Here is a 56103-nt window from a genome sequence, read left to right as displayed (position 1 = left end):
ACGCCGACACCCTCGGGCCGCTCGAGCAGAACGGTCTCGTGATCTCGACGCCCCAGGGCACCTTCGACACCTCGACCGACTGCATCACTCCCTCGCTGCTCGGCGACTGCAAGGTGGTCGCGCCGGCCGGTTCGCCGGAGGTGTGCGTCTGCCGGGCCGACGAGCTGACGATCAACTCGCTCACGATCGCGGGCAAGTGATCTTCCCCCGCTTCCGTGGACAAACCGACGATGCCGCAAAGGCGGCCAGCTCCCAAGAAGGACCTCACGTGAAGAATCATCGATTCAATGTAGCGCTATGGCTCGGGCCGCTCGTTTTGCTCGCGGGGGCCTGTGGCGCCGATTCCTCGGGAATGGGCGCAGGAGGCGACGGGGGCGGGCAGGCCGCGCGTCCGTCGTCGGAGGGAACGGCCGAGGCGCAGGCGGCATTGACGGCGGGCGCGGGCAGCCTGGGTACCTGCGACGGAAACCCGGCGCGCTGCGCGGCGGTGAACGTTGCCGTGGGCTTCGATCACACGGTGGCGCTGAAGTCGGACGGCACGGTCTGGGCCTGGGGGTGGAACGGCAACGGCCAGCTCGGGGACGGCACGACCCTCGAGCGACACACAGCCGTGCAAGTGAGCGGCCTTGGCGGCGTCATCGCGGTGGCGGCGGGCGCCTCTTACACCGTTGCGCTGAAGTCGGACGGCACGGTCTGGGCCTGGGGGTTCAACCAATTCGGCCAGCTCGGGGACGGCACGACCACCGAGCGTCACACACCCGTGCAAGTGAGCGGCCTTGGCGGCGTCGCCGCGGTGGCGACAGGCCGGCAACATACCGTTGCGCTGAAGTCGGACGGCACGGTCTGGGCCTGGGGGTGGAACAGCTACGGCCAGCTCGGCGATGGCACGAACATCGATAAACTCACGCCCGGGCAAGTGGGCGGGCTGATTGACGTGACCGCAGTGGTCGGCGGAGGGTACCATACCGTTGCGCTGAAGTCGGACGGCACGGTTTGGGCCTGGGGGGAGAACAGCCACGGTGGTCTCGGCGACGGCACGACCACCTACCGAGACAAACCCGTGCAAGTGATCGGGCTGAGCGGTGTCACCGCCGTGGCGGCCGGTGTCTTCCACAGCGTCGCGCTGAAGTCGGACGGCACGCTCTGGGCCTGGGGGTGGAACGGTCCCGGCCAGCTCGGCGACGGCACGAGCATCGAGCGTCACACGCCCGTGCAAGTGATCGGGCTGAACAACGTGACCGCCGTGGTGGGGGGCGAAGACCATACCGTGGCGGTGAGGTCGAACGGCACGGTATGGACCTGGGGGAGAAACGATTCCGGTCAACTCGGGGACGGCACGACCAACAATCGATCTACGCCACTGCAACTGGTGGCGCCGACCGGTTTCGCCGCGGTGGCAGCGGGCCCCAGGCACACGGTGGCGCTGAAGTCGGACGGCACGGTCTGGGCCTGGGGGTGGAACAACGAAGGCGAGCTCGGGGACGGCACGATCCTCGATAAACTCACGCCCGTGCAAACGAGCGGACTCAATCTCTCCCCGGAGTGCGGCGCAATGGCTGCCTGTAACGCGGGCACGGGCCTGTGCGCTGCCGTGCCCGGGCCGAACGGGACGGCGTGCGACGACGGCAATGCCTGCACGCAAACGGACACGTGCGAGGGGGGGATGTGCGTCGGAGGCAACGAGCTCGTCTGCCCGCCGGTGGGCGAGTGCGAAGTGGGGCTCTGCAATGCGGCCAATGGGGTGTGCTCGGCGGTCCCCAAGCCGGACGACACGCCTTGCGCAAGCGGGGTTTGCCTTGCCGGCGTATGCGAGATCGAGGCAACGACGTCGAGCACGAGCGCGACCGGAACCGGCGGCGGTGGCGGCGGTAGCAGCTCGACCGGAACCGGCGGCGGCGGCGGCGGCGGCGGCGGCAGCTCGACCGGAACCGGCGGCGGCGGCGGCGGTAGCAGCTCGACCGGGACCGGCGGGATGATGGAGACGAGCTCGACCACGGGCGCCGGCGGAGACACCGGGGAAAACCCCTCCAGCGAGAGTGGCTGTGGCGCCTGCGTCGTCGGTAGCGGATCGGCGAACGGGGCCCCTTGGATCGGCCTTGGGCTCTTGCTCGTGCTGCGGCGGAAGCGGAAGAGCCTAGCGTTTCGCCAGCGCTCCGCTACCGTGGCGGCGATGCGTTCCCTTTCGCGTTTCCTGCCGCGCGCTCTCCTCGCTGTCAGCCTCGGGTGCCTACCGGGTTGCCTTGACCTCATTCGTGGTGGCGCTGAGCTCATTCGAGAGGCGAATGCCCCGGAGGAGGACCCGGCGAAACCCGAGCCCGCCGCTGCCGCGAAAGAGCCGAAAAAGCCCAAAGAGTCGAGCTTTCCTGTCGTCGCGGCGCCGTATCAGCGCCGGATCCTCTTCGCGAACAAGTCGCTGAAGGCGGACGCCAGCAACGCCTCGATCGCGATCGACACGTGGACGCTTGGAGACCCGCTGTATATCCATGCCTATGGGGGGCCCTACGGGGAGGAGGCCCCGAAATACGTCGTGTTGTACGCAGAGGTCAACGGCGAGCCCGCCGCCTGTGCCGACAATGAGATCATCCAGGGTGCGGATTTCGGGGCGCTCGGCCGTGTCGAGCTTCACGGCGACTCGATCACGCCGGTTCAAGGCGGGGTTGGTCCGCAAGCGTTCGATACGCACATGGGCATGCCGGCGAGCGTCTATGCGGGGGTCTGGGCGAACAACCTGAAGAGCGATCGACCCTGGGCGCGGACCTGGGAGGAGTTCCACAAGCGCATCATCCCCATGCTGCACGTGGGCGACAACACGCTGAAGCTCACGCTCGCGGACGAGAAACGCACCGAGATCTTTGCCGAGGGGACGGTGACCATCAAGGTTCCGAGCGAGGCTGCGTTCAAGGCCGAGCTTTCGGCGAACGTCGAGACATCGGAGAGCGGAGACCCCGCGACCTTGCGCGAGATCGACAAGCTCGTGCGGGCTCATTCCTGGTTTCGTGACCTTCGGATCGTGCGGGTCTCCTACGTCCTCGACAAGTGGAGAAAAGAGTACGAGGGCCGCGAGGTCGTCAGGGCCATCATGAACGTCGACGTGATTTTTCGCAAAACCGGGGACAAGTTCCCCGCGCGATGTCGCGTGAGAGGCGTCGTCGCCGCGCGCAATGCAGAGGGCAGCCCGGAGACGAAATTCGGCAAGATTTTCCTCGACAGTTACACCTTGGAGACGCGGTGGACCCCGTGTCCATGAGCCGACTGGCCCGAAGCCCTGACGAGATCACTCCGCGGCGTCTGTCAGATACCGGTGGATGCTCAGGTTGAGCTCACTCTTGACCAAGGCGAGCAGACTGTTGAAATCCGCGTTGTCGAGCCCCAGCCGCTCGCGGAGAAGGCGTTGTGTCTCGAGGAGGATGGACTCCCGCGCCTGCGCAATCCACCGTGCGACCGTCGAACGGTGGACCCGGTGGATGGCCCCGATCTGATCGATGTTCAAGCCATCGATGAAATGGAGACGTAGCAGGTTCCGATCGCGCGCTGACAACGCTGCGACCGCCGTTTCAAAGGCATACTTGAACTCATTCCTGTAGCGTGACTTGAGATAGTCCATCTCGGGGGACGCGTGGGTCGCGAGCTCCTCGAGGTGGTCGTCTGCGTTGACGCGTGCGGTCTCTCGCTTGCGCCCCCGCCGCGCGTTGAGCGCCATGCGCATGGCGGTGACCCGGAGCCAGGCGCCCAGCGACCCGATTCCGGCATACTCGCCGATTTTCGGCAGCTCGTCGGGCTCTGCAGCAAACAGCTTCTGACGTAGGAGCTGGATGAGATCGCTACTGTCGTTGTCCCCGGCGACGCGCGCCATCGCTGCATGGAGCCACGAAAAATAGCCGCGCTCGATCGCTGCGATGGCGGCCCCGTTGCCGTGCGCGGCCGCGCAAGCGAGGTAGAGATCACTGATGTTCAGGGTTCCGAGGACCTCGAGTGGTTCGTGTGTCGAGGAGAGGCGCCCCCCCAGGTGGCGGGCGAAGGTTTCACCTGCCACATGAATGTCGGGATGCGCTGTATGCGCCGCATCGAGGATCGCGCAGAGCTTCGCTTCGAGCCCTGGTGCTGCAGCTTCGGTCCGTGTGGACGCGCCACCAAGCACCTCGAGGAAAACGGCTGCGAGCGAGGGGGATGGTGCCATGAATTACCAAACCTTACCAGGAGGTCGACCCTTCATCAAGCGACGGGATCGTCCCGGGCGCGCCCGTGCTAGGGTGGCCCTGCTGTGATCCAGATTTTCGGTACGACGAAATGCAAAGCGACGCGTGCGGCGCAGCGGTTCTTCGCAGAGCGCGGCATCAAGGTGCAGAGCGTCGACCTGCGCGAAAAAGGCCTCTCCAAGGGAGAGCTCGCCAGCGTCGCGCGGGCCGTGGGCGGCATGCGCGCGCTCTACGATGCGGAGAGTCCACGCGTGAAGGAGCGCGGGCTCCAGTACAGCGCCCCGACGGAGGCACGCCTCGCCGAGCTGCTCTTGGAGGATCCACTGCTGCTCCGCACGCCCATCGTGCGCTCCGGGGCGCGCTCGGCGGTAGGCGCGGCCGAGCCCGCATGGAAGGCGCTCGCGGACGCCGAGAAGGCGCGGTGATCGGTCGCCGCAAGGTGCTCGCTAGCGTTCGGACGTGACCGCGCGGAAGTTGCGAATCATTGAAAGTCGCTCGATTGAGGGAAGGGGCCGGATCACGCTCGGGCGAGCGTGATCCGGCGGGGGAGGGTCATTTCGCGAGACAGGCGTCGAGCTCGGTCTTGCAGACGATCGCCGGATCTTGGTCCGGGCCGGCTTTCTTGAGGAAGCAACGCAAGGCGTCGGAGAACTCCCGCGAGACCGCGGCGTCCGAGCTCGTCACGCAGGGCGTTATCTCCTGGCTCGCGCTGATGGCCTGCTGCACGCAGGCGAACGACTCGGCGCACGTCGCCTTGCCATTGCCCACCCACTCGGCACCGATGAAGTTCGGCTGGCCGGGGACGTCGGGCTCGGCGCGGCAGTGCGCCGTCGCCGAATCGGCCGGGTAATACGAGCCGAGGAGCATGCACATCTCGTCCGTCGAGCGCGGGCCCTCGAAGACGTCCCTCGTCTCCGCGTTCGAGTAGTCACACCAGTAATCGAACCACTCGCCTGCCTTGACCTGGAGGCCTTCGCCGAAATCCTTGACGGTCACGTTCTCCCATTGGGTGCTCGTATAGAACGGATCCGCCTGCCCGACGATCGACGCGGCATAACCAACGCCGCGCGCGTGCATGTGCGATTGCACGTTCGCGATCGTGATGTCCGTGTGCACCGGGCACCGCATGCGCGCGCGGCCCTCGGCCTGCGCCCCGACGTAGATGAAGGGGTTGTAGATGAAGAGGATGTCGCCCTCCGTCTTCACCTCGGCCTCGGGGATCGTGTAGAGGTTCACCCGGACCTCGGGCTCGATGACGTTCATCGAGGCGTTGATGTAATGCGCGTTCATGAGGAGCACCGCGCCCGGGCGCACCTTCATGGCCACGCCCTGGGGGAAGCGCAGCATGGAGTCGCCGTCGGCGTTCTGCGAGCCGGCGACGAGCTTCTCCACCTCCCAGCCATCGGTCGCACCGTCGGAACAGTCGAATACGCCGCTCGTGTCGACGACCGTCCCGTCCTCTTTCTGGGTCGGGATGTCGTCGTAGCTCGTCTGGAAGAGCAGGAAGTGGTGGCTCCCCTTCGAGTAGCGCACCTCGTCACGGTTGACGAAAAGCCCCTCCGCGGGTGCCTTCACGAACATGCAATGCTCGGCCTCGGTGCCGGGGTCGAGCTTCGTGACCATCTTGAACTGCACGCCCTTGCCCGCTTCCGGGGGCGCGAGCAGCTCCTGCCCAGGCTGCCCGGGTTCCGCGGGCTCCGAGCCGCCACAGCCCACGAGGGCCGGCAGGGCGAGGGTGAGGGACGGGATGGCGGTCTTGAATAAGAAGTTGCGAAGATTCATGGCTGTCCGTGTGAGTGACCGGTGGTCTCGCGGATCGCGAAGAATTGTTGCCCGAGAGGACGCTTGCCATCTGTTCCCGGTCGCGGTGAAACGTTCATCGGTCTCGCTACTTCGTACGTGGTGGGGGAGGGGCGACAGGGCGGACCCGGCGACGAGCGCGCTCCTCGGGCAGCTTCCCGGGTGGTGAACCTCAGCTGCACGTGGATTCGCGAGGTGCGCAGGACCGAGCTGCTCGAGCCCTATCCGTGGGTCAGGGCCTACTACGACCGCGCCCTGGCGCGTCCGGCTTGGGAGCGCACGCTTGGCCTCTACGCCGAGCGGCTCGGGGTGGCGGTGGCGGACATCCGCTAGGACCGGCGTCGACCAGCGACCCAGATTCCGCGGCGCGGGACCGGCAGCGGGCCATTTCCTTTTGCCAGACGCCGGTACCCCGGCCCGCCACAGCGAGCAGCAGGTCACCCTCGAGTCGATCCGGACGCGAAGTTCGGCTCAGCTCAGCGCCCGACGAGCGCGCGGTCGATGGCCGCGCGGAAGTCCTGCACGGGCAGGGCGCCCGGGATGCGGCGACCGTTGACGAAGAACGTCGGCGTGCCCTTGATCTCGAGCCGCGCAGCCTCCGCCTTGTCGGCGGCGAGCTGGGCGTCGGTCTCCGCCGATCGCATGTCGCGGCGCAGCCTCGCGACGTCCAGGCCGGCGGTCTCGGCGGCGCGCTCGATTCCCTCCTGATCGAGCGTCCCCTGGGCGCCGAGCAGCGCGTCGTGCAGGGGCCAGAATTTGCCCTGCGCCTGCGCCGCGATCGCGGCGCGGGCCGCGTCCGCGGCGTGCGCGTGGAACTTGAGCGGGTGGTGCTTGAAGGCGATGCGCAGTTTGCCCGGGTACTCCTGCTCGAGGTCGCGCAGCGTCTTCTCCGCGCGAGCGCAGAAGGGGCACTCGAAATCGGCGAACATCACGAGCGTCACGGGCGCGCTCTCCGGCCCCCGCACGGGCGCTTTGCCCAGCGAGACCTCTTCGACGACGTCGGACGGCGCCTCGGCCTCCGCATGCTTGCAGTCGCAATCGGGTTTGTCCCCGTGGCACCCCTCCGCCTCGGGCGCAGCTTCCTGCGCCGCCGGCGCGGCGGCGGGCCGTATCGGGGTTTCGTCGGTCGGACCGATGCTCTCGGGCGCCTGGCTGCATGCCGCGGCGAGCGCGACGGCGACGAGGGCCATGGAACGATTGAGAGAAACGAACGGCGAGCGGATCGCGCGTGACATGGCAAGGGCTCCTGGGCCGGGGAAATGCGGGAGGCGGCGCGTGCCACCGGATCCCTCGTCCGGCCTCATTCCTCCTGTGGCCCGTCCTCGGAGCAAGTTACACAAGATCGGCTCATGCACCCATAAGGCTCCTCGGACTCGGGCTCGGGCTCGGCGCTCGGGACGATCGCGGACGCGCACGCATAGCAGGTTTCCCCGGCGCGGGCGTCTTCGTGGGCTGGCGCGGAGGGCTCGGCCGTGAGCGGAGGCGCCTCCTCCCGGGGCCACGCGAGCAGGACGAGGAGCGCCGCAGCGGCCGCGAGGACGAACCCCGGCCCCGCCCATTTGAAAACGGGGTGCTGCCTGCCTCGCGCCTTCGCTCGTGAACGAGGCGCCTTCGCAATCGGGCGGACCTTTTCGGACGCGCGTGCCCGAGCCAGCACCGCCTCGAACGGGGGAGGCGGTGGAAAGGCCGCCCCGCGGGCCGAAAAGACGCGCTTCTCGCGCTCGAGCCAGGCCATCTCCTCCTTGCAACTCCGACAAACTTCGACATGCGCGGCCACGCGCGCGGACTCCTCCGGGTCGAGCTCGCCCCGGAAGAACGCCTCGACCGCCTCGGCATGGCAATCGCTCATCGCGCACCTCCTTCCCCGAGCTCCGCGCGCAGGATCTGCCGGGCGCGGTGGATCTCGATCTTCACCTTGGGCACGCTCCACCCCATGGTGCGCGCGATATCCTCATAACAGAGATCGTGATCGAGCCGCAGCAAGAGCACCGTGCGGCGATCCTCGGACAGCTTGCCGAGCGCGCCCTGCACGAGGCCGAGCGCCTCGCGGCCGAGGACGTCCTCCTCGGGCGAGCCGGAGGAGGCGTCCGCGGGGCGCTCCTCCCAGGCCTCGGGAGGGTGGTCGGTGAGCACCTGCCGGCGCCGCCGGCGTGCGCGTTTGACCTCCATCGATACGTGCCGGGCGATCCCGAAGAGCCAGGGCACGGGGCGCCCTTCGGCCTCGAGGGTGTGCAGCCGCTGGAAGGCCCGCACGAACGTCTCCTGTGTCGCGTCGCGCGCGGCCACGGGATCGCCGAGGAGGTCGCACAGGAAGCGATGGATTTGGTGGGCGTGGGCGGCGTAGAGCGCCTCCAGTGTCGAACGTGTCACCTCGGGGCTCCCCGCGCGCGGGCCCTCGGCGGGGGGGGCGTCCGCCGCCGCGAGCGCGCGCGCCGGTGCGATGAGGGAGGCGTCCGGGATCGAGGTCACGCTGCCACTGTGGCCGGAGGAGCCCGCAGGTTACAACCGATCTGCGCGGGGGGGGCGGGAAGGCGCTCAGGGCCGCTGGTGGACGCGGAACGTAGTCGACGCGCATGCTCAGGCCTCGGCGCGTGCGGGGGGCAGGACGATCGCAACCGTGAGGTCAACTTTGCCGACGCACCATTTCGTTGATCCAGATGGGAGCAAACGGAGAGGTGCAGCCCTTGGAAACCGGATAATCGCGATAGATTCCCAGTTTTTCGCCAATGGCAATGGCTCGCTTGCGATGCTTGGGGAAGTGAATGCCGATCCCCGCAAGGCAGAAATTCATCGTCCATTGCACTTCCGAGGCAGCGTTCCCCATTTCAGACTCGATACGGTCCAGAAGTGCTGGCAGATCGAGTCCGTCCGGACGTTTCGCGATGCGCTCCGACGTCAGGCTCCAGCCGGCGCGGGCGGCCCAGGGGTCATCATCTTGCATCCATGATTGGCGAAGAGACTCCTTGTCAGGATGGTTCTTGACGACATTGGAATTCAGCCAGTCCGCAACTTGCGCAAAGTCGACAGATCGCACCATCCGATCCATCTCGTCGCGAGACAGGTTTTCGGGCTTGAGCAGAAGGATTGCCAGGAGCCGGGCATCGATGTTCCCGGTGTCCCAGAGAGCGATGGCCAACGGGTGGTCGGTCTTGACCTTCGCGGCAAGCTTCCGTATGTCACCAAGACGGACGCCGAACTGATTGTCCCCTGCGCCATGTTTCTTGTTTTGCGCACGGACCTTCTCATGACCGAGAGATTTTAGCTGCGCGAGGGCATCCTTGAGAGTCATTGTCATGCTCGTGGCGCTCCTTGAGTCGGAGGATGCGGGACAACTGTCTGATTAGGCCATGCCAGTCCTTGCGTTCGGTCGAAACATCAAAGACTGTGCTGGGACGCACGTCAAGAGGGATGTAGAGGAGGGGCCAGGGTAACACCTGCTCAGGCGCGTCTGGACGGGCGCCCAGGGACGTGCAGGGGCCGCCCGCTCCTCGGCCCCGCGGCCTACAGGTTCCTGCTCGATGTCCGCACTGCCGCTGGCTGATGGTTCCGCATCCGGTGCTTCGAGGCATCAGCGTCGAAGGAGCACGCCATCGGTGTCATGACGGTGGTCGGTAAGGACTTCGTGCGTTTCAGGTTTGTCCACGTTACGGCGCAGGTTGGCGTCGCAACGCGCTTGCCGTCGAGGACCGCGGCCACGTAGCCACGCGGGTACCCGAAGGCCTAGGGGTTCACTCCGGGGCGGCCCCGAAGGCTGTGCGGCGATCAAGGTGCGAAGCTGCCCCAGCCGCTGGACAACGAGCAAGGTTTCGTGAAGCCACCGTTTGCTCACTCCTTCCAGACCGGCCTTGCCGGGTGACACTTGCGTTCTTTGCGAGACTCTCCTCCAGGCCCGTACCGGAGCAGGCAGGCGCAGGCGATGGACACGCGTGCGATGCTGCTCAATGAACCACTCGAGACACCGATAGCGAGGATCCCATCATGAAGAATCTGACGCGACTCATGATCATTGGCGTGCTGGCTGCGGGCCCCTGCTTCATTTCGCCCATAGTATCTGCTCAACCCATCACATGCGGCGGGGTGCACGGCGCTTCGGTTGCAGGCCTCCGCGGCATTGCCTTCGGTGACCCTCCGGTCGGTTCCACGTCCGGTGCTGTGATTGAAAGCATCAATCCCCCCAGCCCGTTCCTGCCTGCTCGGATTCCGAGCGGCGGCACGTTCACACCCGAACTCGGCGACATGATCACGGCGGTCAACGGCATCCCGATTAGCTGCGTGGGCAGCTTGATGAATGCAATGAACTCGGTGCTGGCATCGACCTCCGTGCGTCCTGTCCTCGTGAGCTTCACCATCTGGCAGGCGCGCTTCGGCGCCAGCGTGACGATCTCCGCCGTGATCTCGTGACACAACGCGAGTGCCGGACAGAGGCGTCTCGCGGCAAACGGTCAGCAAGTGGCGAGGGGAGATGCTCCTGCTCGAGCTTATGCGCGTGGACTCGGCGTACCAGGGATGGGAGAAGAGGTGTCGCTCGACGAGCTGCGCGCGCGGGCCGAGGCACGTGGCGCCGCGGTCGACGGGCCGCGGAATCAGCCGTGGTTCACGCGCGAGCTCGTGGTGACGGATCCGGAAGGGTACAAGCTCGCATTCGTGACGCCGAACGAGCGCGTGGAAACGTGACGAGAGGTGGGGGGAGGATGCGTCGAAGGCGCTAGCGCTGCCAGAGCGGGCATGTGTGTTCGACATATTCGTCGAAGCGAGGATCCGCGTTCCTCTGCTCCGGGCAGTACTCCTGCACGACGGACTCGAGCTCGGTCCGGCAGCTCTGCATGTCGACCACGGCGCAGATCGCCGGGGCGGACTTCGCGACGACCCGGGCCATCGCCATCTTCAATCCCCAATGGGTGTCCGATGAACGGCCTTCTGTTGTAGGCGCAGCTCCTTGGCCACGTCGAGCGTCGTCATGAGGCCCTTGTCGTGTAACGCCTGGATTTCGGCCCCAAAACGGGTCGGCCGGTGCTCTGGCACGTACTGTTTGTCTGGAACTGTGCCATCCGCCGGTCGATCTGCGTGGGGCCGGCCGTGGTGTTCGGCGTGGCATCGTGGCAGCCAGCACCGCGGATCGTTAGGCAAGCACGGCGGGAGATTCAGCCGATGCCTCACCAGCGATCGCCGCCGAGGAGGCGGGCATCTGCCCATTCGGTGTCGATGTACCTCGGGCGAACGGCATGCTCTCCAATGCCACAGGCTCGCCTTGCGCAACACGACAGCCTCCGCGCCGCGCACGGACATCGACGGGAAGCCGCGCGACGCCATGCCGGATATCAGGGCGGACGAGCTCTCGCAGATAGTTCGGTCACTCCACGCGGCGTTCTGATAGGCTCCCCGGACGCTTGCTTCGGAGGGAGATCGTGAGGAGAGCTTCTGCCGTTCGGATGGCGTTGGTCTGGGTGTGCGCCGGTGCGTACGCGTGCTCCGAGGTCGACGCGGAGCCTCCCACGTCGTCCTCCACCAGCTCGAACGCGTCCGCCAGTGCAAGCAGCGGCGCCGGTGGCAGCGGCGGCAGTGGAGGCGCGCCATGCATCCCCGTCGACGATCACGACGCGTGCACCGATGACCTCTGCGATAGAAGCGGCCCCGTGCACCCGCCGAAGGCCGACGGCGCCGCGTGCGTCGTCGCCGACGGCTGTATCGTCGGCAGCACCTGCCAGGCGGGTACCTGCATGGGGGGCAGCCCGATCGTCTGCGACATGGGCAAGACGTGCGTCGCCGGCGCCTGCGTCGGTCCCCCGTGCGCCGGGACGATCGGGCTCCCAGGCATGCCCTACATCCCGGTAGGCGACTTTCCATCGGCCATTGCGGCGGCAGATCTCGATGGCGACGGGCGATTGGACCTCATCGTCGCAAACACGGGCGACGGTACCGTGAGCGTGCTCGAGAACCTCGGAAACGGCAAATTCGCCCCCTCCGTCAACCTCCCGATCGGACCGAGCCCCTCCGCGGTCGTCGCGGCCGATCTGGACGGCGACGGCAAACCCGACCTCGTCGTGACAAACCGCGACGGCAACGCCGTGAGCGTGCTCGAAAACCTCGGGGGCGGCGCCTTCGCCCCGCCGTTCACGCACGCCGCGGGCCTGGGTCCGAGCGGGGTCGCCGTGGGGGACCTCGACGGCGACGGCATGCCCGATCTCGCCGTCGCAAACAGCGGCAGCAGCAGCGTGGGCGTCCTCTTCAATCTGGGCGGCGGCGCCTTCGCACCCATGATGGCGTACAGCGTGATGGGGTCCCCGAGCTCGGTCGCGATTGCAGATCTCGACAGCGACGGCAAACCCGATCTCGCCGTCGGGTCGCGCTACGTCCTCGTGGGCGGCAACGTGAGCGTGCTCCGCAACCAGGGCGATGGCTCCTTCGGCGCGGCGGTCGAGCAATACGCGGGCGTCGGGCCTGCGTCGGTCGTCGCCGCGGACCTCGACGACGACGGCCGGCCCGACCTCGCCGTCGGCACCGCCTCCGACGACTGGAGCGGCAACCTGACCGTGCTCGAGAACGAAGGCAACGGCAACTTCGCCTCGCCGACCGTGTACCTCACGCTCCATCCTGTCTTCGAGGTGGCAGCGGTGGACCTCGACGGCGACGGCAAGATCGATCTCGCCGCTGCGAGCGGAGGCACCAGCGCGGGCGTGTTCATGAACCAGGGCAACGGCACCTTCGCCGTACCCGTCCCCTACGGCACGGGCAGGGACCCGGAAGCGCTCGCGGTCGGGGACCTCGACGGCGATGGCAAGCCCGATCTCGCCGTCGCGAGCGCCCATAGCGACAGCGTGAGCGTGCTGCTGAACCAGGGAAGTGGTGTGTTCGGCCGGCAGTACCCCGTGGGCAACCTTCCATCCGCGATCGCGGTGGCGGACCTGAATGGGGATGCCCTGCCCGATCTCGCCGTCGCGCGCGCCACCGGCAGCGGCGTCGGCGTCCTGTTTCATCAGGCCGACGGGAGTTACGCCGAGCCCGTCGATTACGCCACGATCGAAGACCCTCACGCCATCGTCGCGGCGGACCTGAACGACGACGGCGCGCCCGATCTCGCTGTCGGGAGCTATGGCGCCGGCGGCGTCGACGTGCTGCTGAACGACGGGAATGGCGCCTTTGTGCCCCCGATAAACCACGCGGCGGGCGAGGGGGTGAGATCGATCGTCGCCGCGGACCTCGACGGCGACGGCAAGCGCGATCTCGTCGTCGCCAGCCAGTTCAGCGGGAAGGTGAGCGTGCTCCACAACCAGGGGAACGGTGCCTTCGCCGCTGCCGTCGACCACGACACGGGCATGGTCCCGGTCTCGGTCGCGGCGGCGGACGTGAACGGCGACGGCAAACCCGACCTCGCGGTCGCGAATGCGGTCGGCGACGTGAGCGTGTTCTTCAACCAGGGCGACGGCACGTTCCACCCTCCTGTCCACCACGCCGCGGGAGGGGACCCGGTCTCGGTGGTCCTCGCGGATCTGAATGGCGACGGCAAGCTCGATCTCGCGGTCTTGAACTACAGCTTGGCCATCGCGAGCGTGCTCTTCAACGAGGGGAACGGATCCTTTGCCCCCGCCGCCGAATACGCGGCGGACGCGATGGCGCTCTCGCTCGCCGCAGGGGATCTGAATGGCGACGGCATGCCCGAGCTGATCTATACCCAAGACGTAGGCGTCGGCGTGCTCGTCAACGATGGCAGCGGTGGCTTCGCCCCTCCCGTCACGTACGGCGCAGGCATCGCGCCCGGCGCTCTCGCGGTCGCGGACATGAACGACGATGGCAAGCCGGACGTCGTCGTTCTCAATGCCCACGGCGCCGACGTGAGCGTGCTTCTCGACACCTGCATCCCGTGAGCGGCCGAGCACGGCGCGCCGCGTGTGTACGCGGTCAGCGGTATGGCCCCCGCTGCTTGATTTCCATCGCGGCCACCACCTCGGCCATGCACGCGCGGACGTGGGCGTCACGCGCGCCGTGGGCGAGGCGGCTCAGCGCAGGCAGCGCCGCCGCCGCTCCGTGCTGCTGGAGCGCCAGCGCGGCTGCGCACTGCACGTTGGGATCAACGTCGTCGAGCGCGGCGATCAGCGCGCCGAGGGTCGCCTGGCCGAGAGGGGTGAGTTTGCCCAGCGCTTCCGCGGCCTGCCAGCGGGCGCGGCCATTTCGGCGATCGCCGAGTTCGTCGAGCAGCACCGCGACCACCTCGCGCGAGCCAATGCCGAGGCCGCCGAGCGCCAGAACGGCCATCGGGAAGACGAAATCGTACGGGGCGCGTCGCTTCTGGCGCTGCCGGATCGTCTTCATGAGCACCGGCAAGGCCGCCGGTTCGCCGATCTTGCCCAGCGCCCAAATGGCGGCCTCGGTGCGCTTTTCCGCCTCCGTGAAAGCGTCGGCTTCGGTCACGGCTTCGATCAGCGCCGGCACCGCCGCCTCGGCGCCCTGACCGATGCAGCCCAGGGCGCGAGCGACGGCGCTGAACGGGTACGCTTCGGCGGCCTTGCAACGTTGCAGCAATGCGAGTAGCACCGGCACGGCGGGCGCGGCATCGGCGCCGAACGGCTCGAGCGCGTGGAGCACGGCATAGATCATATCGCTGCGGACATCGTGCCGTGCGAGGTGCGTGGCGAGCACCGGCACGACGCGGTCCGGCCATGCGCCGAGGTTCCCGAGGGCCTTGACAGCCGCGAGCTGCGACGCCGTGTCGTGCGGAGGCCGGTCCTTGGCGCGTCGGAGGAGGAGGCGCACGTAACGCGCTGTGCGCGCGGTATCGATCGCCTGCAGCGCCAAAAGCGCGCGGGCCGCGAGCGTCCCGTCGGTCGCGACGGCCGCCCGGCGGAGCGCGGGCACGGCAGCCGACGCCGCGGGGCCGATCGTTCCCAGTACATCGGCGGCGTAGGCGCGCACCGCGGTGTGGTCCAGCAAGTCGACCAGCACGGGGACGATCCGGTCGGCGTCCGAGCCCCACTCGCGCAGCGCTTCGACCACGGTCGCCAGCCGCTCGTCGTTTGCGTGAGGCCCGCGCGCATATTGGGCTGCCGCCCCCAGCAGCACGGAGAGCCCGTCCGGGCACGCACGCAACCCGTTCACCAGCGTGACCACCGGCGAAATCAAGATGTCGTCGTCGTCGGGTCTGATACTCTCGAGGAACGCGAGCCATTTCTGTGCGCACGGAGAGGGCGGCGGTTGGAGCACAAGCACCGGGGTGATCGTACGACGATTCTCTCTTCCTGACCACGAGTACCGCCTGGCGTCGAGCACGCCGGCTCGGCGTGGAGCTCGGCGCGAACCTGTGTATACCCATGGGAAAAATTTCCGCGGTCGGGCACTTCGTGATGCTCAAATCGCCGCAAAGCGTCCTGTTCCACATCATGCAGTGGACGCATTGAGCAAGCGTGCACGCGGTCGCTCCACACGCGCCGCAATGCACAAATCGAGCACGCTTGCGCAGTTCGCGCAGCATTGCGCAATCCGCCCCCCGCAATAGACCCGCCATTCCCTCTCCTGGCCCCCGAACGAGCGCGGCATGCAATGTGCTGAGCGCATCGGCCAAGGAGATTGATGATGAAGAAGATTGCTTTCGTCGTGCCGTCCGGTGTCGCGACCCTCGCCCCCTCGCACGCGCGAACAAGGGCGAAGCGCCTCGCCATGATGCCGGTCGTGCTGGGCCTTCTGGCCGCCGCCGCCGCCGGATGCACGATGGAGACGGCCCCGGCCGACGACAGCGAGGTTTTGCAGGCCACCGCCGAGGCTTCCGCGGCCCTGTCGGCAACGCTGGTGGGCGCGGTGGAGCGCCAGCAGATCGTCGGCGACGTGTACCATTACAGCTTCCTGCTGAAGGTGGGGAACACGCCCAATGCGCGCATCCGCGTGCACCGGGTCGTGCGCGAGGATTCGCCGAACGTCCCGCATCCGACGTCGCGGGCCATTCTGCTCATGCACGGCGATTTCGCGACCTTCACCACGAACTTCGTGCCGTCGCAGATCAGCCCTGCCGCGAAGCCCGATCGCGATCTGGCCGTGTACCTGGCCAAGCGCGGGATCGACGTGTGGGGCGTCGATCGACGGTGGACGACGGCGCCCGCGGAGGGGACCGATTTCTCGGATTTCGCCGGCATGGGGGTGGCGCAGGCCGTCTCGGATACGGGCCTCGCGCTGTCCTTCGCGCGCACGATCCGCACCTTGACGGGCGGGGGCCAGGATCGCCTGTTCCTGGGCGGGTTCAGCAGCGGCGCGCAGCTCACGTACCTGTATGCGGCCGAGGAGAGCCAGAAGCCGCTTTCGCAGAGGCAGGTAAAGGGCATCGTGCCCATCGACATCTATGGCAAGCTCTCCCCGGCGGACGAGTCGCTGAGGCTCTACGCCTGCGCCAATGCGGCCGACGAGTATGATTGGGTCGCGCAGGGGTTCGTGGACAGCGACAACAGCACGTTCGCCCAGCCGCTGGGCGCGCTCGCGGCTTCCGCACCCTGGGGCGATTCGCCGATCTTCGAGGGCTACACCAACCGGGAGGCGATGCTCGGGTTCGTGTCGGCGACGTTCCTGCTTTATGAGCCCAAGCCCCTGTATCACCTGGTGGCCGGCATGTACAAGAATGGGTTTCCCACCACGTTGCGCTATTCGTCGGAGGCGCTCGTCAGCGATTGGCTCGCGCATTCGCCGCCGCACGAGTCGCTGGTGGAGACCGCCGACCGGGATGCCATGTGGTGCGGGACCGGGACCCTGCCGCTCGCGGATCACCTCGCCGACATCTCGGTGCCGCTCTTCTACCTCGGCGCCGCGGGCGGCTTTGGCGATCACGGCCTTTACACGACCACGCTGGTAGCCTCCACGGACGTGACCACGCATGTGGTGCGTCGCCTCCCGGCCTCGAGCGAGATCGAGGACTTCGGCCATGCGGATCTGCTTTACGCGGAGGATGCGCCCGCGCTCGCGTGGGCGCCGCTCGCGCAGTGGCTGCTCGCGCATTGAAGTTTTTCGTTCCCGCCAAGCCGCGATTTCGCTTGCAGGGCGTTCATCGCCGACGGTACACTCTTCCTTGCCCGACGCGCCTCGCCCAAGAGCAGGCGCTCGAGAGCGACATGCCGACGGATGCGGTTCGGTGTCGAGTCGATGTCTTGGTGGTGGACGGAAAGCTGGAAGAAGCGCTTCGTGAGCTGCGGAAGTGCAGTGGAGACACGCTCCGCGAACTCCGCAAACGGCGACGGGACGGACCGAAGCCGAGCGAGAAGCGACGAAACAAACGCTACTTCGTGAACCGGTTCTCGGGCTGGCGCTGGAGGCTTGCCCGGGCCGAGGACGAGCTTGAGCGCGCTCGACGAGATCAGGAGATGTTCACGAGGAGAGCTGCGCTCTCAGCGATGAGCGCTTCGTCCAACCGCCGCCGAACAAGGGCCTGAGCCGACGGCGCGGGTTCGCTCGCTGATCGGACCGTCCCGCGGACCGAGCATGTGGCAAGATGCGCATGTGGGCAAGAAGCCGTGGACCGCCGAACGTCGATGGGAGAGCCTCGTCAAAAAAGGCATTGTCGATCCAGATACCCAGCCGGGCGATCTGGACGCTCTGGCAGGCAAAGTCTCCGCAGCCCTATCACCAACGATATACGACGACAGCGTGCGCAGCGCGGACACCCGAACTCTCTTCGAGGCGTTCGTAGACGAGCTTCATGCGCAGGTCGAGCGTAAGGTCAATCTCAGTGCCCTCGCATGGCGCTTGGAGGCCATCGCGTCGGCCCTCGAGGGCATGGTCGAGATCAAGGACCCCCTGCGCTTCCTCGAAACAGCCGTCCTGGCGGCGCCAACGTCGGTGGCCCTGCAGGTGAGACTCGCAAACAGTCTCCTCGGAGAACGCCGATACGTGGACGCCGAGGAAACCCTTGCCCGCGCCCTCGCGCTGGATCCGACCAACCAAGACGCCTTGTCGCTCCTCGACATCTGCAAGCGAGATCCGCAACGACCTCGATGAGCACGCTGCTTCCACAGGCGTCGTCGAGGACGCTGCGCATGGGTCTCATCTGGGGGCGATGAGCTGGGGCGTTGCCCCAGGCCCCACCAGGGGTTGTCCACCCCTGGACCCGGACCAGCGCAAGCGCTGGACCCAGGGTCGATGAACTGCGCGATGCGCAGTTCATCGAACAGACGACGTTGCCAATCGAGACAGCCGCGCTGCCATTTCGATGGGCAACGTCGTCCTTGGTCTTGTCACTGGCCCGTTGGAAGAACTGCGCACCGCGCAGTTCTTCCACCACGAGTCCAGCGCTTGCGCTGGTTCGGGTCGAGGGGCGAATAGCCCCCGCGGGGTCCGGGGCGGCGCCCCGGCGCGCTTCTATTCGGTGGGGCCGGACTTCTTGGGCTTGCTCGGGCGGTCGGGGATCACGGTATGGATCTCGACCTCGCTATATCCCTCGATCTTGTAGAGCCGCTTCAGATTGGCGAGATCCGCGTGGACGACCTTGGCGAGCGCCGTGCGCACGCGGCCGAGGATCTTGACCTGCGCGGCCGGCTTTCGGGCGGCTTCGACGGCGACGCGCAGGGCCTCGCCCTCCGCCTGGATCTCCGCCGCGGCGCTCGCGGCCGTCGCTTTTGAAAGCTTCGGGTGAATCCCCGCTTGCAGGAGCTCCACCAGGATCTCCATTCGGTCCGGCTGGCCGTCCGTGTCGCCTTCCGCGTAATAGGCGGTGCCGTCGGGGAAGAGGACGGACAGGGCGGCGTCGGAGGCGGGACGGCCGACCTCGTTCCAGATGATATCGTAGTTCTTGCCGAGCGCGGCGTCGGCCGACAGGTTGCGCGCGTCGATCTGCGCGGCGAGCGGCGCGTGCACCTCCTCTGCGGCCTTGTGCTTGGCCTCGACATTGGCCACGAGCGCGAGCGAGGCGCCGAGGCGCTGTTCGGCGAGCTCCTGCCACCGCCCACCGCGCGCCCTCGCATTCGTCAGCGTGTCCTTCGCATCCCCGAGAATGTTGCCCGCGGCGGCATCCCGCCGGACGATCTCACCCATGGGTCCTCCCTTATCTGGTCTTGTGAAGTGCCCCCACCCACCGAAGCGGTGACGCTATAGCAGTTGGGCGGACAGGGGAAAGGCCGAAAACGGCGGAAGTGTGCCCGGAGCGGGGGTCACGGCGGGGTGAGATCGGAAAGGCGGGCTCGGTACGGCGATTCGGGGCGCCGTGAAGCGGCAAAGGGAGATGGGGGGAAGGGATCCACGGCGCTGTGGATCGGGGTTCCGAGGGTGGGATCGGCGATCCACGGCGGGGTGGATCGGGCAGGGGAGAGGGCCGCGGGCGAGTCACGGCGGCGTGAAGTGGAGGCGGGAGGCGAGGAAATGCGGTTCACGGGGACGGGGAAGGGGTGGAGGCGAGGGGGAAAGCGAGTTCGGGGCGGTGTGGGATGGCGGTGGCCGGGAGGGAAAGCGGTTTCGGGGCGCTGTGGGGTGGGGAAAGCGGAGGCGGAGGCGGCAAGTGAACTCTGATTGTGTATCGCTCCCGCGGTCCCGCCGGATCCCGCCGCCCCGGTCACCGTCATGGGACGCTCGGTTCCCGGGCGCATCGTGAGCCCCCTGGTTCGTGTGGCATTGCCGCCAGCCGAGCCACGTGCGATTCGGTCCTCCATGCAAGCACGGAGGAGACGCCGCTGGGCAATGGTGGGCGTGCTGGTGTTGGGATTTGGTGGGGCAGGTCTGACGGGGGCGTGCGGGTCGCCTCTCGATCCGGGGCCTGTCGATTCGTGCCCGACTCCAGCCGATACCCCGACCGACACGTCGACCGAATGTGCGGAGCCGATGCCCAAGCCGTGCATGCTTTACCGCATCCCGCTCGTGGGAAACCCGAGCACGGACGTCGCGCTGCGCAGCAAGTACATCGCTGCGTTCGGCAGCGCTTGCTACATGTCCGTGGCCGATACGTTCGACTGCTTCTACCAGGAGTGGGAGGACGCGTGTGCCGATGCCGTGAAGATCGGCGAGGTGTCGGGAAATGCGCCGTACGCCAAGGACTACAAGTGTCAGCCCGTCGGCAACGGTGACTACACGCTGCAGGTCGGCTCGGATGTCGCGAACAAGATCACGATCAACCATCAGGCCGCGCCGCTACAGACGTCGCTCATCGAGATCAAGAGCGTCCCGACGGAGGTGAGTGGTCCGTACCGGAACTTGGTCGAGGTCACGACCATCAAGCCGGAGAAAGACTTCAACTGCTCGAGCGGCCAGGTCGGCGCCGACGGCATGACCATGAGCCAGCGGAAGTGGATCCTCCAGGTCAACCGCAAGGCGCACGGCGGCAAGATTCACTCCGATCTCGCGGGCTTCACGTGGCCTTGCAAGGATGAGAACTGCAAACCGACGATGTGCACGGAGAACCTCGTCCTCCTGGATCCGGATGATGAAAAGACGCCTCGATACGACTCCGATCGCGCGGAGGTGCACCACGTGGTGCCCATGAAGGATCTGCGCGGTTGCCCGTGGGGCACGAACGCGTACAAGAACGCGGCCGTCATCTCGCGGAGGCTCAACCAACATCTCAAGAACAAGGTCCCGCCGATCAAAGAGGTGACGCTGATCAACAACGTTCCGCCCTACACGCCGTGACGTGGCCGGCGGACGCAGGCGGCGCGACCGTTGACGCCGAGACAAACCGGGTCTAGGCGAAGCCGATGATCGAACGGGTCACCCGCCACTTCGGACGCCTCGTCTTCGACCGAGACGCCATCGTCCGCGCCGCGCTGCGCGCGTACGTCGAGACCTACCTCAAGCGGATCGCGCGCTTTTGGTATCCAGCCTCCGACGGCATGGAGTGGACGGGCGACCCCAAGCGGGGCGCCATCTACAACGACGACGGAGAAGGAAACTACGAGGTCGTGGCGTGGAACGAGGCAGGCGTCGTCGGTCTCGCGTACGAGCTCGGGTGGGGTCCGATCGAGCAGCTCGGCCTCTCGGTCGACGCGGTGACCGGCGGCCCGGACGATGTGCGCGGGGCCGTGCCAGGGCTGCCCGCCGAGCTCGAGCCCGCGTTCGTGATGGCCGTCGGTTGGCTCTACGTGGGGGACGAGCATGGGGAGAGGCGGGCGGGCGTGGGCTTCTGGCTTCACGGCGATCGCGTCGGAGGCACGCTCCTCGCCGTACACGATCCGAGACGGGCCAACGGCGCCCGCCGGCTGGCCGCGTGGGGCTTGCTCCACGACGGGCGGCTCTTGCCGCTGTCTTGTGAGTCGTATTATCCACGCCCCGGGTGGATCGTGACGTACCACGACCGCCCGCAAGACGCTCCCGCCCACGCGGTCATCGACGCGGTGGTCGATCGGAGGCTGAAAGGCCCCACGGAGTTCACGCCTGCCGAGCTCGAGACGCTCCTTCTCCCCACGCCCGACCCGAAGCGCGTGCATGGCGCCCAGTACAGGCTTCAAAAGGTCGGCATCACCTGGCCCGGCTCGCCCGAGATCCCCGAGGAGCCGACATGACGAGCCAACCCCTTTTTGGGGGGACTCGTCTCCCCAAATGAAGGCGCAAGCTCCTACCGATCAATCTACGTCGTCGCAAAGCGGAGGCGGAGGCGGAGGCGGAAGCAAGCAAATTCAGGCGAGCGCGAGCGTCTTCAGGTGCTCCCGGGCGAGCTGCAGGCGGGCGTAGGCGGTCTTGGTCTTGATGCCGAGCGCTTCGGCGATCTCCCGGATCGAACGGCCTTCCAGGTACGGCACGACCACCGCCCGGATGCGCGGGCCAATCCTCAAGAGGAATCGCTTGAGCCGGAAGAGCCCGTACGTCGCCAGCACGAGCGCCTCCGTCGACTCCGCTTCGTCTTCCCGCTCGGGAAAGTCATCCGAAAGGCCCGCGAGGACCTCCCGTTCGCAACGCGCCAGCTTTCGATGATTGCGCGCACGGTTGAGGCCGATCATCAGGAGCCACGGGCGCGCCTGCTCCGGCGTGACGAGACATTCGAGGCGTCGCCAGGCCGTGAGGAAGACCTCCTGCACGACGTCGTCCACGTCGCGGGGAGGGATGGCCTGTCCAAGAAGAAGGCGGCGCAGGAAATCGCGGTGTTCGAGGTAAAGGCGCCCAAGCAGGGCGTGCGCCGCCGTAAAGTTTGCCGGCGGCGGATGGAGCGGTATCGTGACCATACTCATGACTCCGGGTGATTCGGGGTTGTGGGGAGACGCCGGTCGGTGTTGCTAGCGCCGGCTGGCGTCGCTTGCTTTGTCTCATGGATTGCGGCCGGAGGCAATTGGAAAAGAGCGGATTGGTTCGTCGGCGGAGAACCCACGATCCGCCGCGAATGGGGCGAGGGGCGTTGGAATGGGAGCTGTGATCCTGCGCGGCTGAAAGTCCCTCACCCCAACCTGTTCGATGAACTGCGCATCGCGCAGTTCATCGACCCTGGGTCCAGCGCTTGCGCTGGTTCGGGTCGAGGGGCGAATAGCCCCCGCGGGGTCCGGGGCGGCGCCCCGGCGCGGCGGCCCCGAGAAGATCGTCGACGAGCTCGACAGACCGCCCCTCACGAGCCCGTGCGCCTCATCGGGGCTTGGACATTTCGTCGGCGAACGGGCAAGTCTTGATGCCCTGAGCTTCGACTTCTTTGCGAAATGCGCCGGGTCGACTGCCAGGGTCGAGCACGCTCATTTGCTTCGCCAGATCCTTCGCCTGATCGGTCTGAAGCTGCGCCGAGATCCACTCGGCCAGGATCCGCGGTCTGTCCTCCGCCGAAGCCGTTGCGGCCCCCGGCGCGCGCGAGGGCGCATTGCACCAGGCCTCGAGGTCCGATTTGTAGGACGGCTTGGCCTCGGCAGGCGCCGAAGCCTCGGCGGGGGACGAAGCCGCCGGGGCGCCCGTCGCTCCCGCTTCCGACGGGGGAACCTCGACCGTCGATGCAGGAGGGGGGCTGCTTCCACCGCACGACGTGGCGAACAGACCGGCCATCAGGGCCGCAGAAAACAGGACACGCATGAAGATTCTCCTTGGGAAAGCTCCTACGCGCGAATCGTCGGCTCCTCAAGCACGATTGCATACTCGGGGCTTGCAGCCCGGGGGCGACGTCCGGGAAGACGTCGTATCGGAAGGCTGCTGGGGCGCTCGTGCTTGTGGTCCGTCGCACCGAACAAAAAACGCAAAAGCGCCCCTCCCTCCCCGTCTCTAGGGCGAGCGCCGGCGGCCCGATGGTCCCGGCGACACCGTGAGGAGAACAGGGATGCGCAAGATCGTGGTTGTCATGGCACTGCTGGCGGTGGCCGGCTGCAATTCGAACAAGGGCGAGGAGGCCGCCGCCAAGCCGGCCGGCTCGGGCGCGCCGGCGGCGAAGGGCGCGGCCGAGGCGCCGAAGGGTGGCGAGGCCAAGGGCGAGCTCGTGGACGTGGAGCTCACCCCGCTGCCCCTCAAGATCAAGGTTCGGCCGGGCGGCATGGGCGCCATGGACATGAGCCTCGACGATCAGCACAAGAGCGCCACCGTGGACATCGGCGACGGGGCCTCGCTCAACGTCAGCGAGGCCAAGGACGATTTCGCGGCCCTGAAGAAGGGCTTCGAGGGCGATACCGTGCTCTTTCCCTTCAAGAAGTGGGCGAAGGAGGGCCCGAACATGGCCATCGTCCAGTTCGAGAACGCGGGCAAGACGGGGTATATCGGCTTCATGCTGAAAGAGATCGGCGGCAAGAAGTACGTCTGCAAGACGACCGGCATGGACGGGGTTCCCTCGGCCGAGGTCGCGGAGAAGAACCTCAAGCCCTGCGAGACCCTTGCGGCCAAGTGAGCCGCGGAGCCGCATCTTTCAAGGGAGCATCGAATGTCATCCGAATGGTTGTGTGCTGTTCTCGGAGGTTTCCTGCTCGCCACAGCCGCGGGGTGCGCGGCCGGCCATGCGGGGCAAGATCCGTCGAGCGGTGGCTCGGATAACGCAGGCGGGGCCGGCGGGGCCGGCGGGGCCGGCGGCGGCGGTCACGGGGGCGGCGGCGGCGGCGGCGGCGGCGGATCCCCGGGCCACGCGCTGCCGCCGCTGCCGCTTCACACCGAGGGGCGCTGGATCCTCGACGCCTCCGGAGAGCGATTCAAGTTCGCCGCGGTGAACTGGTACGGCGCCGAGGAGATGGACTACGTCCCCGCCGGCCTCGAGATCGCGGATATCGGCGCCATCGCCGCGCGCATCCGCGCTCTCGGCTTCAACGCCGTTCGGCTCCCGTGGTCGAACGAAATGGTCGATCTGAACCCGGTCGTCGCCGACCAGGTCGTCAGCGCCAACCCGAAGCTCAAGGGCAAGACCGCGCTCGAGGTGTTCGACGCCGTGATCGACGCGCTCGCGTACGAAGGGCTCGTGGTCATCCTCGACAACCACGTGAGCGAGGCCGACTGGTGCTGCAGCGATACCGATCAGAATGGTCTCTGGTACACAGCGAAATACCCGGAGGCGACGTGGCTGAAGCACTGGGAGGCTCTCGCGAAGCGCTACGCGGCGCAGCCGGCGGTCGTGGCGGCGGATCTTCGTAATGAGCCGAGGCCGGTGCTCGAAGCCGGCTGCCAGGCCTGCACGCAGTGCCCCTGCGGGAGCTGCGGCTGCGTGACGCCCGTGTGGGGCGGAGGCGATCCCGCCACCGACTGGCACGGGGCGGCCACCCGCGGGGGAAACACCGTGCTGAAGGAGAACCCGAACCTGCTCATCGTCGTGGAGGGGCTCAACTATGCGTCCGACCTCGGGGGGCCTTATACGTTGCCCGTCACGCTCGACGTCCCGGGTCGGGTCGTCTATTCGGCTCACGACTATGCCTGGTTTCACGCGGGGCTCAGCGATTATCAGCAGCTCAAGACGGAGCTCGGCAACAAGTGGGGCTATATCCTCACGCAGGGGCAGCCCTTCACCGCGCCCGTGCTCGTCGGCGAGTTCGGCACCTGCCACAGCGGAGCCACGTGCGTGAGCGACGCGACGGGGCAAGGGTTCTGGTTCTCGGCGTTCCGAACGTATTTGAGCGAGGCGGACATCGACTGGGCGTATTGGGCGGTGAACGGGACGCAGGCGCGCGGCACCGGCCGGGTCTTCGGCGCGGAGGAGACATACGGTATCCTGGACACGAAATGGGAGGCTCCGGCGTCGGAGCCGCTGCTATCGTCGCTGCAAGCGCTCCAGGCGGTGACGCAGAAGCCGTAGCTGCGGAGCGAGCTCCTCTTCGAGACCTCCGGGCCGCCCAGCAGGCGAGCGGCCCTGCGACCCGAGCGGCGCACTTGGTGAACCCGGCTCATCCTCCAAAGCACCCACCCGGCCCGCGCGCGGCACTGCGCGCATGGTGCCACTGCATGTACTGCGGGGCCCTGAGAGCATGATGCTTCGGCTTCACCCGCGCCGCAGGCTCAGTGAAAGCCTTCGGCCGTGAGCGCCGCGCGGATGGCCGGGCGCGCGGAGAGCCGCTCGAGGTAGGAGCCAAGCGCGCCGGGCAGATCGACCCGCAGCAGATGTCGATACGTTCGCAGCGCGAAGTACGCGTAAGCGTCGAGGATGGTGAACGCGTCGCCATGGAGGAACGGGCGATCGGCGAGCGCCTCGGCGAGCAGGGTGACGCGGCTAGCGAGGCGCTGCGCGGCCCAGTGCTTCGACTCCTCGCTCACATTCGGCATCAGGGTGAACGGTGCGAAGCCCTTGTGCAGCTCGGTGGCGATGAACTGCAGCCATTCGTCGAAGCGAACGCGCACGAGATTGCCGCGCGGTGGGGCAAGATTGGCCTCCGGCCAGGTGTCGGCGATGTAGTTCAGCAAGACCGCTGTCTCGGTCAGCAAGGTGCCGTCCGGAAGCAGCAGCGCGGGCACGTAACCCTTGGGGTTCAAGCGCGCGAAGTCGTCGCCGTCCGCGGTCTTCTTGCTCCTCAAGTCGACGCGGGCGAGCTCGAACGTGGCGCCGGCCTCGCGAAGCGCGATGTGCGGCGCGAGCGAGCAGACCCCTGGCGTGTAGAAAAGCTTCATCGTCTCGGTCATGCCCGCAGTCTAGGCAGCCGCGGCAGCTTGAACAATGAGGGCAGATTGATCACTCTGTCCAGCGCCATGAACAGCCGTCCCGACTTCGCCGCCATCGAAGCCTTCGCTCGCGTCGCCGAGACGGGCAGCTTCCGCGCCGCCGCCCTCGCTCTGTCCGCGCCGGTGTCGACCGTCAGCGTGCAGGTCAGTCGTCTCGAGCGGCGCCTCGGCGCCCGGCTGCTCGAACGCACGACACGGCGGGTTCGCCTGACCGAGGAGGGGCGTGAGTACCTCGAGAAGGTGCGCGCCGGGCTCGACGCGCTCACCGAGGCGGAGCGCGTGGTGTCGTCACGCGGCAGCGAGGCCCGCGGGCGCCTGCGGGTCGCCGCGCCGGTCGAGTTCGGGCAGGCGGTGTTCGGGCGCGTACTCGGGCGCTACGCGAAGGAGTGCCCGGGCGTCGCTGTCGAGGTCGAGCTCGTCTCCGAGCGTGTCGATCCGGTGCGCGACGGCTTCGATGTCGTGATCGAGGTCGAGCCGTGCGACAGCGCGTCGCTCGTGGCGCGCAAGCTCGGCGCGCCCTCGCGGCGTCGCCTCGTTGCCAGCGCGGATTACCTCGCGCGTCACGGCGTCCCAGCGCACCCGCGCGAGCTTTCGCGGCACACGTGCCTGGTGATGGGCACCCGGCGCGAGGCGGCAACGTGGCGCTTCACCCGCGGCGGCACGAAGCTGTCGATCGTGCACCGCCACGCGACCGCGAACAGCTGGGCGCTGCTGCGTGACCTCACCGTCGCTGGCTGCGGGATCTGCTGCTTGCCGGACTACCTCGCCGCGCCCGCGATCTCCGAGGGCAAGGTCGAGGAGGTGCTCGCCGCGTACGTGATGCCCGCGGAGCAGATGTACGCGGTGTATCCCCGCAGCCAGCACGTGCCCACGCGCCTGAGCACGTTCGTCGCGGCGCTGCGCGACTTCCTCGAGGTGTGGCCTGGCTGCCTGCCCAAGCCGCCTCCGCGGACGTAGCTCTACACACGGGGCATAGCGGAGTTGCCCCGTGTGCAGCGCATGTTCCGAAAACGCCCTCACGCCATTGGCGCTTGTCCCCGCACGAGCCCATGCCCGAGATCGGCGTAGAAGTCGCCCTTCCCCAGAAGCTCCTCGGCCCCTCCCTGGTCCAGAATGATCCTCGAATTGACGAGCTCCTGCACCCGCAGCGCGATTCTCCCGCCCAGGTTCGCCTTGATCTCTCCAGGCACCGTCGTGCGGTCGGGCCGCTGCGTCGCCAGTACGAGGTGAATCCCGGCTGCGCGAGCCATCGACCCGAGCCGCTTCACCGCATCCAGGAATGGCTGCCGCGTTGCCCTCGACGCAATCAAGTCCTGAAATTCGTCCACCACGACCACCCGCCGCGGCAGCGGTGCAGGCGCGGTATCATTGTAGTCGTCGATGCTCTGCACCTTCCGGTGCTCGAAGAGCGTGTATCGCTCCTCCATTTCGGCCACGAGCGCGTCGAGCTCCGCGAGAAGCGCCTCCACGTCGTGCACGATCGGCCCTGCCAGGTGGGCGCCGATCCCCGCGGTGAGCCCGCCGAACGTCACGCGCTTGGGATCCACCAGCGTGAACCGTATGGCCGCCGGCGGATGAAAGTGACAAAGCCCGACGACGAGGGCACGCAAGAAAACCGATTTGCCGCTCCCCGTCTGGCCGGCCACGAGCAGGTGGCACGAGCTTCCGTCGGCGAGGTCCCCGGCGATTACCTCGCCATCGAGCCCCTCCCCGAGCACGAAACGCCCCGGCCGCTCCCGCAAGAATGCGGCTTTGCGCGCGAGCAATGTTTCGAGGTCGACCTTGCGCGGCACCCTCCGCGGCGCCGTGAAATATCGCCGCGCCTCCTCCCGCTCGAACCGCACGTTGTACCCGGCGAGGTGATGCTCCACGTCCTGCGCTGCGCGATCGAGCTGCGCCACACGCTGTCGCGGGCTCGTGACCTCGATACGCAGGAGCCGCGGTCCAACTGTCTTGCGGCCAAGGCTCGCAATGACCCCTTGTCGTTTCAGCTGCGCCACGATCTGCGCGGCGAGGGACTCGGCCTCCGCCATGCCCTCGGTGTCGTCCGGCAGAGCACCTATGGGCTCGCGCGGAGGGGACAAGGTGAGCCGTCCAGCCGGATCAGGCATGGGGCGAGCTGCGCCCGCAGGCGGTTGATCACGAGGTTCGAGCGCATCTATGTATGTCTCGACACACGCCGGTCGTACGGGGCACGTTGGGCAGAGATCCCGGCGCGAGGTCGCCGGCGCCGTTTCGGGGCGCTCCGACCAGCTCACCATCCTGCCGAGCAGGGGCAAGAGGGTCCGCTCCACGATGCCATCGGCAGCCACCGCCGAGAGCTTCGTCTCGATGAGCCCCGGTTTGAAGCGCAGGATGAGCGGCTCCGCGTCGAGATCGAGCGCGGAGCGCAAGAGGTAACGATAGAGCGCCACCTGTGCCTGGTCGAGCTCCTGGTTGGCCTCGTCCGTGAGCTTGTATTCGACGATATCGACTGCGCCTTTCGCCCTGCAATACAGAGCATCGATCCGGCCCGAGACACGCACCGGCACCCCGCCGGACGCATCGAGCACGGCGTCGACCGCGAGCTCGGCGTGCTGAAGGAACGAGCGCAATGCCTCTGCCGGCCGGTGCCCCGTCCCTTCGATTTGTTTCGCCAGGTAGCGCGCGAACTCCCGCAGCGCCTCGGCCAGATCGTCGATCTCGCCGGGCATGCTCGCTGCGCTGGGGTTCGCTTCGAGCTCGTCCACGAGGTGACTGAGGAGCCAGGCCGAGAGGCCATCTGCCACGCGCTCGCGCGGCGCATGCGGAAGGAGCGCGCGCACGGGTTCGGGAGGCGCCTCGAGCTCACGCGCGAAACGCTCGGCGATGCGGTGGAAGAGCGCGCCGAGGGACGATGCACCGATCGGGAAAGCGACGGCCTGACCGCGCGCGCGCCCGAGCGCGAAGACGCGCGGGCAACGAAGGGCGTTGCGGATCTCGGTGACGGAGAGCTCGCGGGCGCCGCGGCGGGGGTTTGGCGGCAGAGCCCGGCTCGTCCGGGCGTCGTCCCCAAGCGTCAACAGAGGGAGCGGCTGGGGGCTCAGCGCCATGGCTCCTCCAGCGCGATGATCGCGCCGCCGAAGCGCTTGATCGGCAGCTTGGCGAGCTCCTCCATGATGCTTGCCCGCGTGGCCATGGGATCACACGCGCGCACCTCTCGCACGAGGCGATCAATCGAGGCAACCCGGAGTTTGCGCAGCTCTCGAAGCACCGGACCGTCCGCAGGGGTTTTTGTTGTCGCGCGAGGGGATGCTTCTTCTTCGCGCGGGCGGGGAGGGGCGGCATTCGGGTCGGCAGGAGTCGGCGGTGGCTCGGGCGGCCGAGGCGCGGAAGGCACGGAGACGGGGGCTGTTGTTGTTCCAAACAGGGCTTCCACCGGCCCCCATGCATTGCAGCCGAGCGTGCGCCGGGCCCAATCCATGACCGTGTCGTACGGAATGATCTTGCCGGCGTCGTCGCTCAGATCCTGCGAACGGGCCGCGCCGAGCAGGCGCTCGACTGCGAGGAGCCGTGCCAGGGCCTCGCGTTCGATGGGCAAGAACGAAGCATAAGCCTTCCCCGTGAACGCGGCGAGAAGCTTGTGAACCTCTTTCCAGGTCGGCGGGATCGCGAACGCTTGCTCGCGCAACAGCAAAACCTTGCGCTCGTCCGCGAGCGCGATCGCTGCGCGCAGGACCCGGGCGAGGGAGGTATGGTGTGCTTGCTGCACGAAAAGCATTTCGCAGCCACCGTCGGCCATGCGAATGCGCAGCGCAGGAGCCCCCTCCGTCTCCCCCGTCTCGGCCTTCACCTGCGCGACCGTGAGCGCCGCGAGAAGCCCCGCGCGGATGCTCTCGGCTGCCACGCCTTGGGCCTGCGCCGCGGCCTCGTCGATGCGCTTGCGCGCTCGCCCGAGGTGCTCCTGCCAGGCCACGGCGAGGCGTTCGTCCGGCGAGGTGTCGACGGGCTCTGCCTCCTCTGCTTCGGGCAGGGTTCGACGCAGATACGCCTCACCGCAGCTTTGCATCAGCATGCGCGGCGTCATTCCCGGCGCGGCGAGCCATGCATCGACTTGTCTCGTCGAGAATGGATACGGAAACGGCTTGCTTTTCTCCTCCTCGGGCAGCGCGCTCCTCCAGCGTTCGATGAGCTCTCGCCGCTGCTCGGGGGTCGGGAGCGCGAGGTGCTCGATCTTCTCCTCGAGCCGATCCCGCATGCTGGCGTGGAGCACCGGATGGATGCGCTGCATCCAGACCGCGTCGAGCGCCATCTGCACGATCACGAGCCCGCGCACCGTGTCGCGCAGCTCGCTCACGAGGCGGGCGTGCCGGATGATCCGGCCTGTCTTGCCCTCCTCTTCCGCGAGGTTCTCGAGCTGATCGAACACGAGCACGATGGGCGCGCCGAACGCCGCCACCACGCCGAGCGTGCGCAGCGCGAGGATGAGGTCGTCCTCGCGCAGGGCAGCGCGCTCGCCGATCATGTCGAGCTGCGACTGGCTCGGTTCGTCACCCGAGAGCCACGCAAAGAGAGCCCGCTGGCGCATGCGGTCCGCGAAGGGCAGGGCGAGGAGGTGTTCGAGATACCGCGCCGACGTGTCAGGGAAACGATCCTCTGTTTGCGCGACGGCATGCGAGAGGATCTCGCGCTGCGTGTCGGGCGGCTGCCTCGAGCAGTCGTCGATGAAGGACAAGGGGAAGCGTGGACGACCCCCTTGGAGCGTCGCCAGCATGGCCCCCACGATCACGTCGATCTGCCGGTGTTGCTGCTGGATCACCGGCTGCCTGAGCGAGCGCAGCGTCGCAGAGAGCACGTGGCGGGGCGACGGATCGACGCCGACCTCGGGCCGCGTGTGCACGAAGACGGCGCGTGGACCCACCTGCTTTCGCAGCCGCGTGAACAGGTGCGTCTTGCCGATGCCGGCAGGGCCGAGCAGCAGGATCGACGTCGAGCGGGCGGCCGTTCCCTCGCGAGCCCCGGCGTCTCGGAGCTGTTCGATGTGCGCGCGAACGAGGGAGCTCGCGCGCTCGTTGATCGAGGAGACGTCGATGGGAGCGGGATCCCATGCATCCGCGTGGATGGCCTGGAACGGGTTCTCCATCACGGTGAAACACGCCTCGCGTAGGAGAGGACGGTGCCACGGGGACCAGGCGGGCAGAGTGGGACGTCCTCGGGCTTCAGGAACTCGGCACCAGCCTCCGGCCGCAGCTCCAGCGTCCCGTCCTTCGCGCCCTCGGCGAGCGCGCGGTGGATGGCGTCCAGCGAGAGACGGCTGGACAAGGCGCGCACGAGATCCGGGATGCGCACGAGCTTGAGCGCCGGATCCTCGAGGCGGCGCAGGGCCTCGTCGACGAGCGTGGATGGTGCTTGGTCGGGCGTCGTCGCGGCGAGACGAAGCGAGGGCTGGAGAGGCGCGAAGAGAGCCGCGAGATCTTCCTGCAAGATCGAGCGTGGTAGGCCCTTGGCCTGGACCTTCTTGAGCGTCTTGCTGACCTGCGCGGCCGTCTTCGAGAGGTGTGCGATCTCGGTTGGATCGAGCGCACGCTCGGCGGGCCCGACCAGCACCTCCACCTGGGTTCGTACGACGACGCGCGCGTGTCCTTCGCGGATGAACTTGGCGAGGGCGGCGTCGAGCTCGGCCTTCGTGCCTCCCTTGACGCGTTTTCCGACGTCCTTGAGCGGAACGCGCGCGCCACCCTGGAGGAGGCTCTCGATCTGCGCCGCGAGGGGAACGCGTATCGTCTTCGGACTGCGCTCGAGACCGCGGGCGACGAGCTGTCGCACGAGCTCCGCGCTGGCGTGCGGAGTGAGCTTGGTCTGCGAAAGGCGTGTGGAAGGCAGCGCCTTTGCAGCGCGTACCGCGCGCTCGACGTCGTCGACGAGCTGCGCATCCACCCGGTCGAGAAGAACAGCTTTACGGGACATGCGCCGCAAAGTAGACCACGTTTGTCCGGGGAGGGAAGGAGGAGTTTGTCGAGGGAAGGACCGCTCGGCTTGTCAGCCCGTTTGGGCGAGATGACGATGGCGCTCTTCAAGCTGCGGGCCGTGTGGTAGACCCGAGGACGATGCACGCGCAGATCCGCTCCCTTTCCCTGGTTATCCTCGCCTCCGCCCTCATCGGCTGCGACAAAAGCATCCCGGAGCCGAATCCCGCGGTCCCCCCGAGCACCATGGGACCGAAGGCTGGCCCCGGCGCGAGCGCCCCCACGGCGACCGCCACAACGCCGCAACCCGAGCCGGTCCAGCGCATTCCCGCACCGGCAAGGATCGTCGCCATTGGTGACCTCCACGGCGACCTCGCGGCGACACGCGTGGCGCTCCGGATGGCTGGGGCGATCGATGAGAAGGATCGCTGGATTGGCAAGGATCTCATGGTCGTGCAGACCGGGGACGAGATCGATCGTGGCGACGAGGATCGGGACATCGTCGATCTCTTCGAGCGCCTCGCCGACGAGGCCAAACTCACGGGCGGCGCCGTGATCGCGCTCAACGGCAATCACGAGGTGATGAACGTGCAGGTCGACCTCCGCTACGTGACCGACGACGCATTCAAGGATTTCGTGGGGATCTCGGGCGTCACGACCACGGATCCGCGCCTCGAGCGGGTGCCTGCGCCGGGCAAGGCGCGCGCCGCCGCGTTCCTTCCAGGAGGCCCGTATGCGAAGAAGCTCGCGAAGCGCAACCTCGTCGCCGTCGTCGGCGACACGGTCTTCGTTCATGGGGGCATCTCACCCAAGCACGTTCGTTACGGCATCGATCGCATGAACCGCGAGGCGAGCGCGTGGATGGACGGCTCCGCGAAGGATTTGCCCGCGATCATCACCGCGGAGGATGGCCCTGTTTGGCTGCGGCGATACTCGGCTACGACCGGTCCGGACGACTGTCGCGTGCTGAAGGAGACCCTGGCGATGATCCCAGCCAAGCGTATGGTCGTCGGACACACGGTGCAGCGCGGCGGCATCACCTCCGCGTGCGACGAGCAAGTCTTTCGTATCGACGTAGGGATGTCGAAGTTTTACGGCGGCAAACCCGAAGTGCTGGAGATCAAGGGCGCGGAGGTACGGCCGCTGCGCGCGGATGGCTAGGCGTCCATCCCAGCATCATTCCCGTCGACCGGCCAATCTCACGCGGGCCCGCACCAGTGCATGAGCGCAGCCCGGAGATCGTCGAGGCGTGTCGCGCGCCTTTCGCCGTCGCTCGCCCAGGCGACGTGCCCGTCCGGCCTCACCAGGAGCGCATCGATAGCAGATAGATCGGTCTGCGGGGCCGCGACCTTCGCCTGGATGACGTCGACGCGATCCCTCCACGCCTCGCTCGTGGTCTGGAGCTCTGCGTCGTCGGCGAAATCGAGCAGCACGTACCGACCCGCGTGCAAGAGCTCGTAGAGGCGCGTCGCGCCGCGCCCCGACTCGAGCGCGCGGTCGGGTGCCCTCTTGCCGACCCATGCGTGCGCCGCGGCGCCCGCGGCAGGAGGATAAGCGATGTCGAGCGCGCTGATCTGCCCGGCGAGGCGCCGGTTCACGGCTTCGATGCCGAGCAGGTCGTTCATGATCTCGCGGAGGGCCAGGCCGGGATCCGAGACGTCCATGAGCCTGGTCTGGGCCTCCGTGTTGCGCGAAAGCGCGCGGCCGACGGGGTGTCGCTCTTCGTGGTAGCTGTCGAGCAGGTGGGGCGGCGCCCAGCCTTTCACGGCGGCTGCGAGCTTCCAGCCGAGGTTCATCGCGTCCTGCAGACCGACGTTGAGCCCCTGGCCGCCGGCGGGGAAATGGATGTGCGCGGCGTCGCCCGCGAGAAAGACGCGCCCTCTGCGATATCGCTCCGAAAGCCGCGTCGCGTTGCCGAACCGCGACAGCCAGCGAGGGTCGCGCATTCCGAAGTCCGTGCCGAGGATCCGCTGCACGGAGCTCCGCAGCTCGTCCAGCGTGACCGGCTCGGACCTGTCCGCGTGCATCCTCTGCGGATCGAATACGACGAAGCGGTAACCTCCGTCGCCGAGAGGGACCACCATCACGCCGCCATGCGGGCCCACGCGGGAGCCCGGCCTGGCAGGGTGTTCCGCCACCTCGACGTCGCCAAGGAAAGCCGTCAGCGTCGTCTCGCTCCCCGGAAAGGCGATGCCGACCGAGCGGCGCACCACGCTCGCCGCCCCGTCGCAGCCCACGGCGTAACTCGCGCGTTCGTCGCGCAGGCCCTCGGGGCCCTCGACCCGCAGCGCGACGCTTCCTTCCCGCTCCGTGACCTCGACGACCGCGTGGCCGCGCAGGATCTCGGCGCCCAGCTCCCGCGCCCGCGCCTCCAGGAGCTCCTCGCTGCGGGCCTGGGGCAAAAACAGCGTGTAGGGGTGCCCCGTGTCGAGGCGCGAGAAGTCGAGCCGGGTGTCGAGCATCGCGAAATGCCCCGTGGGGATCGGGATTCCGCGTTCCAGGAAGCGGCCCACGATCCCGCGCTGGTCGAGAATCTCGAGGCTGCGCGGGTGCAGCGTGAGCGCGCGCGACTGCTCCATCCGCGCCGTCCGCTGCTCCAGCACGCGTACCCGGACCCTCGCGAGCGCGAGCTCGCACGCCAGCATCAGCCCGACCGGGCCTGCCCCCACGATCACCACGTCCGTGTCCGTCACCATGGAACCCTCCAGGTCTCTAACTCTAACAACGTTAGAGTAACTCGAACAGTGTTAGAGTCAAGGAGGCGGCGCGGGCTCGCCTTCCCGGCTCGGGCGGGGCAGAACGGCACGAAGGAAGGAAAGAACGAGGAGCTGCGATGCGACTACGACGCGAGCAGGTGGTTTCGACGGCGCTGCACCTCCTGGACGAGGTCGGTCTCGACGCGCTGACGATGCGCCGGCTCGGGCAGGAGCTGAACGTGCAGGCGGCCACGCTCTACTGGCATGTGAAGAACAAGCAGGAGCTGCTCGACGCCATGGCGGAAGCCATGCTGGCGGACTGCGTGGCCCGCGCCCCGGAGGGGCTCACGTGGATGGACCGGGCGGCCCACATGGCCGAGCGGCTCCGCCGGGCGCTGCTCGCGCACCGCGACGGAGCGCGGGTCTTCGCGGGAACCTACGTGACGCAGGAGAACACGCTCCGCTTCGCGGACACGTGGGTCGGCGCGCTGCGCGAGGCAGGGCTTTCGCCGCGCGCCGCCGCGTGGGGGACCTGGACGATGGTCTACTACACGATCGGCTTCACCCTCGAGGAGCAAGCCCTGGCGCCGCCTCCCGGTACGGAGGGCGGCAAGGTCGATCCGGAACACCTCCGGGCGGCGCTCGCCCGCGGCGCGTACCCGCACCTCGGAGAGGCTTCCACAGACTTGCTCGACGCCGACCTCGATGCGCGGTTCCGCTACGGGATCCAGCTCATTGTCGCGGGCCTCGAAGCCGCGCCGAGAGACGAGCCGTCAGAGCCGGCGTGCGAGGGCCCGCGTCATGGGGCTTGACTTTCCAGACCCATTTGGATTCGCTGCACGCTCGGTGTCGCATCCTCGATCGGTGGCCCAGCCGATGCTGCAGCACGGAGAGTTCTTCGGCACGCGCGAGGTGCGTCGCGACGTCGCGGGCTTCTCGCTCTCGATCGCGGCGGCGGATCCAGCGCGGCCGGTCGCGCGCCACACGCACGAGGACGCGCACTTCATCTTGCTCCTCGACGGTCATTATCTGTCGTCGGCGCGTGGTGCGGGGCACCTGCACGCGGAGCCCGCGCTGATCTACAACCCGCCGGGGACGACGCACGAGGACACGTTCCCGGAGCACTGCGGCCGATTTGCGGGCGTGTCGGTGTCGGCGGCGCGGTTCGCGGAGGCGGCGGAGGTGGCGGCGCCGAGCGAGGCGGCGATCCGCATGTGGGAGCCGGCCGCCCTCGCGATCGCGCACCGGATCGCGGCGTTCGCAGCGCAAGGGGGCGACGCGCTGGCGCTCGAGGCGCTTTGCCTGGAGCTTTTTGGCACGTTCAGCCGCGCGCACGCGGTGGAACGGCGGCCGCCGCGCTGGCTCGCCCGAGCGCGCGAGGTGCTGCACGATCGGTCGCGCGACGAGCTGACGATGGCGGAGGTCGCGGCGGCGGCGGGGGTGCACCCGGTCTACCTCGCGCGCATGTTTCGGCGGTTTTTTGGCTGCACGCCGGGCGAGTACGTGCGGCGCTGCCGGATCGAACGTGCGGCGCTTCTGGTGCGTACGACCGGGCGGCCGCTCGCGGAGATCGCGACGGCGTGCGGCTTCGTCGACCAGAGCCACCTGACGCGCACGTTCGCGCGGACGTTCGCGACGAGCCCGGGCGCGTACCGCCGGCAGTACCGTGGCTAGGGCGGGCCACGAGGTTGCGCGCGTACAAGACGTGGACGGCGCAACATGACATGGCCAGGGGCATGTGGATCGTGCTCATTGCCTTGTTTCTGTGGGGATGTGGCGCCAGCCCGGCGCGCTACGACGGCATCGCCGGGGCGCTCGCGCGCGGCGACGCGCCGAAGACGACAAGCGTGCTCGTCACGCGCGGCGGTCAGGTCGAATACGAGCAATACTTCGCCGGCGCGACGCCGGAGACGCTGCACGACACGCGCTCGGCGACGAAATCGTTGACCGCGCTCGCGGTCGGGATCGCAATCGAACGCCACGCGCTGCCGGGGCTCGACGCGCCGGCGTTCGCGTACCTTTCGGACCTCGGGCCGTTCGCGCACGACGAGCCGGGCAAGGCGGCGATTACGATCGAGGACTTGTTGACGATGTCGTCGGCGCTCGACTGCAACGACGACGACGAAGCATCGCCCGGCAACGAAGAGAAGATGTACCCGAAGCAGGAATGGGCGCGCTGGGCGGTCGACGTGCCGGTGCGCGCGGACTACCAGCGTGACGCAAGCGGGCGCGGGCCGTGGCACTACTGCACCGCGGGGGTGTTCCTGCTCGGCCAGATCGTCCAGCGCGCAGCGCACCAGCCGATCGACCGTTTCATGGCGGAGCACCTGTTCGCGCCGCTCGGGATCACGCGCTGGGAATTCTCGAAATCGCCGACCGGCGAGATCATGACGGGCGGGGGGCTGCGGCTGCGCACGCGTGACCTCGCGGCGCTCGCGCGGCTCGTGCTCGCGCACGGCCGGGCGGGCGGGGCGCAGGTCGTGCCGGCGGCCTTCGTCGACGCGGCGCTTTCGGTGCACCGCGAGGCGATGCCCGAACAGCACTATGGCTACCTGTTCTGGACGCGCGTGTACCAGACGCCGTGCGGCGCGCAGACGGGCTGGTTCATGGGCGGCAACGGCGGCAATGCGGTGGTGATGTTCCCGGCGCTCGACGCGGCGGTGGTCGTGACCCGCACGAACTACAACATGCGCGGCATGCACCAGCAGACGACGCACCTGATCGAGGACGCCATCCTCCCGATGCTGGCCTGCGGGCGCTGAGCGGCGTCAGACCCGTCCCTTCGCCCGCGCGGCCAGCGCCCGGTACCGCGCCGGAAACGCCATCATCCATCCGCCCAGCAGCAGCGCCACCACGCCGATCCACCGCATCGGCACGATCCCGTACGCCATCCATCCATCCCCCAGCGCGAACGCCAGCGCTCCCACCGCCAGCGCCGCGCCTCCCCACGCCCGCACCGTCCGGTCGGCCTGGGCCGCCTGCGGCGCTGCCTGGATCGCCGCCTGCAGCGACGCGTCGGCTCGGCCCCGCAGCGATTGGTAGGCGCGGCGCAGCGGGTAGAGGAAGAGGCCCAGGAGCACGAAGCAGGTGCACACGAGGACGCCGAGCCGCGCGTTGTCCTTGCCGCAGGACGTGCAGACGTCCAGCGTCCGCAGCTGCGCGCCGTCCGCGAGCGCGAGACCAGCCGCGCGCAGATCGGCCGCGCGCTCGGGCGTCATGGGCTCGATGATGCCGGTCAGCGGATGCGCGGCGACGGCGTCGCATTGGATGGGGCGATCGAAGCGCGCGACCACCGTCGAGCCGTCCTCCGCGCGCGCGGGCAAAAATGCCGCGCCGTCGCTCACGTGGCCCAGGAGATCCGCGCAACGCCACGCGGCGCCCTCGACCGACACCCAGCGCCGGCCATGCGGTAGTCGCGCCAGGCGCCCGCACCGAGCGTGCCGAAGACGGCGACGAGCGCCGCCCCCCCGACAAACGAGACGATCTTGCCGAAGCGGTCACGCATGGCGGCACGCTAACCGAAGTGGCCCTGCGCGCTCAACTTGGCTGACGAGCATGCGGCTCACGACGGATTGGCCGCTCCCGTGGACGTCATCTCCTCACGTCGCGGCGTATCAGCGAGCGACGCAAACCTTCCTGCAGGCTCGCAAATGTGCGTACATTCTCGAACCCGAGGTCATTGTCCACCAGCGTGCGCGCCGTTTCCGTGGAGATGCCTACGATCATGCACTGCGCGCCCAGCAATTCGGCGGCGCGCACCGCGTCGCGCAGATATCGTGCCGCGTCCGCATCGAGAACGGGCACGCCTGTGACGTCGAGGATGACCGTCTCCGCGCTCGTCTCCACGATCGACCGGAGCAGGACTTCGAGGATGCGCGCGCCTCTTGCCGCATCGATGCGTCCGATCAGTGGCAGCGCGAGGATGCCCTTCCAGATCCGCAGCACGGGCGTGGACAGCGCGGCGATCGCGTGCTGCTGCTCCTCGCTGAAGCGAAGCTGCTCCGAAAGCTCCGCGGTTCGCATTGCAACGGCGGCCTCGAGCTGCTCCTTCTTCTGCCGCAGCTCCTCCTCCGAGTCCTTGAGCTCGCCGACGTCGAAATGGACCTGCACCACCTCGCACACCTCACCGTTTGCATCCTTGACCGGGTGGAGCGCCGAGGCGACCCAGCGGACACGCCCGTGACAAACCGCTTCGTTCTGGAGCGGATCGTACCGGATGGTGGGCAACCGTGCGGTCTTACCCTCCAGAAACGTCTGCTCGATGAGGTGCATGAACCCCTGGGCGACGACCTGGGAGTCTTTCAGCAGCCTGTAATCGGCAAGCCGATCGAAAGGTATCTGCCAGAGTTGCTCCCAGCCAGTGTTCGCCTCCTTGGTGCGGCTCTCGGGATCGTAGACCTGAACGCTGAGGACGCCCCCGTCGAACAGGGCCTGATAGCGCCGTGCAGCGATTTCCAGCTCGGCAACGCGCTGCCGCAGCGATGCGTTCTCGTGCGCGAGGTCTTCGCTCACCTTCTCGGCGTCAAATGGTTGTCGGTGGTTCATGCTTGGGGCATTCACGACGGACGGGGCCGTGCCAGCATCACGAGGAAGTAGGTGACGATGCAAGCGCCGGCGAGTTTTATGTGCCTCGCCTGGTGCAGCGCAAGCGGAAAACCACGTGGACCATCGCTCGTTGGCACCCAGACTCTCTTGCCAACGATTGCATGGTTCGCGCGATCAGGTCAGGGCGCGTTGAGGGTGATTGTCTCTTGGTGGTCCGCGTCGGCCGAGCAGCACGGCGCCCCGCCGCATTCAGCGGGCTGTAGACACGCGCAATCGGGGATACCATTGACGCATGTGTTGTTGATCTCGTCGAGGGCCACGCAGGCATGGGTCGTGGTGGGCATGGCGCCTCCGCTCGTCGCCACGCAGACCTCGAGGTTTCGCTTGCACGTGATATCGCCGCAGGCGAAGGTGCCTGTTTGGCAGAGAGCGGCCGTCGGGCGCGGGCCAGAGGGCGAGCACATCGCGTCGGGATTCTCGAGCACCGTGCCATCGCATTGGCATGCGGGGCCTGGGGGAGGGCCGTCGCACTGGAGGATCTCGACGCACGATCCTTTCGCGTTCGACGAGCAATCGCCCGGGGGATAGACGCACGTCCCGCTCGTGCAAGGGTCCGAGGCGCTACAGCTATCATCATTGCTGCTAGAGCCATCGTCATTGCTGCTGGAGTTATCGCCAGCCTCGCTGCTGCAGCCGAGTTGCCCCAAGGCGCACAGCGCCGCCATGATGAGAAGCCGTTTCATGATTGCTCTTCCCTCGCGTTGCGCGCCTCTTATCCAGGAGACTGCGCGCGGGGGGGCCGCCTTAGCGCGTTTCGTGCCAAGCGTCGATGGGGCTGAAATCCGCGAATCATTCGCGACCGATGTCCGCCTCGCACGGCACACCGTGGCACAGTCGTGCACGAATGGCGAGCGGGCGTTGGGGGCGCCTCACGTCTGGGAGCCAGCGGAGAAAGGGGGGAGCCGGCACCCGTCGGCGGGCGCAATCACAGATAGTCGAAGCAGCCGAGGTCGCAGGACGTCGAGCCGGTCGCGGCGCAGACGTTGAATTGCTTCAGATTCGCGTCGGTGGCAGCCTCGCACGCGTCGTAGCAGATCTGGAGCCCTCCCGGGTTGAAGCACATGAAGAAGTTGTACACGTCGCAATGGTCGAGGCATTCGAGCTTCGGGTCCGGGCAATCCTGAGGGCAGGTCTGCGATGACTCGCCGGCGTCGCACACCCCATTGCCGCAGGGGTTCGGCGGGCAGTCGTTCGGGCAGGTCTGCGACGACTCGCCGGCATCGCACACCCCGTTGCCGCAGGGGTTTGGCGGCGCGCAATCCTCGGGGCAAATCTCGAACGATTCCCCAGCATCGCATACCCCGTTGCCGCAGGGGTTCGACGAGCAGTCGGCCGGGCAGGTGGAGGAGTTCTCGTCACCGGTGCACGTATCGTCCCCGCATACACTCCCGGCGACACAGGAGCCATCCGTGCACACCTCGCCGCAGCCGCAGTTCGCGTTCGATACGCAACCCTCCGAGCACGTCAAGGTCGTGGGATCCGAGCAGTAGGTCCCAGGCTGACACGTGACGGCAATCCCCTCGGGGCCGCACGAAACGAAGCCTTGTTCCATCGAATTGCAGGTCGGGCCCCCGCCTCCTGCCCCGCCCGCACCGCCTCCTCCCTCGCCAGCATTGCCTCCTCCGCCGTCCGCACCGCCTCCGCCACCGGAACAACCACTGACGCTGAGAAGCCCGACGAGAAGCGAAGGCACAAGAATACCGATCAACGACCGCATGGGTTTCACCTGGAATCGGCGGATGGACCACGAGCCCGCGCGGGCGCATACCTCGCCCACGGCCCGCACGCGGTCCCCGCTCGCCTTTCGCGCTACCTGACGCCAGCTGCTCGCGGTTCTTGCACGGAAGCTCGAAAATAAATTTCGCCCGGCCTCAGCCGGCCGATCTCCCGAGCAAACTCTCCAGGCTCACGTCCAGCGACTGGGCCAGGCCAAGCAGGCTCTCGACCTGCGAGGCGGAGAGCTTCAGGCGGGCGCTGAGCCCGCCGCGCGTACGCTCGAGCACCTCCTCACGCGCCCGCGCGATCCAGCGGGATACCGTCGAGGCGTTCACGCGGTGCATGATCGCCAGCCTGTCGAGCTTGATCCCCTCCGCGTAGTACATGCGCAAGAGGTTGCGGTCGCGGCTCGAGAGCGCCGACATGGCCTCGCGCAGGGCCTCGCGCAGCTCCTCCGTGTGGCGCTCGCGCGAGAGCCTCGACTCGGGATCCAGCCTCGGATCCATGGCCGCGAGGAGCGCACGCTCGTCCGCGCGCACCTCGCGCCGACCGCGCCTGCGCAAGCTGATCCCCGTCCGCAGGGCGGCCACGCGGATCCAGGCCGGGAGCGGCCCGAGCCCGGCGTACGTCGCGAGCTTCGGCGACCCCCCGTCGCCCACGAGCAGCCTCTGGCCGAGCACCGATCGCACCTCCTCGACGAGCTCGGATGCGGCTGCCATCCCCCGCAGCGCGGCATGGACCTCGACGTCGATGCGCCGGCCGAGCTCCCGCAGCGCAGTGGCGTCGCCCGCAAGGCACGCGAAGGCCAGCAGCAGATCGGCGGCGAGCACGCTGGAGAGCGCCTCTTCGAGGTCGTCCTCGCCCGCGATGCGCTCCGCGAGATGGCCGACGAACGCCGCCTCGTCCACCGTGACGGCGGGAAAGGCGCGCCGCGCCTCCTCGAGCAGCGATTGCAAGCGGAGCTCCAGCGCGTCGACGTCGCCGAGCCTTGCCGTAAGCGAGGGCGCGAGGCGCCCGCAGAAGGCGCGGGACAGGGGGGGCAGCGGATACGGATGCACGCGGCCATGATACACAAGCCCCGCAACGACGATGGAGCACCCTTCCGAGAACACCATCCTCGCGTTCGTCGAGGGGCGACTCGCCGCGGCCGAGGCTTGCAAGCTCGATGACCACATCGACGCATGCGAGTCCTGCCGCTTGCTGGTGATCGCGGCGGCCCGGGCGTCGCTCGGCACGGCAAGCGATGCGGATCGCGCCTCCCCTCCGCCCGCCCTCGATGACGCGGCCCCGCTTTCGCGCGGCGCACGGCTCGGCCGCTACACCATCTCCGACGTGCTCGGCAGGGGCGGCATGGGGATCGTGTACGCTGCGCACGATCCCACGCTCGATCGCAAGGTGGCGCTCAAGGTCCTGCGCGGCGAGGTGACCGCGCGCGTCGGGGCCGACATCGCGTCGGCGCGGCTCCTCCGCGAGGCGCGCATCGCCGCGCGGCTTTCGCACCCGAACGTGGTGACGATCTACGACGTCGACAGCCACGGCGGCCAGATCTTCATCGCCATGGAGTACGTCGACGGGCAGCCGCTCTCCGTCTGGCTGGAGGAGGGGCCTCACCCCGCCCGCGAGATCCTGGAGCGCTTCACGCAAGCAGGACGGGGGCTCGTGGCAGCCCACGGCGCGGGCCTCGTGCACCGAGATTTCAAGCCCGCGAACGTGCTCATCGGCAAGGACGGGCGCGTGCGCGTCAGCGATTTCGGCCTCGCCGGCTGGACGAGCGAGGAGGCCTCGGGCAAGGCCACGGCCGAGGGGGCGGCGGGCCCAGCGCTCACGCGAACGGGCGCGCTCCTCGGAACGCCGATCTACATGGCCCCGGAGCAGCACCGCGGCGAGCGGGCGGGCCCGCACGCGGACCAGTTCAGCTTCGCGGTCGCGCTGTACGAGGCGCTGTACCGGCGCTCGGCCTTCGAGGGCAAGACGCTCGAGGAGCTCTCGGCAAGCAAGGCCCGAGGACCCGCCGAGCCGCCCAGCGGCGGGGAGGAGCCTGCGCGCGTCCGGCGCGCCCTGCTGCGCGCCTTGCGCCCGCAGCAGGAAGAGCGCTTTCCCTCCATGGAAGCGCTGCTCCAGAAGCTCGAGGCCGACCCCGCACGGACCCGCCGCCGCGCCGCCGTCGGCCTCCTCGCGGGCGTCCTCGTCGCCGCCGGCCTCTTCGTCCCTGCCTGGATGGCGCGGCAGCAGCAGCGCCTCTGCCGCGGGGCGGAGGCGAAGCTCACGGGCGTGTGGGATGAGGGGCGGCGAGCTGCTGTTCGCGACGCGTTCACTGCCTCCAAGCAGCCGTTCGCCTCGGTGGCGCTCACGCAGGTGGAGCGCGCGCTCGACGCCCAGGCGGCGGCCTGGGTCGCCGGCCATGTCGATGCCTGCGAGGCGACGCGGGTGCGCGGCGAGCAGGCGGAGTCGGTGCTGGCGCTGCGCATGGCCTGCCTCGATCTGCGGGCCAAGGAGCTCAAGGCGCTGGTCGACATCTTCTCCGAGGCGGACGGCGCCACGGTGAGCCGCGCTGTGCAGGCCGTGAACGCGATGACCCCGGTGCGCGCCTGCGCCGACGTGGCGGCGCTCTCCGGGCCGCTGCCGCCGCCGGACGATCCCGCGCTACGCGCGCGCATCGACACCGCGCGCGGAGAGCTCGCGCGTGGCAAGGCGCTGTACGACGCCGCGAAATTCCCGCCCACGCGCGCGCTCGCCGACCAGGTGGTCACGGAGGCCAAGGCGATCGCCCACCAGCCGCTGCTCGCCGACGCGCTCGACCTCCTGGGAAAGGTGCAGCAGTCCCAGGGCGCGCACGCGGAGGCCGAGGCGACCTTCCTCGCTTCGATCCGGGCGGCGCAGGCGGGCCGCCACGATTGGCAAGCCGCGAATGGGCTGACCTCGCTGGTGTTTTTGGCGGGCCACCCGCTCGGCCGCCCCGCGGACGCGCACCGGTGGGCGGAGCTTGCCGCGGGAGCGATCGCCCGGCTTGGCGGAGACGCGGAGTTCGAGGCGGCGCTGGCCGGCAACGAGGCGACCGTCTATCTCGAGGAGGGCAAGCTCGACCGGGCGCTCGAGGCCGCCTCGCGCGCCGTTTCGCTCGAGCAGCGGCTGCACGGCGACGAGAACCTCCACACCGCCAAGGTGAAGACCAACCTGGGCGCCGCGCTGGTGGCGCTCGGCCGTTATGCCGAGGCGCGCGGCCACTACCAGGGCGCGCTCGCGACGTTCGAGGGGATGCTCGGCCCGGATCACCCGGCCTGCGCGACGGTCCTGAACAATAGCGTGGAGGTCCATGTCCGGCTGAACGATCTGCCGGCGGCGCGCGCTGCAGCCGAGCGGGCTTTATCCATTCGCGAGCGCGCGCTCGGTCCCGAGCACGCCGCGCTCGGCACCACGCTGCTCAACCTGGCCGAGGTGATGATGAAGGAGCGCGCCTTCGCCGACGCCCGTCCTCGCCTCACGCGGGTGGTCGCCATCTACGAGAAGGCCGTTGGGCCCACGCACGTCTATCTCGCCGAGCCGCTGGAAAAGCTGGGCGAGCTGCATCTGGAAACCGGCGCGCCGGCGGAGGCGATCCCGCTGCTCGAACGGGCGCTTTCGCTACGGGCGTCGGGGGCCGAGGGACCGTACAAGGATGCGTCGACGCGATTCTTGCTGGCGCGCGCCCTCGTTGCGGCGGGCAGCGACCGTGCCCGCGCGAAAAAGCTCGCGGAGGAGGCCCAGGCGGCCTATGCCGCCGGGGGCGAGGCCTGGGCGGTGCCGAAGGCGGAGATCGTGGCGTGGCTCTCGCAGCGGTGAGGGAGAATCGCGTCGTGCCAGGGTGGCGACGCGTTTACTGGCTGTAATACTCGAAGGCGTTGCTGAAGTCGTCTGGGTTCGGCGCGACGTTCTTGATGTCTCCCGTGGTGATGTCGATTGTGACATAACCGACGTTGGCGAAAACGTAGTATTCGTTCTTCGCCGGGTCGATGCCTCCGCGAGCGTTGTGCCCCGTGATGGTCGGGAGGCTCTTGATCGGGGTAAATACACCCGTCTGGAGATCCAGCGTTCCGAACGCGAATTCCCACGTGGTGGGATCTTTGAGGAGGCCATACACCGTGCCCGTGATCGGATGGAGCTCGTGGGCCGCCACGTCTTGCACATCAGGCGCGACGTGGGTGATGAGGCCTGTGCTCACATCGATCGTCAGCCAACCGAGGTTCGTCCTCAGGTAGAAACTCTTGCCGGTCGGATCGATCCCGGGAGCGTCCGATAGGCCCAGCACGCCGGGGAGCGTGCTGATGGTGGAAAAGACCCCGGTCTCCGGATTGATGGTGCCGAAGTGCTCCTCGGAGGCCGCGGCGTCCCACCTCACGGCATAGAGGACCCCGGTGATGGGGTGGGCACGCACCGTGTAGCTCTCCCACGCGGGGGAGACATCCACGACGTTGCCGGTTTTCACGTCAATCGCGAGCTGGCCGACGTTCGTCTGGAGGTAGAATCGACCCTTCACGGAATTGAGCACCATCGGGTCGCCGACAGACATGACACCGGGGAGGATGCTCATCGTATGAAGTTTCCCCGTGGAGGGCGTCACGTAGCCGAAACGCTCCTCCATCTGGGCATCGTCGTAATCCACGCTGTAGAGCGTCGTCGTCAGCGTCCCGCCGCCCGAGCCTCCGCCGCCGCCCGCGCCGCCTGAGCCTCCGCCGCCGCCGGCGCCACCCGAGCCTCCGCCGCCGCCGGCGCCACCCGAGCCTCCGGTGCCGCCTCCGCCCGAGCCTCCGCCTCCGCCGGCGCCGCCACCCGAGCCGCCGGTGCCGCCTCCGCCGGCGCCGCCACCCGAGCCGCCGGTGCCGCCGCCGCCGGCGCCGCCACCCGAGCCGCCGGTGCCGCCTCCGCCCTGTCCGCCGACGCCGCCCTGTCCGCCGGTCGCGTCGCCCCCGGTGCCGGCCATGCCGCCGCTGCCCCCGGCGCCGGCTCCGCCCATTCCCATGCCCCCTGTGCCGCCTTGCCCTCCGCTGCCGCTCGATGCCGTCCCTCCACCGACGGACGTGCTGGCCGCCCCACCTCCTTCACCGCCGTTGTTGCCGCTGCTGTTGCAACCCAGAAGCACAAGGAGCACACCAAGTGTAAGAGAACCCCGCATTGGACCTCCCGTCGGGGATTGAACGTAGATAGGGGCCCCTGCGCCTGTCAACCGAGAATGTCAGAACACGAACAGGAGTCCGCGGAGCACCGTTAGGAGGGGACCTCCTTGGCTCGTAATTCAGGGGGATTGAAGCTCTTATCGCGGAGCTATCAAAAAGCGATCGTCCGCCCAACTGGGGCCGGCCTGGGGCTGAGCATTGGTCTCATCTGGGAGGCGCTGCGCTGGGGCTTTGCCCCAGGCCCCACCGGGGCTATCCGCCCCTGGACCCGGGGCCTGCGCAAGCGCTGGACCCGGGGTCGATGAACTGCGCATCGCGCAGTTCATCGAACAGCCAGGTCAAGACCAACGACGCCCCTGCCCGTCGCCAGCGGGCAACGCCCCTTCCTGGTCTTGCCACCGGCCTGTTGGAAGAACTGCGCATCGCGCAGTTCTTCCACAAAAGGTCCAGGGCTTGCCCTGGTTCGGGTCGAGGGGCGAACAGCCCCCGCGGGGCCCGGGGCAGCGCCCCGGCACGGCGGCCCCAAGAAGAGACATCAGCGACGGTCTTCGCCGGCGGGCGTTTGCTTCGCGCGCCAGCGGGAAAGCAGCCTGGCGAGCCAGGCCTCGCGCGCGGCGAGACAGGCCTTGGCGATCTCCGACTCGGGTGCGATGTCGTAAAACCCGTGGAAGGCGCCGCCCCATACGTGCAGCTCGCAATCGCCGCCGGCGGCCCAGATGGCGCTGGCGTAAGCCACGTCCTCGTCACGGAACACCTCGGCGGCGCCCACGTCGATGAACGTCGGCGGCAGGCCACCCAAGTCGATGGCGCGCGCCGGTGCGGAGTAGGGGGATACGGTTTCGGTGCCCCGCCTGTCGCCGAGCACGGCCGTCCAGGCCGTCAGGTTGCTCGTGCGATCCCAGATGCCGGTGCCCTGGTACTGGTGGGACGAGACCGTCTCGTTGCGGTCGTCGATCATCGGACACTGGAGCAATTGTCCGGCCAGTTTCGGTCCCTTCCGGTCGCGCGAAAGGAGCGTCGTGCCCGCCGCGAGCCCGCCGCCGCCGCTGCCGCCGAAGATGACCAGGCATTCGGGGTCGAACCCGAGCTCCTCGGCATGTTTCGCCATCCATGCGAGGCCGGCGTAACAATCCTCGACGGGGATCGGGGCCGGGTGCTCGGGGGCCAGTCGGTATTCGACCGTGACGCCCACCGCGTCGTGCTTCATGGCCCAGTCCACGAGCGGGTTGACCGCCGCGAACCGATTGCACATGACCATGCCGCCCCCGTGGATGTTGTAGATCCCGGGGCCGGGCTTTTGGTGGTCCTTGCGGGAGATCACCGAGACGACGATCTCGGCACCTTCGTAACCGGCGATCGTGTGGTCGACGCACTGGACGGGCCGGTCGCCGATGATCTCCTCGATGGTCGGCATCTTCAATGCCCGGAAATGAGCCAGGCGGTCGGGCGTCATACCGACCGGCACATATCCCTCCAGGGCCGGGAGGATCGGCGCGATCTGGGGGTCGAACGGGGGATTCGCGAGAGGGCGCTTCATGAAGTCTCCTTATCCGTCCAGTTGTAGCGGATGGAACGCCCACGGCCAGAATCGATCCCGCTTCGAGATGCGAACGGTGGCCTCGAGCACCGCGGCGACGAGCTCCCGCGAGCGCTGCCGTCGGAGCATCTTCCCCGGGGAAATCGGGAAGCGAACGGGCATCCTCACCGGGAGGGGGAAACGCGAACACGGTGACGCGTCGACGGCGGAGGTTCGGCTCTACAATCGCGCCCCCATGAAGCGAACATTCGGCCTCGGATTGCTCTTCATCACCGCGATTGCCGTCTCCGGTTGCTCGAAAAAAGACGAGATGCCTCTCGTCGAGCTGCAGGGGGGCGATGGTTTCGAGGGGCTGTCGATCGGCCTGCCTCCTGGCGTGACTGCCCCCCCGGAAAAATTCGGCAAGGTCAGCATCAAGCTCGACGGCTACGTCATCGACGTGCACCCCACCGAGGGCACGCTGGCCGATGAGAAGGAAAATTTCGGGTCGAAGGGCTTCCACGTCGAGACGGCCGACGGATTCATCTCCAAGGACGACGGGAAGGATAGCAAGACGTTCCCGGTGCTGCGCGTGTACCAGAAGGGCGAAACGCGGCTGCTATGCTCGTCGCGTCTGCCGGAGGCGCCGCCGACGCTCGAGAAAGCGAAGGAAGCGCTCGCCATCTGCTCGACGCTCGTGAAGAAGTAGCGTTCCACACGGCGAACACTATCCTCCGCGCGCCGCCGTGACGTATCATCGCGGCCATGTTGCATGGCCGCAGCTTCATCCTCGTGCTCCTGCTCGCCGCGTGTGGCGGGTCCTCCTCTCCGCCACCTGCAACGTCCGACACGCGTACCATCGCTGATCTCGGGCCCATGTGCCATCGCTACTACGCGCGACAGGCCACGTGCACCGACGACTACCTGTCCGCGGTGCTCGACCTCCGCATCGAGCTCGACATGCCGAAGGGCATCGGCGAGCGCGTCAAGACCGAGGGGCGCGACGTGGTCCTGAAGGAATCGCGCGTCCAGTGGGAGAGCGACATGGAGCCCGCGAAGATCGACGCGATGTGCAACGCGATGGCGACCCGCACGCCGGCCGACCAGCTGGATCGGCTGCTCAAGCAGGGCGACGCCTGCGAGGCGGCGGCCGACTGCAAGGCGTTCGCGACCTGCGCCGTCGGAACCGAGCGGTCGTACATCGCGTCGGGCGCGACGCATCACTAGAACTCATCTCACAAACCGTCCAGTAGGTCTATCAGCGCCAACCTCCTACTTTGTAGGATCAATCGAACGAACCTCGCTCCAGCGGTCGGTACATTTTTGGTGCTGGCGACATATGCGGGTATGGACCTGACAGACCCTCAGTGGGCGCTCCTCGAGCCGCTTATCCCAGCTCCGCGCGTGCGCGCCGATCGCCGTGGCAGGCCGTGGAAGGATGCGCGCGAGGTGCTCAACGGCATTTTGTGGATCTTGCGCACCGGCGCCCGATGGGCCGACTTGCCCGAGAGATATCCGCCCTACCAGACGTGTCATCGGGGGTTCCAGCAGTGGTCGAAGGACGGCACGCTCGAACGGATCCTCTACGCCTTGGCCGGGGACTTACGTGACCGAGGGCAGATCGACTTGAGCGAGGCGTTCATCGACGGCACGTTCGTGAGCGCCAAAAAGGGGGGCGCTGCGTCGGGAAAACGAAGCGTGGCAAGGGGACCAAGATCATGGCCATTGCAGACGGCTCTGGTCTTCCTCTCGCCGTCTGCATCGAAAGTGCTTCGCCGCATGAAGTCACGCTCGTTGAGCGAACCCTCGATAACTGCTTCCTCGCCCAGCTCCCCAAGCGCCTCATCGGCGACAAGGCCTACGACAGCGACGCGCTCGACGCGCGGCTCGCGCAGGAGCGGGGGATCGAGCTGATCGCGCGCCCAATCGCTCGAATCGCAAGCGCCTTACCCAAGACCTCCGCCCCCTCCGCCGATACAAGCGCCGCTGGAAGGTAGAGCGCCTCTTCGCCTGGCTCCAAAGCTTCCGCCGCATGGTGGTACGGTACGAGCGCTACGCCGAGAACTTCCTCGGCTTCGTCCACCTCGGATGCATCGTCCTGTACCTCAGGGCGCTCCTCGCCTATTTTATGAGATGAGTTCGAGTGGTATCAGAGGTTGCCGCGGTGACGGACTGGAAGTCCCAGCCCACGACGCTTCGGCCGTTGATGGTGCCGTAGAACTCCCGGAGGTAGTTGCCTCGCTCGTCTTTCATGTCCTTGCCGGACTTCAGCAGCCGGCTGGAGTAGATCTTCATCTTCGCAGGTGGAAGGGAGAGGTCGATGGCAGCGGCATGGTTCGGGCCGGTCTTGTCGGCAGCCAACCGGACGGAGTAGTCACTTTTGGGGAGGTTGGAGCGCTTGTTGTGGTACCCGGGCTTGTTGGCGTAGATCCCGCCCATCCTTACGGAGGGCTCCAGGGCCTTGAACGCAAGCCAGAAGTTCCACATTGGATTGGTGATCGCGGAGGGGTTCGGGTTAGCCATCGGAGTCCTCCTTCATTCGCTTCCTAGCTGGCATCGCAGCTCTCCTTCGCCTTCTCCGTGCTAATGGACGAGTGAGCTGGTGGCGGCGCGTCGAACAGCCCGCCACCGGTTCCCGCTCGGGTCGACGTCCGCCTCGACCTCGGATCCTCTGTCAATATGGTGTCTGGGTTTCACGTGGCAACGGATCGGTGCACGAACACGATCGCCACGCGGCAGGACCTTGCGGCGTCGGGCAGGCTCTACAACGAAATGAGCGAGGAGCATTTCGCGGCGGCGACACGAACGCCCGATGTGCATCACGTGGAGGTATGACCATGGCCCGTAAAACACCCGAGGACGCGGGCGGGACCGAGGCGCGCCCCGCCCTTTCCGCCGAGGCGCCGTTCACGCTCACGTTGCTCGACGTAGGGGAACAACCCTACGGCGATGCAGTGCTCTGCCGCTTCGGCGACATCTCTATCATGATCGACGGGGCCCACCCCGCTAATTACCGGCGGAAAGACGGACACCGCTCGATTCAGGAGCAAATCAAGCCGCTCCTGCCGCAGCGAGGTCGCGCATCCGTGGTGACCCTCCTCATCGTCTCTCATGCGCATCAGGATCACATCGGGTGCCTGCCGCGGCTCGTGCGCGACGGGCACCTCGTCGCCGAATGGGCGCTCGTGGCGCATCCGGAGCTCGGCTGGGGCAAAGCGGGCAGGGAACGCGCGGCGCCGGAGGTATCGCCCTCCGCGCTCCGGATCGCGGCGGCCCTGCGCGAGGAGCCGCAGGAGTTCGACGACGCCGGCGAGGAGAGCGCGTTCCTCGAAGCGGCGCAGCGCATGGACGAGGAGTACCGCGAGATGCTGAATACGCTGGCCCGCAAAGGAACGCGGGTCATTCCGTTTTTGGGGAGCGACGACCCCGCGGTCCGGCCGCTCGTGGAAGCGCTCTCGCGCCGCAGGGTTTCCCTGAAGCTCCTCGGCCCGACCCGAAAACACGTCGCCGCCTGCGCGGAGGGCATCTCCGGGGGACTGGAGACTTTGAGCGTCGAAATCGAGAAAGTGCTCGCGGCCGAGAGCACCGGGAGCCCCGACGAGGAGGCCGACGAGGCCAAAGAGGCGCGTGAGCTCGAGGTTTACCGCAGGTTCGCCTCTCGTTTCGCCTCCGAGGACGAGGAGGCCGGGGGGGTCGAGGAGGCGGGAATTCCCCGCGTATCGAAGTTCGTGAACCTCCAGAGCTCGGTGCTGGTCTTCGCATATCAAGGCAAGAAGTTCCTGTTCACCGGGGATATGCAGCTCGCGGATCCGCAAACCACGGACCCCACGGTGCTCGCTGGGATGAAGAAGATCCTCGGGGCCATCCGGAAGGACGCTCCCTACGACTTCGTGAAGCTGTCGCATCACGGGAGCGACAACGGAATCAGCGCAGAGCTCCTCGAGCTCATGGGGAATCCCCGATTGCTCGGCATATGCGCCGGCGAAAAGAGCAGCCGGCACCCGAACGCGAGGACGATCGATCTCATGAAGAGGACACGCGCCAAGCGCGACCTGCGCTGGGCGCGGACCGACAAGAACGGGCTCACGACGATCCGCTTCGACGAGGGCGAGCCGGCCGTGGACGTGTCCTGCGGTCACATCAACGACGCGAGCCCGCCGAGAGGCTCAAGGCGATCGGAAACGGCGGACATGGACGAGGCGGATATGGACGAGGCGGATATGGACGAGGCGGACATGGACGAGGCGGATATGGACGAGGCGGACATGGACGAGGCGGACATGGACGAGGCGGACATGGACGAGGCGGACATGGAGGAGACAGAATCGCGCGCACGTGGAAAGCCGGTCGCTTCCGGGCCGTGCGTCGGGTCTGCCCCGGAGCACGGGGACGAGACCAACGTCGGGTTTGCCGGGGAGCGGGGGGAGGAGACCAACGTCGCTCCCTTGGAGGGAGTCCTGGAGTTCGTACCTGGGTATCGGCGCGCCGGCGGGGTCGCCGCCGAGCTCCAGCATGAGCTCGAAACGGGCGCTGCGCCCTCCGACCCTGTCCTGCGCCCCGCCAAGCCCACGAGGGTGGAAGCCACGCTCGCGATCGAGGCCGCGTCCGAGCCGGAGACCCTGTTCGACCCAGCCTACCTGGCCCCCATCACGGCGACCGAGACCATCGTCGGCACCGTCGACGATCGGCGGCTCATCACCCCGACGACGGCGCTGCCCTGGCGCGCGATCTGCTCGTTGCGCATGACCAGCTCCGATGGAAAGCGGTTCATCGGCACGGGCTGGCTCATCAATCCGCGCACCGTCGTCACGGCGGGGCATTGCGTCTATTCCCACGCCTTCGGAGGCTTCATGAAATCCGTGGAGGTCACCCCGGCGCTCGATTCGGACGCGAGGCCGTTCGGCTCGGTGGTGGGGAAGAAGTTCCGCGCCGCGGAGGGGTGGATCAAGGACAAGTCGTCGGAGTACGATTACGGCGTCATCCTGCTCGACGAGCCCATCAGGCTCGAAAGTGGCTTCTTCGTGCCCATGCCGGCCTCGAACGCGGAGCTCGAGGGCGTCCTCGCGAACATCGCGGGGTACCCTTCGGATCGAGAGCTCGGCCGGCGCCTCTTCTTCCACGCGCGAAAGCTCCAGAACATCGGGACGCGGCGGGTCCAGTACGACATCGATACGTTCGGCGGTCAGAGCGGCAGCCCGGTGTGGGTCACGCTCCCGAATGGGAGGCGCATCGTGATGGCGATCCACACGAACGGCACCACGCCCAGCGTGAAGTTCAACTCGGGGACGCGGATCACCGCCGAGGTGCTCCGCAACCTGACGAAATGGGCGGCGGAGGCGGGGGCGGAGGCGCCGAATCCGCGGCCGAGGCGACGCGCGCCGCGCAGAGAAGAGGCGCCCGCGACGGAGAGCGCAGGGGAACGGCCGCGGGAGCGTACGGCGACGATGCTCAGGGGCCGGGTCATCGACCGTGAACGACGCCCCATCGCCGGCGCCACCGTCGCGATCAGCGCAGGCGACGCGCCTTATCCCGAGGTCGCCGCGATCTCGGCGGCGGACGGCTCCTTCACGCTGCCGATCACGAGGTCGGGGCGTTACGGGGTGGAGGCATTTTCGGCGGGAGGCAGAGGCGCCACCACGACCACCGTCGCGGGGGACGAGCCGAGCGACGCGACCATCGTGCTCGATTCGGAGAGAGAGGACATGACGAACGAAACCGTGGTGGCGCCGCCGAGACTTCCGCTGCGTGGGATGCCACTCCCGGGGACAGGCATGAAACGCTGCGTCAAGAGCGCGGCCGTGACGCAGCTCCAGAATGCGCTGGTGAAGCTCGGCCACATGACGAAGGCCCAGGTGAATGCGGACCGGGGCACGTTCGGCGAGCAAACCGAGGCGGCGCTGAAGAAGTTCCAGGCCAAACACGGCTTGCAGGCCACGGGCACCTACGGCCCGAAGACGCGCGCGGCCTTCGCGAAGCTCGGCGCGAAGGTGGCCCAAGCGCCGAAGCCCGGCCGCCCGACGCGCGGCGGCGTATAGCTCGCGCAGCTCCAGGCCATCATGCCCCACCTTTGTCGATGCGTAGCGCCCTGAACGCGCCGCCGCGCGACGTATCCGGGCCGGCTGTGCCGAGCGCAGCCGGCCCGGATACGTCCATTGCTGCCTGAACCGAGGAATTCACCGATGGACATGGTCTGCCCTCCCTGGCGCGGAAATCGGGGGGCTGGCGCTGGAGGGCTTGACGTCTGCGAGAATGCGGTAGGTGCGACGGCGGTCGGTCAGACTTCACGATCGCCTCGCGCACACGAAGGCGCGCCCCCCGTACCCGCGGGGGGGCGCGCCTTCGTGTGCGCGAAACGGCGCATTCTCGTCGATGCGCCAGCTACAGGCTCAGCGGATCTGCCTGGCGAAGGCCCAGACGAGGCCGACAATCACGGTAGCCCACCCCACGAACGGGACGGCTTTCGAGGCGACCTTGGCCACCGTCTTCGCGGCAGCCTTGGCGCCGACCCGCTTCGCGAGTTCCTTCCGGAACTTGCTCGAGCGCATCGCGTTCAGGACCTTCTTCAAGGGCTTCTTGGCTTTCGCGAAGCGCTTCGCCTTGAGGTGACCGATCAGCTCCTGCCAGCTCTTCTTGTCCGCCACCTGCACCGCAAAGATGATTGCGGTGATCATGCTCGGTTCAATGCCGAGCGCGGAGACGAGCTTCGCGGCCACGGTTGTCACCAGGCTCTTGGGCGGGGCCCCAGCCTCGGACGTTGCGCCCTCCTGGGCAGCCTCGGTGGCGGCGGCCTCGTTCGCGAGGAAAGCCTCGAAGGTGGGGAAAGAAAAGTCAGGGGCCACCTCATCTTCGTCCTCGCCGGCCTCCGCGGCAGCCAAGTGGCTCCCGGAGCGGGCGGCGGCCTCCTTAGCCAGTTGGTTGAGCTCCGCGCAATGCGCGAAGATCGCCTTGACCAACGTCTCGCTCGGCACCGCTTTGCCAGGCATGAGCGTCTCGAGGTCGGCGACCTGCGTTTCCAGCACGAGCTCGAGGCCCTCCACCTCGCTCCGCTCGAGCACCTCGGTCACGAACTCCTGCGCCGGTTCCGCCGTGGACTCGATTTTTTTCGAATGCTTTGTTGCCATGACCTGCCCTCCTGCGTGTATCGCGCGCAGTCGTGTCCCTTCCCGCGGACCCATCATGGTTCGCAGTCTTCGGAGCCGACAGACTCGCGTCATGCATTTCATTGGGTTTCCGGTTCCGTCCGTCAATCAGGGCGTGGCCACCCCGCAGGCAACGTCTCACCGTATTGCGGGCGACCTTCAGCTCTCGCGCGATTCGCTCGGCGCCCAAGCCGCGGGCCGCCAGATCGCGGATCTGCCGGATGATCTCCGGCTCCACCCGGCGAGGACACATCTCCCTCCGCCAGGAGAGTCCCCGGAATCGCGTCTTCCTGAAGTGCCCTCCCGTCTTTGCCCAGTCTCCTCCACCCGCTCTCGTACACGCTGGCTGATGGAATACCCCGGCTGCCGCGTCGTTCGCCGAGCTGCGCCTGCGCCATGCACATTTCCCGCCCTGCGTGGCGGTGCGTATTCTCCGGGCGCGCTACGGATGGCGATGTCCTCGCTTGCGCGTCTTTTGAATGACACTAGAACTCATCTCACAAACCGTCCAGTAGGTCTATCAGCGCCAACCTCCTACTTTGTAGGATCAATCGAACGAACCTCGCTCCAGCGGTCGGTACATTTTTGGTGCTGGCGACATATGCGGGTATGGACCTGACAGACCCTCAGTGGGCGCTCCTCGAGCCGCTTATCCCAGCTCCGCGCGTGCGCGCCGATCGCCGTGGCAGGCCGTGGAAGGATGCGCGCGAGGTGCTCAACGGCATTTTGTGGATCTTGCGCACCGGCGCCCGATGGGCCGACTTGCCCGAGAGATATCCGCCCTACCAGACGTGTCATCGGGGGTTCCAGCAGTGGTCGAAGGACGGCACGCTCGAACGGATCCTCTACGCCTTGGCCGGGGACTTACGTGACCGAGGGCAGATCGACTTGAGCGAGGCGTTCATCGACGGCACGTTCGTGAGCGCCAAAAAGGGGGGCGCTGCGTCGGGAAAACGAAGCGTGGCAAGGGGACCAAGATCATGGCCATTGCAGACGGCTCTGGTCTTCCTCTCGCCGTCTGCATCGAAAGTGCTTCGCCGCATGAAGTCACGCTCGTTGAGCGAACCCTCGATAACTGCTTCCTCGCCCAGCTCCCCAAGCGCCTCATCGGCGACAAGGCCTACGACAGCGACGCGCTCGACGCGCGGCTCGCGCAGGAGCGGGGGATCGAGCTGATCGCGCGCCCAATCGCTCGAATCGCAAGCGCCTTACCCAAGACCTCCGCCCCCTCCGCCGATACAAGCGCCGCTGGAAGGTAGAGCGCCTCTTCGCCTGGCTCCAAAGCTTCCGCCGCATGGTGGTACGGTACGAGCGCTACGCCGAGAACTTCCTCGGCTTCGTCCACCTCGGATGCATCGTCCTGTACCTCAGGGCGCTCCTCGCCTATTTT

The 56103-nt window shown here is 67.8% G+C and carries 50 protein-coding genes and 2 pseudogenes (1 of these 52 only partly in view); 26 read left to right on the top strand and 26 right to left on the bottom strand.

Annotation, left to right across the window (positions count from 1 at the left end; genetic code table 11):
* Both KEG57_RS44915 and KEG57_RS44910 read left to right on the top strand, forming a co-directional pair.
* Window positions 1-200, top strand: partial view of a hypothetical protein gene (locus KEG57_RS44915; RefSeq protein ID WP_272459670.1) — the final stretch only. The gene continues 283 nt to the left of window position 1, outside the view; 200 of the gene's 483 nt are visible here — the last part of the coding sequence; its start codon lies off the left edge, out of view; its stop codon occupies window positions 198-200.
* 68 nt (window positions 201-268) lie between these two features.
* A complete protein-coding gene (locus KEG57_RS44910) occupies window positions 269-3247 on the top strand; it encodes an RCC1 domain-containing protein (RefSeq protein ID WP_272424844.1) in 2979 nt (992 codons plus the stop codon).
* Between the two features lie 27 nt (window positions 3248-3274).
* Here the strand turns inward: KEG57_RS44910 and KEG57_RS44905 are convergent, their stop codons facing one another.
* Window positions 3275-4177, bottom strand: coding sequence for a sigma-70 family RNA polymerase sigma factor (locus KEG57_RS44905; protein ID WP_272459669.1), 903 nt, complete (start codon window positions 4175-4177; stop codon window positions 3275-3277).
* An 84-nt stretch (window positions 4178-4261) separates the two neighbouring features.
* Here KEG57_RS44905 and KEG57_RS44900 point away from each other — a divergent pair, with 84 nt between their 5' ends.
* Window positions 4262-4621 (top strand): arsenate reductase family protein, encoded by a 360-nt coding sequence (locus KEG57_RS44900; protein ID WP_271918323.1) that lies wholly within the window; start codon window positions 4262-4264, stop codon window positions 4619-4621.
* Window positions 4622-4748: 127 nt separating this feature from the next.
* Here the strand turns inward: KEG57_RS44900 and KEG57_RS44895 are convergent, their stop codons facing one another.
* Entirely contained in the window at window positions 4749-5978 is a 1230-nt protein-coding gene (locus KEG57_RS44895; RefSeq protein WP_272459668.1) for a monooxygenase, read from the bottom strand.
* Window positions 5979-6161: 183 nt separating this feature from the next.
* On the opposite strand from KEG57_RS44895, the gene KEG57_RS44890 reads away from it, so the two are divergent.
* Window positions 6162-6329, top strand: coding sequence for a hypothetical protein (locus KEG57_RS44890; RefSeq protein ID WP_272459667.1), 168 nt, complete (start codon window positions 6162-6164; stop codon window positions 6327-6329).
* A 143-nt stretch (window positions 6330-6472) separates the two neighbouring features.
* On the opposite strand, the gene KEG57_RS44885 is transcribed toward KEG57_RS44890, so the two are convergent.
* From KEG57_RS44885 to KEG57_RS44870, 4 genes are all read right to left on the bottom strand, one after another.
* Window positions 6473-7231 (bottom strand): DsbA family protein, encoded by a 759-nt coding sequence (locus KEG57_RS44885; protein WP_272424849.1) that lies wholly within the window; start codon window positions 7229-7231, stop codon window positions 6473-6475.
* A 65-nt stretch (window positions 7232-7296) separates the two neighbouring features.
* A complete protein-coding gene (locus KEG57_RS44880; RefSeq protein WP_272424850.1) occupies window positions 7297-7845 on the bottom strand; it encodes a zf-HC2 domain-containing protein in 549 nt (182 codons plus the stop codon).
* Window positions 7842-8465: an RNA polymerase sigma factor gene (locus KEG57_RS44875; protein WP_272459666.1), complete on the bottom strand. Its 624-nt coding sequence runs from the start codon at window positions 8463-8465 to the stop codon at window positions 7842-7844. The genes KEG57_RS44880 and KEG57_RS44875 overlap by 4 nt, the downstream gene beginning before the upstream one ends.
* A gap of 154 nt (window positions 8466-8619) precedes the next feature.
* Entirely contained in the window at window positions 8620-9291 is a 672-nt protein-coding gene (locus KEG57_RS44870; protein WP_272459665.1) for a DNA alkylation repair protein, read from the bottom strand.
* Between the two features lie 683 nt (window positions 9292-9974).
* On the opposite strand from KEG57_RS44870, the gene KEG57_RS44865 reads away from it, so the two are divergent.
* Both KEG57_RS44865 and KEG57_RS44860 read left to right on the top strand, forming a co-directional pair.
* Window positions 9975-10397: a PDZ domain-containing protein gene (locus tag KEG57_RS44865; protein WP_272459664.1), complete on the top strand. Its 423-nt coding sequence runs from the start codon at window positions 9975-9977 to the stop codon at window positions 10395-10397.
* A 105-nt stretch (window positions 10398-10502) separates the two neighbouring features.
* Complete coding sequence (locus KEG57_RS44860; protein ID WP_272459663.1) at window positions 10503-10670, top strand: hypothetical protein; 168 nt, start codon at window positions 10503-10505, stop codon at window positions 10668-10670.
* Between the two features lie 31 nt (window positions 10671-10701).
* Here KEG57_RS44860 and KEG57_RS44855 read toward each other — a convergent pair whose 3' ends face one another.
* Window positions 10702-10872, bottom strand: a complete 171-nt coding sequence (locus KEG57_RS44855; protein ID WP_272424855.1) for a hypothetical protein — start codon at window positions 10870-10872, stop codon at window positions 10702-10704.
* 757 nt (window positions 10873-11629) lie between these two features.
* Here KEG57_RS44855 and KEG57_RS44850 point away from each other — a divergent pair.
* Window positions 11630-13858, top strand: a complete 2229-nt coding sequence (locus tag KEG57_RS44850; protein WP_272459662.1) for an FG-GAP repeat domain-containing protein — start codon at window positions 11630-11632, stop codon at window positions 13856-13858.
* A gap of 34 nt (window positions 13859-13892) precedes the next feature.
* Here KEG57_RS44850 and KEG57_RS55955 read toward each other — a convergent pair whose 3' ends face one another.
* Window positions 13893-15197, bottom strand: coding sequence for a HEAT repeat domain-containing protein (locus KEG57_RS55955; protein ID WP_272424858.1), 1305 nt, complete (start codon window positions 15195-15197; stop codon window positions 13893-13895).
* Between the two features lie 360 nt (window positions 15198-15557).
* Between KEG57_RS55955 and KEG57_RS44840 the strand changes: the two genes are divergently transcribed.
* The 3 genes from KEG57_RS44840 (at window position 15558) to KEG57_RS44830 (ending at window position 17960) form a co-directional block, all read left to right on the top strand.
* The gene (locus KEG57_RS44840; RefSeq protein ID WP_272459661.1) at window positions 15558-16967 is read left to right on the top strand and encodes a hypothetical protein; all 1410 of its coding nucleotides are present in this window, start codon (window positions 15558-15560) and stop codon (window positions 16965-16967) included.
* Window positions 16968-17077: 110 nt separating this feature from the next.
* Entirely contained in the window at window positions 17078-17395 is a 318-nt protein-coding gene (locus KEG57_RS44835) for a hypothetical protein (RefSeq protein WP_272459660.1), read from the top strand.
* A 49-nt stretch (window positions 17396-17444) separates the two neighbouring features.
* Window positions 17445-17960 (top strand): tetratricopeptide repeat protein, encoded by a 516-nt coding sequence (locus tag KEG57_RS44830; protein ID WP_272424860.1) that lies wholly within the window; start codon window positions 17445-17447, stop codon window positions 17958-17960.
* A gap of 360 nt (window positions 17961-18320) precedes the next feature.
* Here KEG57_RS44830 and KEG57_RS44825 read toward each other — a convergent pair whose 3' ends face one another.
* Window positions 18321-18992, bottom strand: a complete 672-nt coding sequence (locus KEG57_RS44825) for a hypothetical protein (protein WP_272424861.1) — start codon at window positions 18990-18992, stop codon at window positions 18321-18323.
* A gap of 780 nt (window positions 18993-19772) precedes the next feature.
* On the opposite strand from KEG57_RS44825, the gene KEG57_RS44820 reads away from it, so the two are divergent.
* Both KEG57_RS44820 and KEG57_RS44815 read left to right on the top strand, forming a co-directional pair.
* On the top strand, window positions 19773-20576 hold the full coding sequence (locus tag KEG57_RS44820) for a hypothetical protein (RefSeq protein ID WP_272424862.1): 804 nt from the start codon (window positions 19773-19775) through the stop codon (window positions 20574-20576).
* 65 nt (window positions 20577-20641) lie between these two features.
* Entirely contained in the window at window positions 20642-21445 is an 804-nt protein-coding gene (locus KEG57_RS44815; RefSeq protein WP_272424863.1) for a hypothetical protein, read from the top strand.
* Between the two features lie 114 nt (window positions 21446-21559).
* Here KEG57_RS44815 and KEG57_RS44810 read toward each other — a convergent pair whose 3' ends face one another.
* Window positions 21560-22102 carry an RNA polymerase sigma factor gene (locus tag KEG57_RS44810; protein ID WP_272459659.1) on the bottom strand — a complete coding sequence of 181 codons (543 nt, stop codon included), beginning with the start codon at window positions 22100-22102 and terminating at the stop codon, window positions 21560-21562.
* Window positions 22103-22493: 391 nt separating this feature from the next.
* On the bottom strand, window positions 22494-22925 hold the full coding sequence (locus KEG57_RS44805; RefSeq protein WP_272424865.1) for a hypothetical protein: 432 nt from the start codon (window positions 22923-22925) through the stop codon (window positions 22494-22496).
* A gap of 262 nt (window positions 22926-23187) precedes the next feature.
* Between KEG57_RS44805 and KEG57_RS44800 the strand changes: the two genes are divergently transcribed.
* Window positions 23188-23724 (top strand): hypothetical protein, encoded by a 537-nt coding sequence (locus KEG57_RS44800; protein ID WP_272424866.1) that lies wholly within the window; start codon window positions 23188-23190, stop codon window positions 23722-23724.
* A gap of 33 nt (window positions 23725-23757) precedes the next feature.
* Window positions 23758-25110, top strand: coding sequence for a glycoside hydrolase family 5 protein (locus tag KEG57_RS44795; RefSeq protein ID WP_272424867.1), 1353 nt, complete (start codon window positions 23758-23760; stop codon window positions 25108-25110).
* Between the two features lie 200 nt (window positions 25111-25310).
* Here KEG57_RS44795 and gstA read toward each other — a convergent pair whose 3' ends face one another.
* Window positions 25311-25928, bottom strand: coding sequence for a glutathione transferase GstA (gene gstA / locus KEG57_RS44790; protein ID WP_272424868.1), 618 nt, complete (start codon window positions 25926-25928; stop codon window positions 25311-25313).
* Between the two features lie 66 nt (window positions 25929-25994).
* On the opposite strand from gstA, the gene KEG57_RS44785 reads away from it, so the two are divergent.
* Window positions 25995-26924 (top strand): LysR family transcriptional regulator, encoded by a 930-nt coding sequence (locus KEG57_RS44785; protein WP_272459658.1) that lies wholly within the window; start codon window positions 25995-25997, stop codon window positions 26922-26924.
* 59 nt (window positions 26925-26983) lie between these two features.
* On the opposite strand, the gene KEG57_RS44780 is transcribed toward KEG57_RS44785, so the two are convergent.
* The 3 genes from KEG57_RS44780 to KEG57_RS44770 are packed head-to-tail and all read right to left on the bottom strand — an operon-like array spanning window position 26984 to window position 31892.
* Window positions 26984-29038, bottom strand: a complete 2055-nt coding sequence (locus tag KEG57_RS44780; protein ID WP_272459657.1) for an FtsK/SpoIIIE domain-containing protein — start codon at window positions 29036-29038, stop codon at window positions 26984-26986.
* Window positions 29029-31071, bottom strand: a complete 2043-nt coding sequence (locus KEG57_RS44775) for a hypothetical protein (RefSeq protein ID WP_272459656.1) — start codon at window positions 31069-31071, stop codon at window positions 29029-29031. The genes KEG57_RS44780 and KEG57_RS44775 overlap by 10 nt, the downstream gene beginning before the upstream one ends.
* Window positions 31068-31892, bottom strand: a complete 825-nt coding sequence (locus tag KEG57_RS44770) for a hypothetical protein (protein WP_272459655.1) — start codon at window positions 31890-31892, stop codon at window positions 31068-31070. The genes KEG57_RS44775 and KEG57_RS44770 overlap by 4 nt, the downstream gene beginning before the upstream one ends.
* A gap of 245 nt (window positions 31893-32137) precedes the next feature.
* On the opposite strand from KEG57_RS44770, the gene KEG57_RS44765 reads away from it, so the two are divergent.
* Window positions 32138-33052 (top strand): metallophosphoesterase, encoded by a 915-nt coding sequence (locus KEG57_RS44765; RefSeq protein ID WP_272424873.1) that lies wholly within the window; start codon window positions 32138-32140, stop codon window positions 33050-33052.
* 38 nt (window positions 33053-33090) lie between these two features.
* On the opposite strand, the gene KEG57_RS44760 is transcribed toward KEG57_RS44765, so the two are convergent.
* Window positions 33091-34587, bottom strand: a complete 1497-nt coding sequence (locus KEG57_RS44760; protein WP_272424874.1) for a monooxygenase — start codon at window positions 34585-34587, stop codon at window positions 33091-33093.
* A gap of 137 nt (window positions 34588-34724) precedes the next feature.
* On the opposite strand from KEG57_RS44760, the gene KEG57_RS44755 reads away from it, so the two are divergent.
* From KEG57_RS44755 to KEG57_RS44745, 3 genes are all read left to right on the top strand, one after another.
* A complete protein-coding gene (locus KEG57_RS44755; RefSeq protein WP_272424875.1) occupies window positions 34725-35399 on the top strand; it encodes a TetR/AcrR family transcriptional regulator C-terminal domain-containing protein in 675 nt (224 codons plus the stop codon).
* A 64-nt stretch (window positions 35400-35463) separates the two neighbouring features.
* Window positions 35464-36261: a helix-turn-helix transcriptional regulator gene (locus KEG57_RS44750; RefSeq protein WP_272459654.1), complete on the top strand. Its 798-nt coding sequence runs from the start codon at window positions 35464-35466 to the stop codon at window positions 36259-36261.
* 50 nt (window positions 36262-36311) lie between these two features.
* A complete protein-coding gene (locus KEG57_RS44745; RefSeq protein ID WP_272424877.1) occupies window positions 36312-37349 on the top strand; it encodes a serine hydrolase domain-containing protein in 1038 nt (345 codons plus the stop codon).
* A gap of 6 nt (window positions 37350-37355) precedes the next feature.
* On the opposite strand, the gene KEG57_RS44740 is transcribed toward KEG57_RS44745, so the two are convergent.
* The 6 genes from KEG57_RS44740 to KEG57_RS44715 all read right to left on the bottom strand — a co-directional run bounded on the left by KEG57_RS44740 (window position 37356) and on the right by KEG57_RS44715 (window position 41966).
* The gene (locus tag KEG57_RS44740; RefSeq protein ID WP_272424878.1) at window positions 37356-37931 is read right to left on the bottom strand and encodes a hypothetical protein; all 576 of its coding nucleotides are present in this window, start codon (window positions 37929-37931) and stop codon (window positions 37356-37358) included.
* On the bottom strand, window positions 37928-38092 hold the full coding sequence (locus KEG57_RS44735; protein ID WP_272424879.1) for a hypothetical protein: 165 nt from the start codon (window positions 38090-38092) through the stop codon (window positions 37928-37930). The genes KEG57_RS44740 and KEG57_RS44735 overlap by 4 nt, the downstream gene beginning before the upstream one ends.
* An 86-nt stretch (window positions 38093-38178) precedes the next feature.
* Window positions 38179-39132 (bottom strand): STAS domain-containing protein, encoded by a 954-nt coding sequence (locus KEG57_RS44730; RefSeq protein WP_272424880.1) that lies wholly within the window; start codon window positions 39130-39132, stop codon window positions 38179-38181.
* 179 nt (window positions 39133-39311) lie between these two features.
* On the bottom strand, window positions 39312-39875 hold the full coding sequence (locus KEG57_RS44725; RefSeq protein WP_272424881.1) for a hypothetical protein: 564 nt from the start codon (window positions 39873-39875) through the stop codon (window positions 39312-39314).
* Between the two features lie 242 nt (window positions 39876-40117).
* Window positions 40118-40744, bottom strand: a complete 627-nt coding sequence (locus KEG57_RS44720; protein ID WP_272424882.1) for a hypothetical protein — start codon at window positions 40742-40744, stop codon at window positions 40118-40120.
* Between the two features lie 319 nt (window positions 40745-41063).
* On the bottom strand, window positions 41064-41966 hold the full coding sequence (locus KEG57_RS44715) for a sigma factor-like helix-turn-helix DNA-binding protein (RefSeq protein ID WP_272424883.1): 903 nt from the start codon (window positions 41964-41966) through the stop codon (window positions 41064-41066).
* A gap of 31 nt (window positions 41967-41997) precedes the next feature.
* Between KEG57_RS44715 and KEG57_RS44710 the strand changes: the two genes are divergently transcribed.
* A complete protein-coding gene (locus KEG57_RS44710; RefSeq protein ID WP_272424884.1) occupies window positions 41998-44727 on the top strand; it encodes a serine/threonine-protein kinase in 2730 nt (909 codons plus the stop codon).
* Window positions 44728-44761: 34 nt separating this feature from the next.
* Here KEG57_RS44710 and KEG57_RS44705 read toward each other — a convergent pair whose 3' ends face one another.
* Entirely contained in the window at window positions 44762-45904 is a 1143-nt protein-coding gene (locus tag KEG57_RS44705; protein ID WP_272424885.1) for a hypothetical protein, read from the bottom strand.
* Between the two features lie 689 nt (window positions 45905-46593).
* The gene (locus KEG57_RS44700; RefSeq protein ID WP_272424886.1) at window positions 46594-47595 is read right to left on the bottom strand and encodes an alpha/beta hydrolase; all 1002 of its coding nucleotides are present in this window, start codon (window positions 47593-47595) and stop codon (window positions 46594-46596) included.
* A 235-nt stretch (window positions 47596-47830) separates the two neighbouring features.
* Between KEG57_RS44700 and KEG57_RS44695 the strand changes: the two genes are divergently transcribed.
* The 3 genes and pseudogenes from KEG57_RS44695 (at window position 47831) to KEG57_RS44685 (ending at window position 49711) form a co-directional block, all read left to right on the top strand.
* Complete coding sequence (locus KEG57_RS44695; protein WP_272424887.1) at window positions 47831-48283, top strand: hypothetical protein; 453 nt, start codon at window positions 47831-47833, stop codon at window positions 48281-48283.
* 56 nt (window positions 48284-48339) lie between these two features.
* The gene (locus tag KEG57_RS44690) at window positions 48340-48801 is read left to right on the top strand and encodes a hypothetical protein (protein WP_272424888.1); all 462 of its coding nucleotides are present in this window, start codon (window positions 48340-48342) and stop codon (window positions 48799-48801) included.
* A 120-nt stretch (window positions 48802-48921) separates the two neighbouring features.
* A pseudogene (locus KEG57_RS44685) lies at window positions 48922-49711 on the top strand (IS5 family transposase).
* Here the strand turns inward: KEG57_RS44685 and KEG57_RS44680 are convergent.
* Window positions 49696-50097 (bottom strand): hypothetical protein, encoded by a 402-nt coding sequence (locus tag KEG57_RS44680; protein WP_272425359.1) that lies wholly within the window; start codon window positions 50095-50097, stop codon window positions 49696-49698. The pseudogene KEG57_RS44685 and the gene KEG57_RS44680 sit on opposite strands and share 16 nt — an antisense overlap.
* Before the next feature lie 174 nt (window positions 50098-50271).
* Here KEG57_RS44680 and KEG57_RS44675 point away from each other — a divergent pair, with 174 nt between their 5' ends.
* On the top strand, window positions 50272-50409 hold the full coding sequence (locus KEG57_RS44675; protein ID WP_272425360.1) for a hypothetical protein: 138 nt from the start codon (window positions 50272-50274) through the stop codon (window positions 50407-50409).
* Between the two features lie 2 nt (window positions 50410-50411).
* Window positions 50412-53609 (top strand): peptidoglycan-binding protein, encoded by a 3198-nt coding sequence (locus KEG57_RS44670; protein WP_272425361.1) that lies wholly within the window; start codon window positions 50412-50414, stop codon window positions 53607-53609.
* Window positions 53610-53960: 351 nt separating this feature from the next.
* Here KEG57_RS44670 and KEG57_RS44665 read toward each other — a convergent pair whose 3' ends face one another.
* Window positions 53961-54752 (bottom strand): hypothetical protein, encoded by a 792-nt coding sequence (locus KEG57_RS44665; protein WP_272425434.1) that lies wholly within the window; start codon window positions 54750-54752, stop codon window positions 53961-53963.
* Window positions 54753-55322: 570 nt separating this feature from the next.
* On the opposite strand from KEG57_RS44665, the pseudogene KEG57_RS44650 reads away from it, so the two are divergent.
* A pseudogene (locus KEG57_RS44650) lies at window positions 55323-56103 on the top strand (IS5 family transposase); the annotation flags it as partial.

Source organism: Polyangium jinanense, assembly GCF_028435365.1.
This window is presented reverse-complemented; position numbering and strand designations above follow the sequence as displayed.

Coding starts and splice junctions, on each gene's coding strand:
- KEG57_RS44735 (WP_272424879.1), bottom strand. CDS start 38,092: ATGCGTGACCGCTTCGGCAAGATCGTCTCGTTTGTCGGGGGGGCGGCG.
- KEG57_RS44795 (WP_272424867.1), top strand. CDS start 23,758: ATGTCATCCGAATGGTTGTGTGCTGTTCTCGGAGGTTTCCTGCTCGCC.
- KEG57_RS44820 (WP_272424862.1), top strand. CDS start 19,773: ATGCCCAAGCCGTGCATGCTTTACCGCATCCCGCTCGTGGGAAACCCG.
- KEG57_RS44665 (WP_272425434.1), bottom strand. CDS start 54,752: ATGATGGGTCCGCGGGAAGGGACACGACTGCGCGCGATACACGCAGGA.
- KEG57_RS44720 (WP_272424882.1), bottom strand. CDS start 40,744: ATGGAACAAGGCTTCGTTTCGTGCGGCCCCGAGGGGATTGCCGTCACG.
- KEG57_RS44730 (WP_272424880.1), bottom strand. CDS start 39,132: ATGAACCACCGACAACCATTTGACGCCGAGAAGGTGAGCGAAGACCTC.
- KEG57_RS44830 (WP_272424860.1), top strand. CDS start 17,445: ATGTGGCAAGATGCGCATGTGGGCAAGAAGCCGTGGACCGCCGAACGT.
- KEG57_RS44710 (WP_272424884.1), top strand. CDS start 41,998: ATGGAGCACCCTTCCGAGAACACCATCCTCGCGTTCGTCGAGGGGCGA.
- KEG57_RS44765 (WP_272424873.1), top strand. CDS start 32,138: ATGGGACCGAAGGCTGGCCCCGGCGCGAGCGCCCCCACGGCGACCGCC.
- gstA (WP_272424868.1), bottom strand. CDS start 25,928: ATGACCGAGACGATGAAGCTTTTCTACACGCCAGGGGTCTGCTCGCTC.
- KEG57_RS44785 (WP_272459658.1), top strand. CDS start 25,995: ATGAACAGCCGTCCCGACTTCGCCGCCATCGAAGCCTTCGCTCGCGTC.
- KEG57_RS44815 (WP_272424863.1), top strand. CDS start 20,642: ATGATCGAACGGGTCACCCGCCACTTCGGACGCCTCGTCTTCGACCGA.
- KEG57_RS44810 (WP_272459659.1), bottom strand. CDS start 22,102: ATGGTCACGATACCGCTCCATCCGCCGCCGGCAAACTTTACGGCGGCG.
- KEG57_RS44745 (WP_272424877.1), top strand. CDS start 36,312: ATGGCCAGGGGCATGTGGATCGTGCTCATTGCCTTGTTTCTGTGGGGA.
- KEG57_RS44880 (WP_272424850.1), bottom strand. CDS start 7,845: ATGAGCGATTGCCATGCCGAGGCGGTCGAGGCGTTCTTCCGGGGCGAG.
- KEG57_RS44895 (WP_272459668.1), bottom strand. CDS start 5,978: ATGAATCTTCGCAACTTCTTATTCAAGACCGCCATCCCGTCCCTCACC.
- KEG57_RS44805 (WP_272424865.1), bottom strand. CDS start 22,925: ATGCGTGTCCTGTTTTCTGCGGCCCTGATGGCCGGTCTGTTCGCCACG.
- KEG57_RS44870 (WP_272459665.1), bottom strand. CDS start 9,291: ATGACAATGACTCTCAAGGATGCCCTCGCGCAGCTAAAATCTCTCGGT.
- KEG57_RS44700 (WP_272424886.1), bottom strand. CDS start 47,595: ATGAAGCGCCCTCTCGCGAATCCCCCGTTCGACCCCCAGATCGCGCCG.
- KEG57_RS44680 (WP_272425359.1), bottom strand. CDS start 50,097: ATGGCTAACCCGAACCCCTCCGCGATCACCAATCCAATGTGGAACTTC.
- KEG57_RS44755 (WP_272424875.1), top strand. CDS start 34,725: ATGCGACTACGACGCGAGCAGGTGGTTTCGACGGCGCTGCACCTCCTG.
- KEG57_RS44855 (WP_272424855.1), bottom strand. CDS start 10,872: ATGGCCCGGGTCGTCGCGAAGTCCGCCCCGGCGATCTGCGCCGTGGTC.
- KEG57_RS44905 (WP_272459669.1), bottom strand. CDS start 4,177: ATGGCACCATCCCCCTCGCTCGCAGCCGTTTTCCTCGAGGTGCTTGGT.
- KEG57_RS44840 (WP_272459661.1), top strand. CDS start 15,558: ATGATGAAGAAGATTGCTTTCGTCGTGCCGTCCGGTGTCGCGACCCTC.
- KEG57_RS44750 (WP_272459654.1), top strand. CDS start 35,464: ATGCTGCAGCACGGAGAGTTCTTCGGCACGCGCGAGGTGCGTCGCGAC.
- KEG57_RS44705 (WP_272424885.1), bottom strand. CDS start 45,904: ATGGGAATGGGCGGAGCCGGCGCCGGGGGCAGCGGCGGCATGGCCGGC.
- KEG57_RS44770 (WP_272459655.1), bottom strand. CDS start 31,892: ATGTCCCGTAAAGCTGTTCTTCTCGACCGGGTGGATGCGCAGCTCGTC.
- KEG57_RS44885 (WP_272424849.1), bottom strand. CDS start 7,231: ATGTCACGCGCGATCCGCTCGCCGTTCGTTTCTCTCAATCGTTCCATG.
- KEG57_RS44690 (WP_272424888.1), top strand. CDS start 48,340: ATGTTGCATGGCCGCAGCTTCATCCTCGTGCTCCTGCTCGCCGCGTGT.
- KEG57_RS44725 (WP_272424881.1), bottom strand. CDS start 39,875: ATGAAACGGCTTCTCATCATGGCGGCGCTGTGCGCCTTGGGGCAACTC.
- KEG57_RS44800 (WP_272424866.1), top strand. CDS start 23,188: ATGGCACTGCTGGCGGTGGCCGGCTGCAATTCGAACAAGGGCGAGGAG.
- KEG57_RS44860 (WP_272459663.1), top strand. CDS start 10,503: ATGGGAGAAGAGGTGTCGCTCGACGAGCTGCGCGCGCGGGCCGAGGCA.
- KEG57_RS44835 (WP_272459660.1), top strand. CDS start 17,078: ATGCCGACGGATGCGGTTCGGTGTCGAGTCGATGTCTTGGTGGTGGAC.
- KEG57_RS44780 (WP_272459657.1), bottom strand. CDS start 29,038: ATGGCGCTGAGCCCCCAGCCGCTCCCTCTGTTGACGCTTGGGGACGAC.
- KEG57_RS44825 (WP_272424861.1), bottom strand. CDS start 18,992: ATGGGTGAGATCGTCCGGCGGGATGCCGCCGCGGGCAACATTCTCGGG.
- KEG57_RS44760 (WP_272424874.1), bottom strand. CDS start 34,587: ATGGTGACGGACACGGACGTGGTGATCGTGGGGGCAGGCCCGGTCGGG.
- KEG57_RS44695 (WP_272424887.1), top strand. CDS start 47,831: ATGAAGCGAACATTCGGCCTCGGATTGCTCTTCATCACCGCGATTGCC.
- KEG57_RS44865 (WP_272459664.1), top strand. CDS start 9,975: ATGAAGAATCTGACGCGACTCATGATCATTGGCGTGCTGGCTGCGGGC.
- KEG57_RS44670 (WP_272425361.1), top strand. CDS start 50,412: ATGGCCCGTAAAACACCCGAGGACGCGGGCGGGACCGAGGCGCGCCCC.